39 protein-coding genes are annotated in these 54,075 nt (G+C 44.6%); 21 read left to right on the plus strand and 18 right to left on the minus strand.

Going from position 1 to position 54,075, the window contains the following annotated elements:
• From RJ41_RS04260 to RJ41_RS04280, 5 genes are all read right to left on the minus strand, one after another.
• Nucleotides 1-3,590, minus strand: a 3,590-nt coding sequence (locus RJ41_RS04260; RefSeq protein WP_039217429.1) for an Ig-like domain-containing protein, incomplete at its 3' end; no start/stop codon positions are given.
• 140 nt (nt 3,591-3,730) lie between these two features.
• Nucleotides 3,731-4,267, minus strand: coding sequence for a DUF3592 domain-containing protein (locus RJ41_RS04265; RefSeq protein ID WP_039217432.1), 537 nt, complete (start codon nt 4,265-4,267; stop codon nt 3,731-3,733).
• Nucleotides 4,264-5,424: a hypothetical protein gene (locus RJ41_RS04270; RefSeq protein ID WP_039217434.1), complete on the minus strand. Its 1,161-nt coding sequence runs from the start codon at nt 5,422-5,424 to the stop codon at nt 4,264-4,266. Before RJ41_RS04270 ends, RJ41_RS04265 begins: the two co-directional genes overlap by 4 nt.
• Nucleotides 5,425-5,432: 8 nt before the next feature.
• The gene (locus RJ41_RS04275) at nt 5,433-8,954 is read right to left on the minus strand and encodes a carboxypeptidase-like regulatory domain-containing protein (protein WP_156964754.1); all 3,522 of its coding nucleotides are present in this window, start codon (nt 8,952-8,954) and stop codon (nt 5,433-5,435) included.
• Between the two features lie 88 nt (nt 8,955-9,042).
• The gene (locus RJ41_RS04280) at nt 9,043-9,651 is read right to left on the minus strand and encodes a PEP-CTERM sorting domain-containing protein (protein ID WP_156964755.1); all 609 of its coding nucleotides are present in this window, start codon (nt 9,649-9,651) and stop codon (nt 9,043-9,045) included.
• 319 nt (nt 9,652-9,970) lie between these two features.
• Between RJ41_RS04280 and RJ41_RS04285 the strand changes: the two genes are divergently transcribed.
• On the plus strand, nt 9,971-13,312 hold the full coding sequence (locus RJ41_RS04285) for a CRTAC1 family protein (protein WP_156964756.1): 3,342 nt from the start codon (nt 9,971-9,973) through the stop codon (nt 13,310-13,312).
• Here the strand turns inward: RJ41_RS04285 and RJ41_RS04290 are convergent.
• Entirely contained in the window at nt 13,290-15,308 is a 2,019-nt protein-coding gene (locus RJ41_RS04290; protein ID WP_039217444.1) for a multiheme c-type cytochrome, read from the minus strand. The genes RJ41_RS04285 and RJ41_RS04290 overlap by 23 nt on opposite strands.
• Nucleotides 15,309-15,513: 205 nt before the next feature.
• Nucleotides 15,514-16,911 (minus strand): PhoH family protein, encoded by a 1,398-nt coding sequence (locus RJ41_RS04295; RefSeq protein WP_014978266.1) that lies wholly within the window; start codon nt 16,909-16,911, stop codon nt 15,514-15,516.
• Between the two features lie 365 nt (nt 16,912-17,276).
• Between RJ41_RS04295 and RJ41_RS04300 the strand changes: the two genes are divergently transcribed.
• The 7 genes from RJ41_RS04300 (at nt 17,277) to RJ41_RS04330 (ending at nt 26,491) form a co-directional block, all read left to right on the plus strand.
• Nucleotides 17,277-17,516 (plus strand): hypothetical protein, encoded by a 240-nt coding sequence (locus tag RJ41_RS04300; RefSeq protein ID WP_039217450.1) that lies wholly within the window; start codon nt 17,277-17,279, stop codon nt 17,514-17,516.
• Nucleotides 17,517-17,624: 108 nt separating this feature from the next.
• On the plus strand, nt 17,625-20,504 hold the full coding sequence (gene rapA, locus RJ41_RS04305; protein WP_039217452.1) for an RNA polymerase-associated protein RapA: 2,880 nt from the start codon (nt 17,625-17,627) through the stop codon (nt 20,502-20,504).
• 49 nt (nt 20,505-20,553) lie between these two features.
• Nucleotides 20,554-21,270: a bifunctional tRNA pseudouridine(32) synthase/23S rRNA pseudouridine(746) synthase RluA gene (gene rluA / locus RJ41_RS04310; protein WP_039217455.1), complete on the plus strand. Its 717-nt coding sequence runs from the start codon at nt 20,554-20,556 to the stop codon at nt 21,268-21,270.
• A gap of 153 nt (nt 21,271-21,423) precedes the next feature.
• Complete coding sequence (locus RJ41_RS04315) at nt 21,424-22,311, plus strand: DUF3530 family protein (RefSeq protein ID WP_039217457.1); 888 nt, start codon at nt 21,424-21,426, stop codon at nt 22,309-22,311.
• 142 nt (nt 22,312-22,453) lie between these two features.
• Nucleotides 22,454-22,777 (plus strand): hypothetical protein, encoded by a 324-nt coding sequence (locus RJ41_RS04320; RefSeq protein WP_039217459.1) that lies wholly within the window; start codon nt 22,454-22,456, stop codon nt 22,775-22,777.
• A gap of 70 nt (nt 22,778-22,847) precedes the next feature.
• Nucleotides 22,848-24,194, plus strand: coding sequence for an AmpG family muropeptide MFS transporter (locus RJ41_RS04325; protein ID WP_039217462.1), 1,347 nt, complete (start codon nt 22,848-22,850; stop codon nt 24,192-24,194).
• Nucleotides 24,195-24,310: 116 nt separating this feature from the next.
• Nucleotides 24,311-26,491 carry a response regulator gene (locus RJ41_RS04330; RefSeq protein WP_039217464.1) on the plus strand — a complete coding sequence of 727 codons (2,181 nt, stop codon included), beginning with the start codon at nt 24,311-24,313 and terminating at the stop codon, nt 26,489-26,491.
• A gap of 13 nt (nt 26,492-26,504) precedes the next feature.
• On the opposite strand, the gene RJ41_RS04335 is transcribed toward RJ41_RS04330, so the two are convergent.
• The 7 genes from RJ41_RS04335 to rppH form a co-directional block, all read right to left on the minus strand.
• Nucleotides 26,505-27,479 carry a sensor domain-containing diguanylate cyclase gene (locus RJ41_RS04335; protein ID WP_084081756.1) on the minus strand — a complete coding sequence of 325 codons (975 nt, stop codon included), beginning with the start codon at nt 27,477-27,479 and terminating at the stop codon, nt 26,505-26,507.
• Nucleotides 27,476-28,540: a response regulator gene (locus tag RJ41_RS04340; RefSeq protein ID WP_039217466.1), complete on the minus strand. Its 1,065-nt coding sequence runs from the start codon at nt 28,538-28,540 to the stop codon at nt 27,476-27,478. Before RJ41_RS04340 ends, RJ41_RS04335 begins: the two co-directional genes overlap by 4 nt.
• Before the next feature lie 9 nt (nt 28,541-28,549).
• The gene (locus tag RJ41_RS04345) at nt 28,550-29,383 is read right to left on the minus strand and encodes a thymidylate synthase (RefSeq protein ID WP_039217470.1); all 834 of its coding nucleotides are present in this window, start codon (nt 29,381-29,383) and stop codon (nt 28,550-28,552) included.
• A gap of 8 nt (nt 29,384-29,391) precedes the next feature.
• Complete coding sequence (lgt, locus tag RJ41_RS04350; protein ID WP_039217472.1) at nt 29,392-30,204, minus strand: prolipoprotein diacylglyceryl transferase; 813 nt, start codon at nt 30,202-30,204, stop codon at nt 29,392-29,394.
• Nucleotides 30,205-30,208: 4 nt separating this feature from the next.
• Nucleotides 30,209-31,015, minus strand: a complete 807-nt coding sequence (locus RJ41_RS04355; protein WP_039217475.1) for a sulfite exporter TauE/SafE family protein — start codon at nt 31,013-31,015, stop codon at nt 30,209-30,211.
• A 3-nt stretch (nt 31,016-31,018) separates the two neighbouring features.
• Nucleotides 31,019-33,310 carry a phosphoenolpyruvate--protein phosphotransferase gene (gene ptsP, locus RJ41_RS04360; protein ID WP_039217514.1) on the minus strand — a complete coding sequence of 764 codons (2,292 nt, stop codon included), beginning with the start codon at nt 33,308-33,310 and terminating at the stop codon, nt 31,019-31,021.
• A 135-nt stretch (nt 33,311-33,445) separates the two neighbouring features.
• Nucleotides 33,446-33,988 carry an RNA pyrophosphohydrolase gene (rppH, locus tag RJ41_RS04365; protein ID WP_039217478.1) on the minus strand — a complete coding sequence of 181 codons (543 nt, stop codon included), beginning with the start codon at nt 33,986-33,988 and terminating at the stop codon, nt 33,446-33,448.
• Between the two features lie 112 nt (nt 33,989-34,100).
• On the opposite strand from rppH, the gene mutH reads away from it, so the two are divergent.
• The gene (gene mutH, locus RJ41_RS04370; protein ID WP_039217480.1) at nt 34,101-34,778 is read left to right on the plus strand and encodes a DNA mismatch repair endonuclease MutH; all 678 of its coding nucleotides are present in this window, start codon (nt 34,101-34,103) and stop codon (nt 34,776-34,778) included.
• A 63-nt stretch (nt 34,779-34,841) separates the two neighbouring features.
• Here the strand turns inward: mutH and RJ41_RS04375 are convergent, their stop codons facing one another.
• Both RJ41_RS04375 and RJ41_RS04380 read right to left on the minus strand, forming a co-directional pair.
• Nucleotides 34,842-35,915 (minus strand): helix-turn-helix domain-containing protein, encoded by a 1,074-nt coding sequence (locus RJ41_RS04375; protein ID WP_039217483.1) that lies wholly within the window; start codon nt 35,913-35,915, stop codon nt 34,842-34,844.
• A gap of 58 nt (nt 35,916-35,973) precedes the next feature.
• A complete protein-coding gene (locus RJ41_RS04380; RefSeq protein ID WP_039217486.1) occupies nt 35,974-37,479 on the minus strand; it encodes a CYTH domain-containing protein in 1,506 nt (501 codons plus the stop codon).
• Here RJ41_RS04380 and RJ41_RS04385 point away from each other — a divergent pair.
• Nucleotides 37,442-38,254 (plus strand): TIGR04211 family SH3 domain-containing protein, encoded by an 813-nt coding sequence (locus tag RJ41_RS04385; RefSeq protein WP_052235395.1) that lies wholly within the window; start codon nt 37,442-37,444, stop codon nt 38,252-38,254. The two genes, RJ41_RS04380 and RJ41_RS04385, sit on opposite strands and share 38 nt — an antisense overlap.
• A 133-nt stretch (nt 38,255-38,387) precedes the next feature.
• Here the strand turns inward: RJ41_RS04385 and putA are convergent, their stop codons facing one another.
• On the minus strand, nt 38,388-42,185 hold the full coding sequence (putA, locus tag RJ41_RS04390; RefSeq protein WP_039217490.1) for a bifunctional proline dehydrogenase/L-glutamate gamma-semialdehyde dehydrogenase PutA: 3,798 nt from the start codon (nt 42,183-42,185) through the stop codon (nt 38,388-38,390).
• Nucleotides 42,186-42,482: 297 nt separating this feature from the next.
• Nucleotides 42,483-43,529 (minus strand): zinc-dependent alcohol dehydrogenase family protein, encoded by a 1,047-nt coding sequence (locus RJ41_RS04395; protein WP_039217495.1) that lies wholly within the window; start codon nt 43,527-43,529, stop codon nt 42,483-42,485.
• A 185-nt stretch (nt 43,530-43,714) separates the two neighbouring features.
• Between RJ41_RS04395 and RJ41_RS04400 the strand changes: the two genes are divergently transcribed.
• From RJ41_RS04400 to rpoS, 11 genes are all read left to right on the plus strand, one after another.
• A complete protein-coding gene (locus RJ41_RS04400) occupies nt 43,715-44,164 on the plus strand; it encodes an Lrp/AsnC family transcriptional regulator (RefSeq protein ID WP_240485726.1) in 450 nt (149 codons plus the stop codon).
• A gap of 217 nt (nt 44,165-44,381) precedes the next feature.
• Entirely contained in the window at nt 44,382-46,004 is a 1,623-nt protein-coding gene (locus tag RJ41_RS04405; RefSeq protein WP_039217500.1) for a methyl-accepting chemotaxis protein, read from the plus strand.
• A gap of 369 nt (nt 46,005-46,373) precedes the next feature.
• Nucleotides 46,374-48,089, plus strand: coding sequence for a TIGR03545 family protein (locus tag RJ41_RS04410; protein WP_039217503.1), 1,716 nt, complete (start codon nt 46,374-46,376; stop codon nt 48,087-48,089).
• Nucleotides 48,090-48,188: 99 nt separating this feature from the next.
• A complete protein-coding gene (gene ftsB, locus RJ41_RS04415) occupies nt 48,189-48,479 on the plus strand; it encodes a cell division protein FtsB (protein WP_014997231.1) in 291 nt (96 codons plus the stop codon).
• A 5-nt stretch (nt 48,480-48,484) separates the two neighbouring features.
• Nucleotides 48,485-49,201, plus strand: coding sequence for a 2-C-methyl-D-erythritol 4-phosphate cytidylyltransferase (ispD, locus tag RJ41_RS04420; RefSeq protein WP_039217504.1), 717 nt, complete (start codon nt 48,485-48,487; stop codon nt 49,199-49,201).
• Nucleotides 49,202-49,245: 44 nt separating this feature from the next.
• Nucleotides 49,246-49,719 carry a 2-C-methyl-D-erythritol 2,4-cyclodiphosphate synthase gene (ispF, locus tag RJ41_RS04425; protein ID WP_039217505.1) on the plus strand — a complete coding sequence of 158 codons (474 nt, stop codon included), beginning with the start codon at nt 49,246-49,248 and terminating at the stop codon, nt 49,717-49,719.
• Nucleotides 49,716-50,801 (plus strand): tRNA pseudouridine(13) synthase TruD, encoded by a 1,086-nt coding sequence (gene truD, locus RJ41_RS04430; RefSeq protein WP_014975597.1) that lies wholly within the window; start codon nt 49,716-49,718, stop codon nt 50,799-50,801. The genes ispF and truD overlap by 4 nt, the downstream gene beginning before the upstream one ends.
• 80 nt (nt 50,802-50,881) lie before the next feature.
• Complete coding sequence (locus tag RJ41_RS04435; RefSeq protein WP_014997227.1) at nt 50,882-51,517, plus strand: protein-L-isoaspartate(D-aspartate) O-methyltransferase; 636 nt, start codon at nt 50,882-50,884, stop codon at nt 51,515-51,517.
• Complete coding sequence (locus tag RJ41_RS04440; protein WP_014997226.1) at nt 51,514-52,092, plus strand: YqaA family protein; 579 nt, start codon at nt 51,514-51,516, stop codon at nt 52,090-52,092. The genes RJ41_RS04435 and RJ41_RS04440 overlap by 4 nt, the downstream gene beginning before the upstream one ends.
• 1 nt (nt 52,093) lies before the next feature.
• Nucleotides 52,094-52,963 (plus strand): peptidoglycan DD-metalloendopeptidase family protein, encoded by an 870-nt coding sequence (locus RJ41_RS04445; protein ID WP_039217511.1) that lies wholly within the window; start codon nt 52,094-52,096, stop codon nt 52,961-52,963.
• A gap of 72 nt (nt 52,964-53,035) precedes the next feature.
• Complete coding sequence (gene rpoS, locus RJ41_RS04450; RefSeq protein ID WP_039217512.1) at nt 53,036-54,028, plus strand: RNA polymerase sigma factor RpoS; 993 nt, start codon at nt 53,036-53,038, stop codon at nt 54,026-54,028.
• The last annotated feature ends 47 nt before the right edge of the window (nt 54,029-54,075 follow it).

The following is a 54,075-nucleotide window of genomic DNA, read 5'->3' on the forward strand; positions in this document are numbered from 1 at the left end:
AATGAACCGGTTTGTGTGTCAGTTTGAGTACCTGTGGAGAAAGAAGTTGATTGTGCAGATTCAAGCAGATTACCACTAAGATCAGAAATACCATCTACAACTAGGGTATAGACTGTCTCAGGCTCCAAGTTTAACTTAGGCTTTAAGGTTGCTGTGCGCAGATCACTGCTATTGGTAAGGTCTACTGCAACAACTTCATCACCCTTAAAGAGTTGTATGTTCTTAGTTGAATAGCTGTTTACCGCTTCATCAAACCTTATATTGAACCTGGCATTAACAGGTACAGATGTTTCTCCTTCATTAATACTGATACTATTGATCAGTGGAGCAACACCATCAGCATCAAATGCTGTAGTAAAATAGTAATTACGGTTAGACATGGAATTACCAAAGAGGTCTTTAATTCCACTTCTTAAATATATTCTGTGTTGCCTTCCTACAAGGAACGCCGCATTAGGGGTAAAAGTGATAGTTGTGCTATCGTCCTTAACATCTATTAACCCTTCGATTCGTTCTCTTGTCGAGTTATCTTCGATATAGAAGCTATCATTGGTTACACTTTCCGGATCGATCCGTTCACTCATCACTACAGTTAATGCAATATTAACAGGAACATCTTTTGCGTTTTGAATTGGGTTAATATTGCTAACAGTCGGTCTAACTGTATCAACTGTATTTCCGGTTTCGAAATTAAACTTCTGTTCTTCTGCCAATGGGTTGCCCGCAGTGTCTTTTACAATACCGACAACAACCTCATGCAATGTGTAGTCTGCCATTAGTGCATCTGGCGTAAACAATACCTGCGTATCACCGCCAATTAACTTAACGTTACCCTGAACTGGTACTCCACCATCTCCGTATACACGAATAGAATTAGCGTCGATAGATTTACGCGATAGAGCCTCTGAAAAAGTTACGATGATAGCACTATTTTCTGCGACCTCAGTTTGATCAGCGGTCGGCTCAGTTGCAATTATGGTAGGCGCAACAATATCGGGGTTTGCCGGGTCAGTGCCTGCTGCAACCTCATCACCGTCTTTTCTGCCATCGCCATCGGAATCCTGATTATTAGGGTTAATCCCACGCGCGACTTCTTCCCCGTCTGTCAGGTTATCCCCATCGGTATCAGGGTTATTGGCATCCGTCATCCACGTAGTAGCTTCTTCTTCATCACCGAGACCGTCACCGTCTTCATCATTTTGCACTTCAAGCGTAACGGTAACTGTTGTTGCACTATTAGAGCCCAGATCTGTAGCCACTGCTTTAACCGCAATATTTCCAACATCCTGAGGTACGGTGAATGGAACGGAGTATGGATAGGTTGTGTCTTGTGCGACGAGCAGATTATTGACATAAAAATCGACTTTGCCAACGGCAATGTCATCTTTTGCATCTGCAGTTAACGTTAACCTTGCACCTTCGACTGTAACGCCGTCTGATGCAGGCTCAACAAGCGAGACTGTTGGAGATATTCCATTCGCATCATTTAGCTCTCTATATTGTGCGATAAACAGTTTTGTATCACCCGTCGCTTTGTAGTCTGAGCCCACAACAAATCTTTCTTCTGTAATAAAAGCATGGGTTGCGTTAAGCGCAATACCAGTACCTGCGTAATCACCTAAAGGAGAAAGGTTAATCGTATCCTGGAAGAAAGGTTCGTCAGGGTTTTTAGTGTTCACATAGGCAACAACATTTGGGAATAGTTGCTCAGCAAAGAAGGTAAAGCCATTTGTCACTGCAACATCGCGTGGAACAAAGGTCCTGTCTCCGCCCTTGAGTTCCAACATTCCAGCATCCGTAATCTTATAAATACGATAGCCAGTGCTGTATGCTGCAACATAAACATATTCATTACTGATTTCGACGTCTTTAACTGTGCCGATATTGACAGAAGAAAGGTGTAATGGCGCTGAAGGGTCTTCAATATCAAACAAAGATAAGGTTGTACCGCCCACTGCGACCATAAAGTTGTTTTCTACAGCAATCCCCTTTACATCAGTAAGGTATTCAGTAGAACCAACTGCAAAAGGTTTATTAGGATTCGCGATATTAAATATTTCGATTCCTGCAGAGCCATCAGCAACAAAAACGAAGTCTCCTTTTACTGATAGGTCTTGTGCGATACCTGCAGTATCTACTGTGGCAAGCAACTTAGGTTCGGTTACATCACTCACATCAACAACAAGTAGCCCAGCTCCACCATCAGCAACAAATGCTAAGTCGCCTGCAACCTTAACATCTATAGAGGTACCTTCGGTGTCCAATGCCCCGATTATCTCAGGGTTAAAAGTATCTGCTGCATCCACAATTTGCAGTCCAGCGGCCCCAGCAGCAACAAATGCAAAGCTTTCTTTAAGATCGACGTTATTGGCGTAGCCAGGAATAGTTACTGTAGACTGAGCAACCGGGTCAAACTGGGTCACGGTCACATTGACAACGAAACTCTGATCACGGTTGGTCACCGTTATTCTAGTTTCACCCGATTGCCCTGCGAAAATTTCACCATCAGACGAGCCAAAATTGGCAATAGTAATATCATCTGTAATATAGCGTGTGCCGCTAGATTGCTGTGTTAAATCTACAGAGGTGCCGTCAAGCATGTAGCCCGTAACGGAAAGCTTGCCACTGGCTTCACCATCAATGGCATTATAAGTTAGGAATAAGTTCTCTGGGGATACCGTTATGAAATCAAGGTAATCTGCTAAATCACCGCTTGATGAATCATTAGGATCTGAACCACCGGCTATTTCCAGCCCATCAGAAATACCATCACCATCGGAATCAGCTAATAGCGGATTGGTAATAAAACCATTTGCTCCGCCAGTAAGTTCTTCCAAATCAGTAAGGCCATCACCATCTGTGTCGGCTTCAAAAATATTGGTACCCGCCTGATATTCTTCAAGCGCCGATAACCCATCGTTATCATGATCTTCTAGCGCATCAATAGGGTCATTTGGATTAAGTCCAAGCGCACGTTCTGCATCATCCGGAATCCCGTCACCATCGAGATCACCGCCGATTTTGACCTCTACTCGACGGCTGGCTAGTACGCCGTCTTTCCGAGCACTGATTAGTGCAACACCGTTGGCTTTAGCTGTAACCAAACCATCTGGGCTAACAGTCGCAATATTCTCATTTGTACTAGAATAGTTTGTACCTTTATCCCCTGCGGTTAAATCATCTACACTACTATCGGCAAAAAAGCCCGTGACAGTTAAAGGAAAGGTTTGTTCTGGATTGTTTAGAAGGAGCGTATCCGTTGTCGAGAAACTCAATGATACGGGGATAGGGTCCAATGTTTCAAATTTGATATCACCAACTTTTGTAATACCGTTACGTAACACATTAAAGTAATCACTTTGTCCAGAGACGGTGCGACCATCTTCCAATGTACAGGTCGCTCTCGCACGAATCTGTCCCATATTGGAAGGCACATTAGGTAACGCCCACCCACCATCTTCACTAACTTGGATTGTTCGGTTGAGTATATTAATTACGCACTTGTCGTCTAGCGTGACGGCTTGAGCTCCAGTTACTGCCAAAGGCAGAAAAAAGATTGTACTTAGTAGACGATAAGACCTAATTTTCATTTTATTTCCCTATTTAACCCTAGCACTGACTGCTCCTTTAGTGCTGGAGAACAAAAATCTTTTAACCGCAACTTTTAGAGCAACTTGTGGAAAGCCCTAATTTAAAAACACACAAAACTGCTCACTTATACTCAAAACAATTATTTGTCATATTTCATCTTGAAAACTAAAACATGAACTAGATAAAGAAAAACTACCCAAGAAATAAGGAAGCCAACAAGCAACATCGACATATGTTCCCAAATAATACTTTTGATAAAAATAGATTCTGACGTGTTATTCGGGTTTATGTATATTTCTATTGGTTCAGAACTTACAAACTTTCTCTTTAGCTCATGCCCTAATTCAAGCATAAAGCCGTCATCGTATGTTTCAGACCAAGTTACTTTGCTTCCGATATATTCTTTATCTCTGAATGTATACTTGTACTGAATGCGAGGCCTATATAGCGTATATTGACTTCGATTATCTCTCGTAGTTGTTGTAATCATTTCATCAATATATACATTTGTTAGCATCGCTTCATTGGGTAGCCAATTTATGGAAGAAATTGGGCCAGCTACTCCTTGAAATACTTTTATTGAGAATACGATTACAAATATTAGAGCTATTAAAGCGACAAAAAAGACACCCAATCTGGCTTTTCTGAGCTGTATACGGCTAACTTCTATAGTCATAGAAGCGCACTATTTAATTTATTTGCTACAATATTGTTATAGAAGAACAGATATCCGTCTTCCCAATTCGAACCGTAAATCAACCTATTGGATTTTTTTGTTTCACCAATAGCAAAAGAAACAGCTTGAATTGGCTGAACACTGTTATCACTGATAAAAGGGCGAAAAATTACGAATCTGGTTGAATCACTATCTACATAACCTAGTAATTTTACTGATTGCCACTTATTCACTCGCGCTAAAAATGCATTTGAAGAAAAGATTATGCTTTGCACCATACCACCGCGATTCTCATTCATCATAACGCCATTTCCTTGTGGCTTAGCAGTGATTGACTTGACAAACTCTTCAATCGCAGCCCTATTTTCAGAGTCTACTTGATTGGACTCGTTTAAGAATTGACAAAAAGCAATCGTCTCTAAAGATTCGTAAATTGAGCAATCTTTTTTCCTGGAAACCGTCTGAGTTCCTTTGAATCGTTGCATTGCAAACTTAAAGTTAAATTCCTTCTTCTTACCTTGGTATAGTCCGCCCTCTGGATGTGAAACAGAGAATTCAATAGGCTTACTCTTGAATTTCAACTTGTCAGTCAGATCACCATTTAGACGTTTGGATTCTAAGTACGTCATCTTACTTAAGTTCAGTAAGTCCGAAGCCTGAGAGTTGTCAGCGATAGCAAAAACCATGTAACACCTGATCTCACAAACAACTCGCTCCTGCCAGCTCATTGACTTGTTTTTTGCGTTGAAGAGTTTTACACCGTATACAGTAAAACTGTCCCACTGCTGTATGGAAGTAATTTGCACTCTGTTTAGTGTGGAATATTTTGTGAGGTTCAACTTATTTGTGGTAATCGCATTTTCAAACTTAGCTCTGCTGCCATCTTTATTTGTATAAAGTCTCGCTACTTGCTTTATTTTCTGTTCTTTCAACAGCCAATAATAGTGAGATAGTAGATTCTGAGCGCTATCAAATCTTGCTTTACTTGACAGCTCCAGTTCAAAGCCCTTTCGCGTGGCTTCAATGTGTTGTGAGGCTGCAAACATCGACTCACCTTTGTGTGAGATAATGCTCCATTCTTTTCGTTCTACGGCAATAGTTTGCTGTCCAAACGTAAAACCAAAAATTAAAAAAAGTACTATCTGCTTTATCTTCATTTTTATTCCTACAAGCAACTTCCGCCGTTTCCATCAGACACTTTAATTGGTTCTGGTTTATAATTGTACTCGAAATCGAAAAACAGGAACTTCACTTTTGCGCTTCCCTCAGCAAACAGCTCAACCGGTTTTATTTGCCACGCACATGACTTTGGCCCGGTGCAACTGTTCGAAGATGAGCTCACATTAGCCTCTACTTTAGCTCCACCCTTTATAGTTCCTGAAACCCCTTCTTCAGTAGACCAGCAGTGATTATTGCTAGGCTTTTTCCTCGCTTCTCGACTATAGAAACTACAATGATATAACTCGTGATCAAAATCCCACTTTTGCATTGCAGCTTGTAATAAACCATTCGCAGCGATTTCTCCACCTACAGCAACTTGAGCAGCAAATTCGTGACAGTTTTCATCATCTGGACATCCCAGTTTTTCTGTATACTCATACTTAGGTGAAGTGGCTCCCGTTACAGTCCCTCTCAACTCTGCATTAGCACCCACAATAAAACGCTCATCTCTATTGAAATAATGTTCGTATGACGGAAAAGGAAGTCTAGGCGTTGCAGCAGACGCAGTGGCTTTTATTTCTACGTCAACTGAATATTTGTTTTGTATGACAGGCTCAGTCGTGACGCACGCGGTACAACAGGCTTCACCTTGCTCCATTGAACCTCCGCCAGTCACGTCAAGTGATAATGTGAATGGAGACACTTTTCGAAGCTTTTCTGAGCCACGATTTAGTACCGTTAAGAAATTTGTTATTTCGCCTGGAATTCCAACCTTGATAACTTCTTTATCTTTGCTCGCTTCACAGTGATTGCCACAAGAACCATCTTTACATGTATAACAGGCTGTACTCGTACCCGGTGTCCCACACGCTTTATCTTCTTTGCTTTCATCAGGTACTTTCTCACCATCAGAACACATAGCACATTTTTTATCTTCTTCTTTGATATCTCCATCATCTGGAACATCAAAAATTGGATTTTCCCCATCGCATCCTGGCTTTTTACAATCGTATTTCACATCTGCATTAACAGGAACATCGCTCGGATCTGGCTTGAAGCCTTTACACAACTGTGTTTTACAATCTTCTGGCGTTTGATTGGAAAGAGGTTTGTTATCCTGTGCTGGGTCTCTAACACATGAACTTCCTTGACACTTCTGACACTCTGGACAATTATGCGCTGTACCTGAACCGCCTGGTTGTGATCCACAGTGCCAGCCTGCTTTCACAACTCCCACACCAGGGTTAGATGAAACAACTGAACCATCTTCCGAAACTGTACCCAAGCCAATCGCTACGAATTCTTCCAAGTCGTGATCAAAAGAATACATTTCAACCTGTGCTCCTGGTGCATGCCCATCTACATTAGGTAGCGTTAATTTCGCAGCAGGAGAGAATGTCGCACCAACTGGCTGGATTGTTACGATAAATTGAGGTTGCATACCATTGGGCGGCGCCATTGGTACTTTTGAGGCATTTACAGATGTAACTGAAACAATCCCTTCGCGCGAACCGTCTGGGAATGTCACCGAATCTTTTGCGATTTCCAGTTTAAATCCTGGGAAGTTATCAAGGGTAAGTACTACGTCTTCTTTACCCGCATACACACCGTTATCTGTGTCTAGTTTGACCATGTAGACAGGGCCAGAAAGAGGGTTGTCCACACCTGACACGGTTACAATATGATAGCTCAATGTCGGGTACTCACCAAAAGCAGTCGTGGTCGAGCCATCAACGATTAAATGAACCGGTCCAACTGGCGCTTGAGTGATCGTGAACTGGCCTTGTTGATCAGTAAATGCGGTTCTGTCTGTACCTTCTATACGAACCGTTACCCCCGGCAAAGGTGTGTCCTGATTGTCCAGCACAACACCACTCACACTAGTGATTCCAGCGTCTGCTGGTACAAATGCTGTCGCAGAGAAACCCGCAAGTAAATCCATACTCTCAGGGGAATCAATTAATACAGCTTCAACACGTTGGGCATCTATACCCGTGAGTGGGCCTAAAGTAAGTTGCGCCGACGCACGACCATCGCTGTCGGTCAAGGTTTCATAGCTGCTTTCTTCATTTTGGAAAACACCGTCGCCTTTAATCACATCAAATCGTACACGTGCTCCTTGCACTACATTGGCACCACTGTCTGTTACTGCAACAACAAACGGAGCTGGTAAGGTTTGTCCTACAACACCACGCTGATTATTACCTGAGTTTACGCTGATTTTGTCGCCTGTAACGCTGGTTGCTGACGCAGGGAAAATAACTTCGTTTTCAACGCCAACGACTTTAGCGCGAACCTTATGGTTAGCGACACCTGTGCGGTAGCCAACCTGAAATTCAGTGCGCGCAATACCTTCAGCGTCAGTCGTCGCAATGATAGCTCGACCGGATGTTTCTGGCGTGCTGCCAACAATTCCCGCACCTTGCGTTACCCTGAAAACAACAGTTTCACCTGCGATTGGCGCATCAGAGCCATCAACCAATTTTACAATTAGTTGTTCAGGTAGTTTATTGCCGATTTGTGCAGTCTGGTTTTGGCCACTTACCAATACCAAGCGTTTTTCTGTTACGATTTTATAGACAACATTTTGGGATATAGATGCGCTGTTGCCGGATTCATCAATAGCGGTAACCGTAATAACATTTTCGCCCTCGTTTAACGGCACATCAGTTGCGGCATAGCTACGGTTAGACACGGTCGCTTTAATACCATTAACTTCAACCGATGCCTGCTCTTCGGAAACGGTGCCGCGAACAATATCATTAACTAGGCCAGTAACGGTAATTTTGTCACTATAAACTTCTTGTGCTTCCGTATGAGATTCGATTGTTAGATAAGGAGGGGTTAAGTCCAGTGATACTGAAATAGAATCGGTTATTTGCTCACCACTTGAATTGGTGGCTCGTGCTACGACGGTATTAAATCCTTCGCTTAGTTCAACATCGGCACTAAATTGTTTACCATCATGAGCAATTACGACACCATTTAATGTTAATTCCGCATTTTCCTGATTAATAGTACCCGTAACAGTTACTGGCGAGCTTCCAAAAGTGGATAACGTAGTAGGTGTGAGAATATCCACTTCCAGTGCAACAGGTTCCAGTGGTACCTGAACATAGGCAGAGCCACTGATATTGAAACTAGTGCGTCCACCAACAATAGTGATGGGGCCAACCGTTAAGCTCTGACCCGGCTCCAAAACTTGATTTTCCGGAAGTGCTACAACATAGTCCAATTCGCCGAGCTTACCGTCAGCATTGCCTACCGATACAGTAGCTGGAGCAAGGGTTTCGATCACAAAGCGAATAGGACCATTTGTTGGTTCATCGCCGCTGTTTGTGATTTGAGCAGAAACGGTGGCATCAGGAGAACGCCTACTACGTATTGGGCTATTCCAATTTACTTCTATTTCTGTATCTTTTACCCAACCATCTGAAGTCGTTTGCGCAGACACCTTTCCTACGTTCACAAGCAAAGCAGAAACCGAACAAACGAATATGAGAAGTAGTAACTTAACCGTATTCAAACCTTTATCTCCCTGATAACTCAATCTTTTAAAAGAACGAGCGTCTTCCTTGAAAGGGCATTTTAGCCCCTATAATAAATTTTTTTACCTACGCAAATTTGCGGCAACGAGTTAACAGAGCAAGGCCAAAGAGTAACATAATGAAGGACTTAGGTTCAGGCACTGGCACCGAAGTGTTATTGTAAGTAAAAAAGACATTGTCGACTGAAAAGGAGTTGTTAAACCCGTCATCTTCATCAGCAAGTTCAAATGAGATGGCAATTTCTCTGCCTAACCAATCACTCATATCAAATAAGAATGTCTCAGCTACATTTCCCAGTACAGGAATTTCAAACGCGGCGTCAAAATTCACATCGGCCGCATCATAAATTGCTAAAAAAAGTGTATCTGTGAAAGTGGAGAGACCTTGTTCAGTCGGGTCAATAAGCGTACTTACAACCGACACATCGACGCTCAACATTGATACGTTAAGGCCAACCATGATTGGGGAATTAAAAAGGAAGCTTCCATCATCGCCTTGTACTAAGACGGCTGCAAACGGGTCAAAACTATCACCCGATGATAAGATGACTTGACCGCCACTTTCTGTCACTGAACCAGTGGAGCTCAGATCATTCCATTCATCCAGTCCTGATGAGAAATCACCATTACTGATTATGGTCGCATGTGCAGCAGTGCTAAACCATAAAGATTGCACAAGGCATAAAAGCACTATACAAGCTTTCGTTATTTTATTGCTTTTCATATAACTGCATCCTTACTGTTATTATTTTTTCCATACGAACTAAGCTCAACCCGCACACATGGGGTCAAAAGGTATCGACCTTACAATAAATACCGAATTGTGAACTCAGTAATAATTGTGTTTATTTTTTATACTTTACATAATGCTACAGCTTTAACTTTTTTAAGTAAAGATTATTTTATATTTATTGCTATGAGGCGAGAAGAATAAACTTTCGTTAGAGGCATCTTCGCGGTAAAGTATTGACGTTTATCCAAAAACAAGGATTGTTGTGAGAACAAGGCTGCCAAATAATAAAGTATTAACTCTCATTGGACTAACAAGTGCTATCTGTTTGTCACTATGGCTTGTTTTTGCTTTTTCAACCGACTACGAGTCGGTAAACCCCATCAGCTTCAAAGCTGACCACACTCCTGTGAAATTTTTAGAATCAGCTTTTGTAAAAGGTATCGTATTCAAACATATTCAGCGCACTGAAAAGCTATCAGGTATCAAAGATGCAATGGGTTCAGGCGTATGTGTCATAGATTTTAATCAAGATGGATATGAGGATTTATTTATTGTAGGTGGCGAAGGCGTTACTCGTCGGTATGGCAAAAAACATTGGTGGAACAACCCGACAGGTTCCAAGCTTTATCAGAATATCGCTGGACAGTATTTTGAAGATGTTACCGTTTTAGCTGGAGAAACGCAGTTAGCTGGTGGGTATGGCTGTGCTGTTGGCGATTTAAATGACGACGGGTTTCCAGAATTAGTTTATGGTAAAACAAATGAAGTAATCTTGCTCACAAATAAAAATGGCAAATCTTTTAATCGGTCATCTATAGGTGACCTTCCCCAACCTTTTTGGCCGCTATCTATCACCATTTGGGATCACAACCAAGATGGCAAACAGGACATTCTTGTTGCCAACTTTCTAGATTATGAAAACGATATAAAAATAGGTAACCAAGAATACGGCTATGAAACCGACTCCCAGTTTTATGCAGAAAATTACAATGGGTTAAGAAATGCAATTTTGCTAAATAGCGGTCCCCAATTAAATACACTTCTCCCTCTATTCGAAACTCTGCTGCTATCAAATTATGATCGAACTTTAAGTATCACACCCAAACAAATGGTTGCAGAAAATAAGCACGCTTCCGGAAGTTATTACATTGCAAACGGCTCAGGTTCAAACTCTGATTTTATTGATTTTGACGAACAGCAGTCAAATGACCGCTTTACCGAACTGTTAAGTTTTAAAAAATCCCCCAACGTTCAACTTAGTTCCATAAAGGTTGCAGACAAATCTGCATTGATGTTCACCCCCTTTGGTGGAGGAAGCACTCAGTTGCATATGATAGGTGAACAAGTAAATAAGGACAGAGCTTGGCAATTATTCGCGACAACCGACAAGGACGCTTCAGTGCAATCCTGGGGGACAATTGTTGGAGATTTGAACAATGATGGCAATGATGACTTTATAACAGCAAAGGGTAATGCCGCTGCCCATATTGACACCCCTTATTTGCCTGTAGGAAATGTAAACTTCGGAGCACTCCAAATAGCCAATGGGCGATTTGAGCCAACTTTGTTTTCCCAGTTTCCCACACTAAAACGTTCCTCAAGAGGAATCGCATCTGCTGATTTTGACAACGATGGTAAACTTGATTATGTCGTAAACAACAACAATGGCGTGTTGTCGTTGTATATGAATCACACTGACACCAATAATAATTGGATATCGTTCAACTGCCAGCCAATAAACCTCTGTAATCTAGTAGAATTTACTTTAAATACTGAGTCAAATAAGCAATTAGCGACCAAGACTTTAGTGAAGCCTCAGCCCTTTCTGTCTTCAAACCAACGCAGGGTTCATTTCGGCCTAGGACAATTTGATTCTGACGTATCACTCAAAGTGACAGGACCCGATAACAAATATATCTTTGAAAAATTAGCACTAAACCATGTTTATCAGTTAAATTTGGTACAAGGCGAGATCGACAATATCTCGAAAAAAACAAAGGGGAATGCTAACTCCATTGAGTCCGGATACTACAATTTATTTGCGTATATAGATTTACCAATGAAAGAACTTATTCCGGCTTTATCCCGAACAATTGAGCCATCGCTTAGCTCATTGCTGACATTTGCCAGACAATTAAACCATGATAAGTTTGTAACCGTGAAAACTTCGCAGGCGCGAAGCCAGGAAGTCATCACATTAATCAGTTGGTTGTTCAATCAAATGCAGCGATTTCCGCCATCACAGCAACGTGTTGAACTTTATGCCATGCTTATTGAGTTAATCAGCAAAACCGAAAGCGACCTTTTTGTCGAACACTTGGATTACTTGATTCGCTCACTGCCTGCTCCTCAATTTTGCCAATTAACAGATCACCTTAACTACTGGTTCTGGGAAGAAGAGGTGGTCCCTTTAAATAAGCCAGTACTGAAGTCTCAATTGTTACATCGCGCCCTGAGGCAGTCCCCTGAATCTGAGACAATTTGTGCACTTCACGCTTTGAGCGCGAGCGAAGACCCAACGATAGGTGCGTCGCTCATTTCATTTCTTCACCAAAAACAACAGAATAAACACGCATCGAACGCTCTAATTGCATCAATCATTAGAACGATTGGCTTTTTGAAGTACCGAAAAGCACTAGTACCATTAACTGAGATCTGTTCCAGTGTTTACGAACCTGTACTTAAAGCCGAATGCGCAGTGACCTTAACCAAACTTGAAGTAGAACACGATAGGATCAAAACTATTGTTGAGCGAACTGCAGATGATGAAATGGTATTCAGGCTTCACCCTGATAGGCTTGTTTTACAAAACATTTTTGGCCTCCCAATGAGGACGGAATTACCCCCAACTAAAACCTCTTGGGTCAACACCTATGTGAATTCGACCCTTTTTAGCCATTTTTCCATAGCGCATATTATCGATATTGTCTCAGCAACAACAGAGAAAGATAAATTAAGAGCGATAAATCAACTTAATCTGTTACGCTCAGACACGGATATTGAGCGCATTCTTTCAAAAATGTACCAACTCGGTCTTCCCTTGTCTGAAGATTATTCAGAGTTGCTACTGGAGCATTACCCTGAGCAACTTTGGTTCGTTCCTTATTTAACTTTACAAAGCTTGAAGTACTTTATCGAAGGCCAAGATTTAAACCAGTATTCCATAGCATTTCAGTCAGCTATATCAAAGGAGTGTCACATTCGCGCTTCTTTAACAGAATATTGTGAACAACGCTTTGACCCAGACATGAAGCAACTCAGAAGTGAATTTAGCTCTATCTTGGAAGGTAACCCTATGGCACTTAGCTACGTGATGCAATCTGATACAAAAGTGAAAAAACGGGTAGTGATAAATCAATTAGCTCGCGCTGCACGCAATACATATAAAAAAGGTTCAACAGAAGAAAGCCCCCAGTTGACCAGAATTTTTGAGTTTTTGTATCTTCAGCACGGCTATACCGATGTCTTTGATAATCAGATAAATAATGTTTGGGCTGATAGCTTTATCCGTTTCGCGCAAGACAAAGGTTATATACTGGATTCGCAGTGGCGCCAGAATTATGTACTTCGCTCAGAACAGGCTACTGACTCGCTGGCGCTTTGAGTACTTTTACGCTCACACTATCTCGCGCAATATCTATTATTGGGTTAGTATCGACTGATTGCTCTAGATTAACCCAATCTAAATACTTCTGATTTAGTTTACGAAACTTGAGAGTGGCTGAAATAGTAAGCGGTGAGATAGCCCAATCTGGCACTGTTAGATCAAATTCTACAACGTCAGTAGAACCCGCTGGGATCACATTTACATAACTACGCCCAACCATGTTGAACAAGTCGTGACGCCATACTTCTTTACCATATCTATCGATTGCGATCTCTTTGTAAACAACCGTGTCTGCACCAAGCGCCCCGTCTGTTTGAAGCTGGCCACTGGAGGTAACAAGACGTTGCTGACCGTCATATACCTTAAAGTCAATCCAAGCTTCATTTAAATCAATGGTGCCACCGGGAAAACTATGCCCAACGCCCTGATTCGTCAATAACACTTTTATTTTTTTGTGCTCTCCCCGGTACATCGCAACCGGATATTTATGCTGGTTTCTGAGCTCAGCTTTAAGATACAGTGCGCTCTGTTTGGCCTGCTCATCTTCGGGAGGCTCAATCGACAGTTGAATTTTGTCTTGTTGCAAAAACTCTTTGGTCATTTCAAATAATGTTTCATTGTCGAAATGTTTCGCCAACATCACGTTTGCACCGACAAAGTAGTGAGAACGAACTTTTCCTGCACCATCGGCAGCGATGTCGTCAGCCTTTATCATCGGCATGTGGCAGTCCTGGCATTGTTTGTTTTGTGGGTGGGAAAACCTCGGCTCCTTAGGAGAATTAAACTTACTGTTAGACCAAGCTAGAAACTCGTCCTGCATTTTCACCCATCCCCAATTATTCATGGACTTATCCATGAACTGAGTGTGGCACGAACTACAAAATTGCGACTCTTTAAGCAACGGAGATAGAAGATCTTTCGTATGACGTTGTGGAACTAATTTTAGTGTCTGCTGATGTAAAAACTTTAGAGGCCATAAATCCACATTTGCAAAAAGATACGAATCTCTAGGGGAGAAGCGATAACTTGCCACACCTTCTGAGCTAGTTAAGTGATTCACACCGTGACATGACATACAGCTGATACCTTCTTTATTTGCAACAGTATCGGGTTTACCTCCATGGCTGCCACCAGGAGTTAACTGGCCGGTTAACAAAGCCACTGGGGCGTGACACCCCTCACAATATCGGGTCGCTGCAATACCTTTAGATTCCGTCAACAAATTCACGTTTCGCACATATGTGGGATCATCAGCCGCATGCCTATGAGTAGAAGACATCCATTGCTCACCTATCCCTTTATGACACTCAATGCATTGCGCAGATTCAGCAATATGCTTTCGTTGAACAAAAGTACCACTTGCAGTCATAGTTAGACTGGGCAAGAAGGGCCCGTCGCCATAAGCATAAAGGTAATCTTCCACCGTACTAGTAGAGTAGCTATTTTGAATTAGGTAGTTTCCGGTCAATAAGGTAATAGTGGTAATACATAATATCCCTACTCCAACTAAAATAGGTCTGATTATTTTATTAGAAAGCGTGACAAACCGAGACGGAACGCTTGAACGTCGGTTCTTAGGGAACGTCACGTAATGCCATATTAAATGAATGGCTAATAGGAAAAGCGTTAGTATTGCACACACTATGTGACTATCGAGCAACCAGGCTTGTTTTTTCAATACTCCGGTAAAACTAATCAGTACGCCGGTTAACGCGAGATAGCAAGTTGCTAAAAATAAAATCACGCCGAGAATGATCGAGCCAGTCCGTCGGAAACCCACCGTTCGTTTAAAATGTTTATAGGAATAAAAAAAGAATATGGCAGTTATTGCATAACCCACAAACAGATGTACAAGGGCTAATGTCTGACGAAGCGATCCCCAAATCAGGTTCAGCGCATAAGAAGAAAAGCCACTAACAACGAGGATTAAGAAAAGAGCGATAAAGCCGTGTAATAGAGAAATTTCCTGTTTGTGTTTAGCTTGTATCCCCATTACGGCACGTCCATGTTACTTATTGCCCTCATAATTACTTCGGAAATATATCAAGTGAAGATTGGAACAGCCAGCTTTTATTATTTTTATCGGTATGACAACTTACAGTCTTTAGTTATGCAACAACGACACTGATTTCTAATCATCAATTACAGCGCCTTTACAATAAGGCGCTTTAATTAAAATACTTAGAAAAGGCTGCTTGCTAGAGATTTTCTTCAGCAAAACTCGCAAGACGACTTCTTACCACGCCGTCTAGGTTAATGGTGGCACTGCCCGAAAAGTCTTTAAACTTCTCAACCAAGTACGTTAGGCCCGAGGTCACTGCGCTCAGATAGTTACTGTCAATCTGCGCGAGGTTACCGCCCACTATCAGCTTTGTTCCTTCACCACAGCGTGTGATGATGGTTTTAAGCTGTGACGCGGTTAAGTTCTGCGACTCATCCAAAATCACAATCGCATTTTGAATACTTCGGCCTCGCATAAAGTTTACCGACTTGTACTGAATGTTGGCTTTTTCCATGATGTAATTCATAGAACCTTTGGTATTTTCGTCGTGCTTGTGGAGTACTTCCAAAGAATCGGTAATTGCTGCCAACCAAGGCAACATTTTTTCTTCTTCCGTTCCCGGCAAGAAGCCAATGGACTCAGCAATTTCCGGCGTACTTCGCGTGACAATGATTTTGTCATACATGTTACGCTCTACCACCATTTCAAGGGCTGCCGCTAACGCAAGGAGCGTTTTACCACTACCGGCAGGGCCTGTGAGAATAACCATATCAATGTGTGGATCTAGCAACGCATGGAGCGCCATGGCCTGCCCTATATTTTTGGGTGTGATGCCCCAGGCATGACGACCCATCAAGCGTTCATAGCCTAAATCCAACACCTCTAAATGATCGTCGGTGATCTCTTCTACTAAACCTGCAAACTGTTTAGTTTCGTCGAGCAAAAACTCGTTTACATACGCTTCTGGCAACATAGACTTGGGGATAGTGTGAATGGTGTCCCGCCCTTCGCTGCGGCTATCCACGCTTTTTACGCTGTCCCAAAAATTACCTTCAAAGGTATGAAACCCGCGAGATAGATATTTGATGTCAGTAATTAGCTGGTCGGTGCGGTAGTCTTCAACATGCGCAAGGCCCGCTCCTTTCGCTTTAAGGCGCATGTTTAAATCTTTAGTAACCAACACGACCTTCTGCGGCGCGAAAGTCTTCTGCAAATGTAGTGCTACGTTAATAATACGGTTGTCGTTTTCATTGCTGGTGAACACTTGCTGAGCCTCAACCATGTTGAGGTCGGCAAAAATAGATAAACTCCCTGTAGGTGCCGTTTGCCCTGCGCCCAACCCTTCCATTGAAACACCGGCAAGCATATCTTCGGGTGTTGCATCGTGGAGCAAATCCTCCATCGCCCGAATGGATACCCGCGCATCTCGCGCCACGTCTTTCTTGCTGTCTTTGATGTAGTCGAGCTCTTCCAATACGGTCATTGGAATAACCACGTCGTGTTCTTTAAATGAGAGAAAAGCGTGAGGTTCGTGCAGCAGAATATTGGTATCGAGGACGTAAATCTTAGTATCGGTAGAATTTTTTCTTGGCATCCTTCACTCCGGTAAATAAAGCCAGGTTAGACGTATTGTTCATTTATGAACGCACGCGCTAACAAGCTACAGTTACGGTTGTAGGAGAATGCCGCTCGAAACAGGACTTCTTCCCCTACTCGCGTCGACTGAGAAGCAGTACTACTCTTTCTGCCTCAAAGGTTCGTTTGTTAAATTAGCGAACCCTTAATTCCACCATAATCCAGTTTTTGAGATTTAGCACTGTTTTTTCTTTTTTATTTTTCGTTAGAGCAAGTGATAAGCGAAGAGCAGTCCCTTCACGTAATATGAGATAGCACAGCGCTCCAAAGGCTCGTGCTTATAAAAACGGGCACTTCAATCTTTATTATTCATGCGGGATGATAATGCACCGCGCCATTGATAGCGTAGTGCAACAAAAAACGTTAGGTGAGGAGTCGCTGTTCACCGTATGGAAGCGACTTCAAAAAGCAGTGAATAGTGGCATGCCGCCTGGCACAGCGACATTCTTAACTTTGTTAGAACCCTACGATGCACCTAATCTTATCAAAGCTGTCAACAATGCAACGAGCGATGATGCTTCAAAAGCCATTCAAAGCATTGAAACCCTTTATCAGATGCATTAGCCCCCTCTTCGCCTATGTAGTAAAAATGACAACCAGTAGTCTAGTATTAATGACTTATCACAACGCAATGCGTACAATACCGCCCCCCGAAAAATAGGTTGGTGATTTATGAGTTCAGATAGTCGATTTTCAGTTGGTCAGCGTTGGTTAAGCAACACAGAAATAGAGCTGGGGTTAGGTGTCGTTATTGGTAGCGACTTCCGTTCAGTCGAAGTGTTGTATCCAGCAACAGGCGAAGCGCGAAAGTATACTAAGCAAGATGCGCCGCTTACGCGACTAGTTTTTGAAATTGGCGAAACGGTCAAAAGCCAAGACGGCTGGGAAATGACCATTACTGAAAAAGAAGAAAGCCAAGATCTTTTCATCTATCACGGGCTTCGCGAAGACACCAAAGCGCAAGCGCGATTACCTGAAACCATGCTAGACAGCCACATTCGCTTGAACCAACCTGAAAAGCGCCTGTTCAGTCAGCAATTAGACAACCCTAAATGGTTCGATTTGCGCGAGCGTGCTTTAGATCATCAATATGATTACTTACGTTCAAACACCATTGGTCTTGCAGGTGCGCGCATATCGCTTATTCCGCACCAACTCCACATTGCGTCAGAGGTAGGCGGCAGACACGCACCTCGCGTATTACTTGCCGATGAAGTAGGTCTTGGTAAAACCATTGAAGCCGCGTTGATTATTCACCAGCAGCTTAAAACAGGCCGCGCAGAGCGCGTGCTTATTTTGGTTCCAGACTCGCTCATGCACCAATGGTTAGTTGAAATGCTTCGCCGCGTTAACCTTCCTTTTGCCATTTACGATGAAAGTCGCTGCGAAGCCATAGAAAAGAGCGAAGCGATAGAGAAGAGTGAAGACTTAGAAGATGACGAAACGTCTGACGCGAGCGCAGTGAATCCATTTGAAAACGACCAGCTGGTACTTTGTAGTATCGACTTCCTAAGCAAAAGCGAAAAACGCCAGCAGCAAATTCAAGCTGCAGGATGGGATTTAATGGTTGTCGATGAAGCCCATCACCTTGCGTGGTCAAGTGAGGCTCCCTCAGCCGAATACCTGTGTGTGGAAGCGCTGGCAAACCAAACACCTGGCGTATTACTGCTTACCGCAACACCTGATCAACTTGGTCACGAAAGCCACTTTGCACGCTTGCGCTTGCTCGACCCGGCCCGCTTCCATAGCTACGACGCTTTCTTAGATGAAGAATCGAAATACAGCCAACTGGCCGATGCGGTAGCGCCATTACTTTCAGACGCCGAGCCTAACGACAAACAGCGCAGCAAGCTCGCTGAATTCGCGCCTGACGTAATGGAACATGCGGGTGATTTAAGCTCGCCAGAAAATCGCCATGCGTTGCTGCACCAACTTATCGATTGTCACGGCACAGGTCGTATGCTGTTTAGAAACCGCCGCGCCAATATTGAAGGCTTTCCGGAGCGTAAATTAAGCGCGTACGAGTTAGCTTTGCCTGAGGTTTATTCAGATGCCGTGAGCGGCGGCGACTTAACCTATTCACTGTATCCTGAACGTATGGCAAGCGTGGTTAACAGCTGGACCAAGCAAGACCCGCGCGTTGAATGGCTGCTTGATTTCATGCAAAGCGTTAAGCCAGAAAAGATTCTGCTTATTTGCGCAAGCGCCCGTACAGCGCAAGAGTTAGGTGAGGTTATTCGCACACAAACCGGTATTCGCCACAGTGTATTCCACGAAGGCATGAGCATTGTGGAGCGCGACAAGGCGGCCCATTATTTTGCTGATGAGGAAGACGGCGCACAAATTCTACTGTGTAGTGAAATTGGCAGCGAAGGCCGTAACTTCCAGTTCGCTCACCATTTGGTGCTGTTCGATTTGCCTATTACGCCAGATCTGCTTGAACAACGTATTGGTCGCCTTGACCGAATTGGCCAAACTCAAACCGTACAAATTCACGTGCCGTATTTAGCGAAAACCGCGCAGCACGTATTGCTAGATTGGTATCACGAAGGGCTAAATGCTTTCGAAAAGACCTGCCCTACGGGCTCTGGCGTATTCGACGACGTTAAGCCGTTGCTTATTGGTGCCTGCTTACACCCTGACGATATGAGCGCCCGTGATGAGCTAGTGAACATGAGTGTTACGCTTAATAGCCAGCTCGTGGCGCAGCTTGAAGCCGGTCGCGATCGTCTTCTTGAGCTTAATGCCTCGGGTGAAGGCCGCGTAGAACAACTGCTTGAAGACATTATTACCCTTGATAGCGAACAAGATTTGTCGCGCTTTATGGGTCGCGTTTTCGATGCTATCGGTGTTCAGCAGGATGAAAAAGGCAATGACTGCTTTATTCTTATGCCAACCGAGTCGATGGTGAGCCAGCTTCCGGGTCTTGACCCAGAAGGCATGACAGTCACTTACAAGCGCCGTGTTGCCACCACGCTAGAAAACGTGCAGTTTTTAAGCTGGGATCATCCACTTGTGCATACCGCCATGGACGTAGTACTCACCGACGTACACGGAAAGAGCAGCATGGGCTTTATTGCCGAGCCTTCTTTGCCAAAAGGCGCGTACTGGATTGAAGCGTTATTTGTGCTACAGGCACAAGCACCTAAATCACTTCAACTAGGCCGCTTCTTACCTCAAACACCGGTTAGAGTGTGTTTAGATGCACAAGGCAATCCGTCTGAATTAAGCTTCGACGTTAAGCGTAAGATTGGACGTAAAATATCGGCTCAGCTTTTAAAAGCCCTACAACAGCCCCTTGAGCTTGCCATTGAAAAGGCGCGTAAGCTTGCCCATCAGCAAGCTAACCAAAAGCAACACGACGCACTTAACAGGATGCACAGCACGCTTAATGAAGAAATACAGCGCTTGCGCGATCTTCAAAAGCGTAACCCAGCAGTACGTGACAGCGAAATTGAGTTTATTGAAACGCAAATGAACGCCCTTGATAAAGTTATTCAGGATGCAGATGTTCAGCTGGACGCCATTCGTATTGTGGTAAATAACCCGTAACCTCGAAAGGTTAAACATTCAAAAGCGACTGTGAAGTAACGAGTACATAATGGCGAACCCAAGTTTTGTTTATAACCCACCGATGACACCTTATCTTGATATTTTGTATCAAGATGAGGACATGGTGGTTGCGCATAAACCTAGCGGGCTATTGAGCGTTCCGGGCAAAGCTTTAGAGCACCGCGACTCGCTAATTAGCCGGGTGAACCGTGTGTACCCCACCGCCACAGTAGTGCATCGCTTAGACATGGCGACTTCGGGTATTTTGGTGCTGGCGCTTAATAAAGATAGCCATCGCCATATCTCGAAACAGTTTGAGTTACGTCAAACTAAAAAGCGCTACTTCGCCCGGGTTCATGGACATGTAGAACAAGACAGCGGAGAGGTTAACCTTCCCCTTATTTGCGATTGGCCAAACAGGCCGAAGCAAATGGTAGACTTTGAGCGCGGAAAAAAAGCCGTAACGCACTTTGACGTCATTGAGCGCACACTGGATGAAAAAGAGCGACCCTATTCTCTTGTTGCCCTTTACCCCATTACCGGTCGCTCTCACCAACTGCGAGTACATATGCTTGCTTTGGGTCACCCTATTTTGGGAGATAGACTCTATGCCCATGAAGAAGCATTATCTATGGCACCTCGGTTACAGCTTCATGCTGAAAGCTTGAGTCTTTCGCACCCAACACTTGGCCATTGGCTGCACTTTAATATCGCCATCCCTTTTAGTCCGTTTTGCCCACCTCCGCTTTCAGAGCGCATTGAGTAGCCCCTTAATGCGTCTCGGCCTTTATTAAACAACATTATTTTAGTTTTAAAGGGCGTTGCCGATAGTCTTAATAGAACGAATTCGTTTATAAACTGATTTGATGCTGGCAAAACTGTCCGTATCAAGGTGATAGTTAAAGGCATACCATTTTTTATGAAGAGGCACGCTCTCCTTTTAACCTTTGCATTGATTGTTTCGCTGCTGCCTATGACGGCTCATTGCGACTTTTTTACGGACGTAAAAAATGCTTATCTGCCAGGTGAAGTAAAAGCCCTTATGGTAGGCGAATTGGAAGCCCCAATCATTGAAGTTGAGGCAAAAACACCGCTCCCCTTGGGTGTTGCCATTGTGCTCACAGAGCCTTTTCCATCGAGCCTTACCCTCGCACAGGGAAATAGCTTAGCAAATATGCTTGCAGAGAAAGGCTGGAATGTCGTTATAAGCCCTTTCAACATGCCCGTAAGTTCGACCACCGCCAAACCCAATGGTGAACAGGACAGCGAAATATTGACAGAGGGAGCCTCGCCATCAACTGATACAGCGAAAGTCATTCACCCTAGAAGTAACCAACTGACGCAGTACCTCAACTTTGAAACATCGACCACAGCCTTAGCGTTACAGCTTAATGCCCTAGACAATTATCTACAGAATAGAACAGGCTATCGCATGGTCATCGCGCAGGGCATGCTTGCTACCGCTTACCTGTCTTCTATAGAAACACAGCCTGATTTACAACCTGACACGTTTGTGGCTATTTCGCCGTTTTGGCCAGAGGAAACTACAAACAACTTAGTAATTGACACTATAGCGAAAGCGAGCTTCCCAGTGCTCGACCTATCTCTCAGCAACTTTAATGACTGGGAGACTAGCACGACTATGAAAAGGAAAATTAGAGCAAAAAATAAACTGAAGTTACACTACAGGCAAGTTATTATTCCAAATAACTCTTTAACCTTTAGTATAAAAGAAATTGAAAAAACACCTAATATTCAAATGGTTGCAAATAGCACCATAGGCTGGACACGGCATCTAGGCTGGTAATTCTTGCTTCTTGAGATTACGCTAAATTAACATCCAAAACAGTGACCTACCCACAATAAGGCAAATATCGGGTTATTGCAGTCATTGGTAACGATGTAATGGACTATACTAATTTAAGCAGACAAAGACGGTTGAGTTACTCGTGAATGTTCAGGATTTTGTAGATAACAAAGCGAAACAGCTGTGTTTCTATTTGAGGGCATTTTGGCAGGGAGAGCTTCCTATCGAGGAAATCGAACTATTCTTTTGGGATAGCATGGAAGAATGGGGACAAATTGAATGCACGCTAACACAGCCTTACACGCAGAAGGAACGTGTATTTTGGCATTTGCTTCACCAAGTGCATTACTGGAATGAAGAAAAATTGACGAAAGACCAGTTTCTTGTTGATGAGCTTACTAATTGCGTCAATTTTCTTGAAGGCCTAGGGCACTGTCCTCTAGACTGCGTGGGTATCCGCCCTTAAATCTCTCTTACCTAACCGCGGTAATTATACCAATCCCCCTTCACAGTTTTATTGCTAAACACCGTGGTTCATGGCTCAATACACTTTTGAGTTAACGCCAAAGGTCGAAGTATTGCTAACTGCATTAAAAACGTTCAATGACAAACGTTACCTAACCATTTTTCTTTTAGGCATTTCCAGTGGCTTTCCTTGGATCATGATTGGTTCGGTATTATCAGCATGGTTAAAGGATGAAGGGTTATCGCGTTCGGCTATTGGTTTGTTTGGCATCATCTTCGCTACTTACTCATTTAACTTTTTATGGTCTCCTCTTGTCGACAAACTCAAGCCCCCACTATTAGGGCTGCGACGAGGCTGGATTTTTTTGATGCAAAGCTGTGTCGTACTACTGTGCTTAACCATGTCACAACTCAACGCTGACCATGATTTATTTTACGTTGCATTAATCGGCTTATTGATTGCCATTGCCTCTGCTACCCAGGATATTGCTATTGATGGCTTTCGGATTGACTGTATTGAACAAGGTGATAAAGACGGTATGTCAGCCGCCTCATCGATGGCGACCGCCGGTTGGTGGACAGGTTACGGTGGCCTTGGTGCTATTCCCTTTTTTTTAGCAGATCTAACGTCGTGGTCATGGCCAAACATATACCTATTACTGGGTGCTATCATGGCTTTATTGGCCTGTGCGACTTGCTTTGCCAATGAACCAAGCGTAGATAGAGAAGCCCTGCTTGGCCGAATAACAAATGCCCACGCAAATAACTCAGCGGTGATCAATTGGTTGAGAACAACGCTTATTACGCCATTTTCTGAGTTCTTTAGCCGAAATGGCATCAAGCTGGCAGCTTCATTTTTATTATTCATTTTCCTTTTTAAAATAGGTGAAGCTTTTTTAGGCCGCATGAGCATTGTGTTCTACAAAGAGGTCGGATTTTCAAATAGCGATATTGCCGCTTATTCAAAGCTTCTTAACTGGTGGGTGACGATCGCCTTTTCACTACTAGGTGGGCTAGTCAATATCCGTTATGGTATTTATCGAGGGCTGATGATTGCGGGAGTTGCTATGGCGGCTTCAAACCTTCTGTTTGCGCTCATTGCGCAAACGGGGCCTTCTACGTCACTGTTAGCCATTACTGTCATTGTAGACGGTTTTACAGGAGCATGGAGCACTGTAGCTATGGTCGCCTTTATATCGCTTCTATGTAATCGTGCTTTTAGCGCCACTCAGTATGCCCTTATGGCCTCGCTCAGCGTTGCGGGGAGGACGTTAGTCGCCTCTAGCAGTGGCTTGGTTGTGGATAGCCTGAGCGGAAACTGGAGCTTCTTTTTTATTTTAACGGCGGTTATGGTAATACCAAGCCTTTGCTTTTTATACGCTATTAGGCATCACATTAAACGCGTTGAAACGTCATAGTTAAACGGTTCTATTATTTTTTTACTTCCAATTAATTTGACGACATTTCCTTGCAAGTTAGCGTTAGTTGCCTACCTTTATAGAAGACAACTATCACTAACTTGCAAGGAAGAGAGTTGAGTCCAAACGATGCTACTAAGCTACAGCGGAAGACATTGTGCAACGCCGTCGCATTTACTTTTTCTAAAGTGAATGCGACGGCCTTGTTGTTTGGCATCGTTATTATTTCAATCTTGCTGGCATTAATGAGCAAGCAACAGTCTTTTATTACCGTGCTCAATCAGCAAAGTGAGCTTCGGGACATGCTGCTTACCTCTGAGCATAGAATTCATCAACTCAACACTCGTGATGAAGACGCAAACCCCATCCGCACTGCTTTAGAGTATGAGTTACAAATTGCTTTTCAAGGGTTACAGCAACATATACAAAAAGAAGGTGGCGTTTACGAGTCAATTTCTCTCCTTTCTGACACTGCTTTTAGCGAAGCAACGACCAGCCTAGAAAACACCTCTGCGAAAGAAACCTTAAAAACAACGCTGGTACTGCTTCACACGCTTCTTCAACTCCCACATTCAGAGAAAGTTCGCTACATTAAAAAAGATGGCTTTAGCCTGCTTCCGCTTTTAAAGGACTTACAAGCAGAAGAAAACGCCCTGTTAAGCCGGATTCAGTCACTGCAACACAAAAAATTTCTTACCACACTGTTGGGTGTGATTATTTTGGTGCTTTGGTACTTTTTTGTATGGCTCTTTTACAAAAGCTCAGTCAAAAGGCCATTGCGAAAACTACATAAATCAAAGCTGAGACTGGCAATCGAAGATGATCAGACGGATTTGCAAAATAAAGAGTTTTTGAAACTTATCAGCCATGAATTTAGAGCCCCCATTAGCGCCATTATTAGTGCCTTGGAGCTTATTCCTAATTTGAAAGAACAGCGTACTCGATTGATTCAGCAAGCTGAGCAGTCCAGTTACCGGTTACTAAATTTAACAAACAACCTTACTGATATACTCAATAACCACGTAGAGGATGACCTTCAGCTTTCGAATGTAGATTTAATCAGTCTGTTAGACGAGTGTATTTCACCGTTTTCGGTTAGAGTCAAAGACAAAAAGCTTGAATTCAATATGCATTGCAGTCATAGCGTACCTAGCCATGCAGAGACCGATCCTATCGCTCTCTCCAAAGTCATAGTGAATATACTCGATAACGCGGTAAAGTTTACTTCTACAGGGCTTATTGATGTAACCGTCACAACCTTAGTAAAAAATAAACGAATATTCTTAGTAATCACCGTTAATGACACCGGCATCGGCATTGATGATAATACGCAGAAGCATATGTTCGAGCGCTTTTACCGGGGGGAGCATTCACAAAGTCAGCGCTACCCTGGTGCAGGAATTGGCTTATCAGTAGCCAAGCGCAGTATTGATGGACTTGGCGGTACTCTTCAGGTTAATAGTACCGTCGGCGTCGGTTCGGAATTTAAAATATCACTGCCTATTAAGCCCCTAGAAGATTCACCATCGGTGTCATCTACCCCTTCAAATGCCAAATTCGCGGTTGTCGACGATTTAGAAATATCAAGGCTTCACCTTCAGTCCATTATTACTAAGGAAGGGTATAGCGTTAGAACATTTTCGTCTGGCGCCAACCTTTTGAACCTTCACGAAGAACTACTTCAATTCTCGGGCATCATTGCCGACTTATATATGCCAGGGATGAATGGACTTGAACTGGTGAAAACACTGCGCGCTATCTACGGAGAGCGAGTGCCACCGGTCATCGTATTATCGGCAACGCCGGATATTGCAAATATTATCGCCAACAGCGAGCTACCCATATATCAGAGTTTTGTTAAACCTATCGACAGAAACCGGTTTGTAGATGCCATTAATCAACTAACGTTAAACAATACAAAAGCCATACAAGATGTAACCAAGGCAAACATATTAGTTGTTGAAGATGAGCCGATTAACGCAGAAATGGTAGAGTACATGCTGAAAAGTATGGGGCACCATGTAACTGTGAGCTACACTGGCGACGATGCCATTAGCCGAACTAACGAAATCGTCTTTGACTGTGTATTGCTCGACATTAACCTTCCAGATATTAACGGCTTGGAAGTAGCAAAAATAATGAAAGAAGGGCACCCTAACCTCCCTGTAATTGCCCTTACCGCTAACGCCCACCGAAACGATAAAGAGGCTTCACTGCAAGCGAGCATTCGCTATCACCTTGTAAAGCCGGTTACCTTTCAAGAACTTAGAAACACCTTGCGCCTTGCGCTATCCTAAAGGACGTTCTGGTCTAAACGTAAATGCGGTACTGGTTTCTGCCATTTTCTTTGGCTTGGTAAAGGGCTTGGTCGGCACATTCAAGCCAGGCCATTGCCCCCTTAAAATCGGACGAGAATTGCGCTAAGCCAAGACTAACGGTGAAGGTTATCGACTCACCATCGTGTTCCACTATCAAACGCTGTGCGAGTTGACGAATACGCTCTGCCACCGCCTTTGCATCTTCAACGGACGAGTCGTTAAGAATAATGGCAAACTCTTCACCGCCATAACGCCCGGCTAGGTCAGTCTCACGTACACAACGCTTGATCAAAGCGGCAAGCATTTTTATCACCTTGTCGCCTGCCTGGTGACCGTAGGTATCATTAATGCGCTTAAAGTGGTCGATGTCTAACATAAGTGCAGTGCTAGGTTTTTCTCGCCGAACACACAATTTGTGCATTTCATCAAAGCGTTCTTGCCAATAGCGGCGGTTAAATAAGCCTGTTAAACCATCCACTCGGCTTGCGGTTTTCAATTCTTCGTTCAGATGTTCCATACCAAGCTTACCAAGCGCCTGTTCAGTTACATCGTAAACTAACATACAGAACCGCTCTACATGGCCATTCTGGTCAACAATTGGGAACATAGTCACGTTTTGATACATAAAATCAGCAGCGCAAGTTACCGGACGGTTACAATCGAATTTAAATAAGTAGGGTCGCTGCTCCCAAATAATAAACACTGGGCTTTTTAAGTTAAACACAGGATCAACTTTGGTTCTAAGCCACCTTTCTTCAATTTCAGGAAAGTGAGAGAACAAGCTGTTTCCAATAATAGATTCAGCTTTCTTGGCACCATGGTTCTCTAGAAATTTGTTCCATACTTGCACGTTGAAATTGCGATCTAATACCGCAATCCCAACTTCGATTGAATCAAGTAACCCAGCAGGTACATACGATGAGTCAATAAGCGCACCAGCATTGCTCATATCAGTTGAAGCATTCATAGACTTTCCTGGTCCTGTGTTACTAAGCCGTCATCGAACAACCTGGCGTAAATGTGATTCATTGCATCGCCAGGAAACAGTAGTAATAGGTCAAAAGCGATATCCTTTGATTTGATCGCATAGCCAATTTCAATGGCCATCAACTTTCCCCAGCGCTGTACATTATCGCTCAATAGGGTTGATAACCCTTGATGCTGCCCTAGCAAAACAGGATGCGTATGGCTAAAGGCAACATTAAGTTGTTCTGACAAACCGTTCAAACAAGCGCCTATAAGAATGTTTGAAACATCCATGAGTGCCTCAAGAGCGAGCTTATCTGAAGACGCAGACGGGGGATACTTTAATAGCTCTACAATATTCTGTGAGTTAGTATCATTAAAGATAACCAGAGCCTCACCGCTTATCCCTTCGCTAATAAACCCTTTCGAAACCGCTGAAACACTGTCGCTACGATTAATCTCAGCAATCGCCATGGACAGTTCGTTGCTTTCAATTAGGTTTACGTTTGGTATGGGTAAGTCGATAAACTCACCGAGCAACGCAGCAAGATTTTCTCCAGCACGTCCCATGGCAATATTCACCATTTCGCGGCATGCATCTAATTGATCTTCTATGCTTGTTTGAGCATTGGGTTGAGCGTTACCCGACTCATGCTGGACTTTTTGCAACCGCGTACCAGAAGCGTGTTTCTCCCCGCTGTAAATACCGTAAGAGGCTAAGATGTGACTAAGCTTTTCGTTATCGATAGGTTTGCGAATAAAATCCAAAGCCCCAAGAGCAAGCATTTTTTCTCGCGCTTGTGATTGAACATCTCCAGAGACCACTACCACTAAACACGGTAGGTCCTGTTGACGGATAGCCTCCATGGTTTGGTAACCGTCCATTACTGGCATGTTTAAGTCGAGAAACACCACGTCGCCTTTGCCTTCTCGAATAAGAGCAAGGGCTTGTTCGCCATTCTCGGCGAACGAAATATCGACATCCCAACCATCAGGTAAACTGCGCGCCATTTGCCGCCTTGCGAAGCCTGAGTCATCGCAAATCAATATCGGAGTACTCATGGTAACTCCTTAAATAGCTACAGGGGCTTTAATGTGTGGGTGTGACTGATAGTTTTTAAGCGTAAAATCGTCGAAAGAGAACCCAAAAATGTCTTTAACCTCAGGGTTAATTTCCATAGTTGGACGCGCAAACGGTTCGCGACTAAGCTGTAGCTCTACCTGCTCAAGATGGTTTGAATACAAATGCGCATCACCTAGCGTGTGAATAAAATCGCCGGGCTCTAGGTCACACACTTGTGCCATCATCATTGTCAATAAAGCATAGCTTGCGATATTGAAAGGAACGCCCAAGAAAATGTCGCCGCTTCGTTGGTAAAGTTGGCAGCTAAGCTTACCGTCTAACACATAAAACTGGAAAAGCGTATGGCAGGGGGGCAGTGCTTGCTTGCCCATCGCTGCATTTTCTTTAGGAGAGTAATTAGTATCAGGGAGTACCGCAGGGTTCCAGCCGCTAACAATAAGTCGGCGAGAGTCTGGATTGCTTTTGATTTGCTCAACCACTTCGGCAATTTGGTCTACCGATGTACCGTCACCACGATCCCAACTACGCCACTGATGACCATAAACCGGGCCAAGCTCGCCTTCTTCGGTAGCCCACTCGTCCCAAATACTCACACCGTGCTCTTTCAAATAAGCGATATTTGTTTCGCCCTTTAGAAACCATAGTAGCTCGTGAATGATTGATTTAAGGTGACATTTCTTCGTTGTCACCAAAGGGAAACCTTCCTGTAGATTAAAACGCATCTGATAGCCGAATACACTTAACGTACCTGTACCAGTTCGATCTTCCTTTTTCACACCCGTATCACGTACATGGCGCATTAGAGCGAGATATTCTTTCATCGTTATTCTTATATTTTTTGCTGTTCAACATGGTCTTTTCCGCGCATGTAAGCACGGACTATTAATCCTATTCCTAAAGCTATCATAGGTAAACAAAGAAGTTGCCCTTGGCTTAGTCCCATTTGATATAAGCCAATATGTGCGTCGGGCTCTCTGAAATACTCAACAATAAATCGGAAGCTTCCATAGCCAAGTAAGAACAAGCCACTTACTGCCCCTACTGGACGCTTTTTGGCAGAATAAAGCCATAGGATAATAAAGAGTAGTACGCCCTCAAGAGCAAATTCGTACAACTGGGACGGGTGCCGAGGAACATGACCCGCATTAGGAAAAATGACGGCCCAAGGTACGTCCGTTGTGCGTCCCCAAAGCTCGGCATTAAGAAAGTTGCCAATTCTGCCGGCACCTAAGCCAATGGGTACTAATGGCGCAACAAAATCACCTAATCGCAAGAAGGTGGTATTCATACATTTGGCGCGCCAGAAAAGCGCCGTCAACACCCCTAACAAGCCGCCATGGAAAGACATTCCACCTGCCCAAATTTTAAATAAATACAAAGGGTCATCTAAGAACATGCCAAACTGGTAGAAAAGCACATAGCCTATGCGGCCGCCCAAAATCACGCCAACAAAGCTCCAAAAAAGCAGATCGCTTAGCTGCTCACGGCTCCAGCTAGTCTGTGAAAGACGCTTTTGTGCCAGCAAGTATGCGGCAATAAAACCGACCAAATACATAAGGCCGTACCAGCGGACACTTAACGGACCGACACTGAAGATAACGGGATCGATACTGGGAAATACCAGATAACTGCTCTGTTCCATTACTTTATTCAATTCCTAAGATCATTCTGATACTTACTAAAACAAGTAAGCATGCCAACATCGCTTTCAACACGCGTACATTTACTCGCTGCCCAAGCTTCGCCCCTATATTTGCGGTAAACATAGAGGTTGCAACAATACCAGCTGTAGCAGGCAGATAAACATAACCCATACTGTATTCTGGTACATCTATCTCACCCCACCCAGCTACAACGAAACTTGTGGTACCAAAAACGGCAATAACCAGCCCGCAAAAAGCGGCACAGCCAATTGCCGCGCGTACATTAACACGAAACCATACTAACGCAGGCACCAATAATGCACCGCCACCAATCCCCATAAGTGCACTTAGTAAGCCAGCTCCACCACCAACAGTCGCAAGCGTACCTTTTGATGCGTCATTTTCTGAGGCTTTTTGCTTACCAAATATCATCTGTAGCGCAATCAAAATAACCAGTACAGCGAACACATCTTTAAGTAATTCGCCAGAAATATGACTTGCCACCTGTGCACCAACGATTGCGCCAAACGCGATGCCTAAGCCTGTGTATAGTACAATATGCTTTTGAATATTACCCAGTTTATAATGCGCTAAAGCCGACGACATGCCAGTGAAAATGATGGTCGATAAAGAAGTGGCGATAGCGACAGGCATAACTGTTTCGGTAGTCATGCCCAGAAAATGAATCAGTAAGTATGATAGCGCAGGTACGATAATTAAACCGCCCCCAATACCTAGCATTCCCGCCAGAATTCCAACCACAGAGCCCAACATCAAACAGCTGACAATAATTACTAAAAATGGGTCCATTTTTTAAGCACCTGCTCGGATAAGGCCCCCTAGGCCCTTAGTTTCAAGATATTGATTCAAGTGCACAAAAACTTCTTCTTGGCTTACAGAGGTGAGTGCCAATGATAGTAGCTTCTTACATTCATCCAGCGTGACTTTTCTAATAAGCCAGTTTATTTTTCTTAAGTTAAAGCCGTTCATGCTTAATCGGCGATAGCCCATGCCCATCAACAGTAAAGCGCCAGCAGGCTCACCCGCAATTTCACCGCAAATAGTCACTGGCACTTGGCTTTGATTAGCTTTTTGAACTACATCGTATAGCGCCCCTAAAACGGCAGGATGATAGCTATTATAAAGCCCCGCCACTCGCGTGTTATTTCTATCCACCGCCAATAGATATTGGGTTAAGTCATTACTGCCCACTGAGAAGAAATCGACATGCTTGGCCAGCTGAGGTAGCTGATAAAGTACTGACGGCACTTCAAGCATAATACCCAGTTTTGGCTTAATCAGGCTTTGTCCAGACTCTGCAATTTCGTCAGATATCTCATAAAACGCCTGATTAATAAGGCGCTTAGATTCCTGCACTTCAGATACCGTAGATATCATGGGCAGCATAATTTGAAGGTTGCTTAGCCCTACGCTTGCCCGAAGCATTGCGCGAACCTGAACCAAGAATATTTCTGGATGGTCAAGTGTAAGACGTATGCCACGCCACCCCAAAAATGGGTTTTCTTCATTAATTGGGAAATAAGGCAGTGGTTTATCGCCCCCCACATCGAGTGTACGCATGGTGATGGGTAACGAAGGTGCCGCCTCAAGTATTTGACGGTACAACAGTACTTGCTCTTGCTCTGATGGAAAACGCTCGCGCAGCATGAACGGAATTTCTGTGCGATACAACCCAACGCCAGCTCCAATTTGTTCAGCATTCAGTTCCACTTCAGCAGAGAGGCCCGCGTTGATGTATAGTGACATTTTACAGCCATCTACGCTCTCGCAAGGTTTATCAGCCTCAGCGTCGATTTTTTCCGCAATGGCTGACTCTTCTTCAATAAGCTGAATAAATTCAGTCTTAATGTTGCGCTCTGGCGAAATAATGACTTCGCCCGAATAACCATCAAGCAGTATTTCTTTATCTTCAAGTAGCGCTGGGGTGACATTTTGACAGCCCATTACGGCGGGTACGCCCATGGCCCTTGCTAAGATTGCTGCATGAGAGTTGTTCGAGCCGCGGATTGAAATAATGCCTTTCAGCTTGTCTCGTGGAAACTCAGCAAGCATTGGGGCTGACACTTCATCGGCAACGAGAATACTGGCTTCGGTCACCGCCTTTTCAGCGATTTTTTGCCCGTTTGCTTCATACAAAATATTAGCTAAGATACGGTCTGATAAATCGACGATATCGATAGCTCGCTCTTGCATGTAAGGGTCTTCCATTGCCTGAAAGCGCGCGGCATAGCTTTCTACAACCATTTTCAACGACGATGCAGCATCCCAACCTTGGCGAATTTTTTCTTCTACTTCGCGCCCTAGACTGTTGGCATCTAATAGGTGATGGTACAGCTGGAAAATGGATTTAACGTCATCGGGGATTCCGTCATCCAATCGCTGAGACAGGGCGTCAACATGCCCCCTTGTTACCTCAACACCTTTGCGGTAAAGCTGAATTTGATCTTGCGGCGACTGTGTGCGTTTTACTACCCAGTTTTTGAGGTTAATCGATTTATCTGGAGATACGCCGATACCGATAGCTAAACCAGGCGAGCCTGCAATACCACGCACATTTTTTTGCCGAGCAATGTTGTCGGTGGAGTTAGAGAGTGTCAATGCGCCGCGTATATCAGCATTAGTAATCTCTAACGCAAGCTGTGCAGCAAGAGTGACTAAAAATGCTTCTTCGTCTTCACTGAAGCGCCGCATTTGTGATTGCTGAAGGGTAATAACACCAAGAACACGCCTTTGATTGATAATGGGCGTACCTAAAAAAGCATTATAACTTTCTTCTTTTACTTCAGGGTAGTGTTTAAATCGTGGGTGGTTGTGAGCATTAACAATATTCAGTGGTTCTTCACGTTGGCCAACCAGACCAATAAGCCCCTCTGAAAAACCAATGCGTACCTGCTCTACTGCATCGGGATGCAAACCGTCAGTCGCTTTAAGAATGAATTCTTGCGTGTCATAATCGGCAAGGTAAATAGAACAGGAGTCAACGCTGAGGGTTTGCTTTACACGTGTAGCCAGCCTAAACAAAGCGGTATCAAGTGCAGGAATTTGATTCATTTCCTGCACGATACGTTTTAATGTAGTTAACATAGCGCCTTGCTGGCTCTGAGGGCTCACCGTTTTATCCTTGTGTAATCACAGTTTGCTCGTCGCTTGGTGTTGCACATCGCCACCTTTGACACCTTTAACATCTCTGCCACCTTACACACATTTCCCATTAGCGGCTTAACCGCGCCTGCGCTTTTTACCACGCTTGTGCGGGGCTACATTTTGGCGCTGTTGAGGTCGATGTTGCACAGACATAACTACCGGCGAGAACTCTTTCATAACTCGTCTGTATACATCTCGTTTGAACGATACAACATTTCTAATAGGATACCAGTAGCTTACCCACCTCCAGTCATCAAATTCAGGATGGCCTGTTTTAAGCACATTAACGTCGCGCTCGTTGCAATCTAGCTGCAACAAGAACCACTTTTGTTTTTGCCCTATACAAACAGGGTTGCTGCCTTGTCGAATTAATCGCTTTGGTAGCTTATATCTAAGCCAGTTACGGGTAACACTTAAAATGGTGACATCTTTCGGTGTCAGCCCTACTTCTTCGTGAAGCTCGCGGTACATAGCTTGTTCAGCAGATTCCCCTTCATCAATTCCGCCTTGAGGGAACTGCCATGAATGTTGACCATAACGTCTTGCCCAAAATACTTGACCCATTTTGTTGCAAATCACTATGCCCACATTCGCACGGAATCCATCGGCATCTATCACATAGACTCCCGGGCACACTATACTTGTATATGTTTTCATTCTTCCACAAACTATGCTCCAATCATAGTCTTAATGTTCGCCTTCGCTTTCAAACAGGAAATTAACCACCTTTATGCAACCTCCTTCATCGCCTCCATCTTCGCCAGATAGCCTTTTGGCGCGATGTCACGCCATTGCAGGTTTAACCCTAGGAGAACTGGCGGACATGGCCAATGTTGCCATCCCTGCCAATTTACAGCGCCACAAAGGGTGGCCGGGCATGCTTATTGAGAAATGGCTTGGCGCAAGCGCAGGTTCAAAGCCGCAGCAGGACTTCCCCGAGTTAGGCATAGAACTTAAAACCATTCCCATCGATGCTCATTTTTCACCATTAGAAACCACATATGTTTGTTTTGCGCCGCTTTTAATGGCGCCGGGGATCACGTGGGAAACCTCAAATGTTCGGAACAAGCTACAGCAAGTACTATGGCTACCCATAGAAGGCGACAGAGCCATTCCATTAGCACACAGGCGCGTGGCGACGGGGTTTTATTGGCGTCCAAATGAGGATGAAGACGCAATTCTCAGAAACGATTGGGAAGAATTGGTAGAACAAATTGCTACGGGACAGGTGGAATCGATTACCTCTCGACAAGGTGAGGCACTTCATATTCGCCCCAAAGCGGCTAACGGCAAAGTGCTTACCGATGCATTAGGACCAGAGGGCCAACGTATTAAAACTCGTCCTAGAGGCTTTTATTTGCGCAAAACCTTCACTCATCAAATACTGCGCAATGCATTTGGTGGGTGAAGGTTGATGGCTCATGTTTGTAGTTTAAAGGCGTAAGCACCCGGTAAAACATCTCTGTTATTTTTAAGAGCCAGACTTTAAGTGCTTGACCAAATACTCACTCAAAAACTTTTCTGAATTTATGCCCATGCGTTTTGCCACGGCTTCAAGCTTAGCGTCGCTGCGAAGCAGTACATTTTTTGCGTATTCCAATCGGTAGTGAAAAATAAACCGTCTAAAGTTTTTCTTTTCAGTAAGCTGCAAAGCTATGGCCAGTGATGTGGGGTCGATATCAGCGCCTTGGCAAAATTCACCAAGCGTTAGGAAACGGGTTTTGTAAGCTTTCGATTCGATGGTATAGCGCTCAGCTTTAGAAATGATGCTGCTTATTTCGTATGGCGTCGCCTTACCTTCGTCTAATCGTTCGTAGTCAAGGGGCGATGGTGCAGTGCGACGAATAAAGGTTAATGAAAACAGAACGACCAACAGCGCACAACCAATCATTAAATGATGCAAGCTTTCCCAAAAGGAGACGGGAAAAAAGCCAAAGGTCGCGGCGGTAACAAGTAGAATACTCATAAAGGCTACGCCAACCATACTTCCCATTACACCGGCAAGCCTAGGCATTTTTAAGCTTTTAATGTCTACGGCCTGCTCAGGCAAATGCCTGTGATACATTTGAATATGCTCGGTGATAAGAATGCCAATCAGCAATACACTGAAACCGGTTAACAGCGAGGCAAAATAAGCAGGCCATAGCAACAAAGGCTCGCCAGTAGGTGACGCTGAAAGCCACTGTTGTTTGTCATCCACTGGAATAAGCAAAACGGTGCACTGAAAACACGCCGTCACCACTGTCGGGCACCACAACCGTTTTCTTGCGGTGGGGTGTGCTAGTAACATAGGTTTTATGGCTCGATAACAACAGGTTATAGCAACAACAGCAAACACATCTGACAAACCATACAAAGCTGCCAATGACGTCGCATGTGCTATTCGCAACCATTCATCTAGCATGAATAGAGGCCAGCAGACGAATGCCCCCACTAACCAGCGCATGCTGCTTAAACTAACCTTCTGAAAAAGCAGGCGCGCAAAACAGAACAAGTAAACGCCCAATAACGAATAAAGAAAGTAGTCATAGTAGTTTGAAGTCATTACCGCCCTTCTTCCTTGGAAAAAATTTGCTAACGCAATACGTATCTACTGACATGGTTTACCAATAGATTTCACGTTGCATAGCCACTGTGCGTGTTCGTTCCATAATACGAATTAATGTACTGAGCTTTTCTGACGTCCATTTTCGCACCTCGTCATGGGAGTCTACTTCGGCGTCGTCTATCGACTGCTTTAACATAAGCAGCGCATTCAGTTCATCAATACCAGTGAGCAAATCTAACCACGGCGCGCGAAAATTACCCCGCTCTTCTACAAACAAGTCACCAAGCAGAAATCCACTCCATAATGTCTGCCTAAGCATCACTTCTACAGCACTGTAATTGGCAGGCCCCATGGTTTTACTTAGCGGCATGCTTTGCTGCACAGTTTGCCAACCTTGCGACAGCCAGCCTTTTGCGTGATCAAGCACCGGATGGTCAAAACCCGTTGCGACTTTTTGCCACGGCTTATTCTGAATAAGACTTATGGCGTGCAGCTTAATGTCTGTGGCATCGTTGTCGAAAAACAGCTTTTCAGGCTCATGAGCCTGCATTAAACCTGTTTGTCGTCCTTGCAGATAGCTTACTATTGCAGGATATTTGCTGAGTGTTTTGTTAAACATGCTCTTTTTAGAGAGCAAATAACGCAAACTTTGTAAGTCGTCTTGCCAGCCCCACTTTTGCGCATGAGTGACCAGCTTTTTATGCAGGGCGAGTAGCTCAGGGCACTGCAGAACCGGCAAGTAAAGCGACACACTTTGAAGTAACAAGCGTACACTCTTGGCGACTTCTGCGAGCATTTTTATTGAGCCACTTTCGCAAAACACATGCTCGTGGTGCTGCCAATGCGCCAATGCAGTTTGAACCGCGTGGCTAAACGCTTCTTCCGTGGTGGTTGTATCTTCAAGCGCAAGGAAATCTGGCAGGTGTCGAACTTTAGCGTTAAAACCGTGAAGTAATTGATATCCCTGCGCCGCTTTTGATACATCACTAAGGCGTACCGGCATGTTGTCGTTTATTAGCACCGCCAACGTAAACAAACTGTTGATATCACCTGACATCAACTCAAGCTCTATTTCGTTGATTGGGGAACTGGCTTTTTCTGTACTTGCTTCGCCACAGTCCAGCACAATCTCAACCACACTTTCACCCACACTAACCACATAGGCATTGCGAGTAAAGTGAGTGCTAAACTGTTTAGATAGACACGTATTTTTTGCCGCCACATCCCAATCCTGAGGCCAAGCGCTGGCTTCAAATAGCGTAAGATCGGGCCTTGAATTATCAAGACTCACATTGTATTCCATGCGTCTGTGCAGACCACCGCTGACCACGCCGTTAGTCTTTAGCGTCTGTTCGTATTCACCATTGTTACCTCGAACACGAAAGCCCATTTTATTGTTTTGAAAATCGAGCTTATCTGTATCGTAATAGTCGTTCTCAAGACGCATTTCACGATGAGAGTTAACCTGAATAGTGTTTTTTTCGAAAAGAGGAAGTACACGTTGAGTAAACGCATGGTGGGCATTGTCACCCGTTACAAATTTTAATTCTATTTCTGACATGGTTGCGCTAGGCACAGCTTATGATGCTGACACCTTACCTTTGTCGCTTACTTTTCGCAATGCTGGCGCCATGAAACAAGATACTTTAATTAGACAAAAGTGGAACAAACTTGCCTTTATCGCGGTCAACCAATACCATCTTCACGTTTTAAATTCTAAAATTGGACTTCATATGATTCGAAAGTGGTTAGCAGCAGCCCTTATTGCATGCTCTTTTCAAGCATTTTCGCTACAAGATACCGCTGATTTAGAAGCGTCTTCTTCGCATTACATAAGAGATGACTTGTTTATCTTTATGCATACTGGACCTGGTCGTAACTACCGTATTCTAGGTTCAATTGAAGCAGGCACACCTATTACTGTGCTTGCACGCGATAACGATGCTGAATTCACGCAAATTACCGACAACGAAGGTCGCGACGGCTGGGTTGAAAGCCGCTTTGTGTCAAATACCATGTCGCAAGCCGAGCAATTGCCAATCATAAGCGAGAAGCTAGCTGAGAGCCAAAGCGCACTGCAAACAGCGCAGTCTGAAAACGCCAGACTTCGCCAGCAACTCAACGATGCACGTCAGCAGGTATCGAAGCTTACAACAACTAGCGAAGAACAAGCCTCTGAGATAACTCGTCTTACCGCCAAAGTAGATAGCGCGAATAAAGATGAGCTGGTTACCTGGTTTACACGCGGTGGTATGGTAGCCGGTGTGGGTATATTACTGGGCGTAATGCTGACTTACCTTCCCAAGCGCAAACGCAGAAGCAGCGAGTGGATGTAGTGCTAGGCACCGAGTTTTAGTAACACGATTAAAAAAATGGCCAGCTATAAAGCTGGCCATTTTTGTATTTAACGCTTTGATTTTAAGCATTAGGGTCTGCTCAACATTCGTGAACATACCCTAGGTTTCCTGCTTACTCATCATCTTCAACTAGGGTCATCAACGATGTGTTACCACCTGATGCCGTAGTATCAATACTGATGGTTTTTTCGGTCATCAAACGCTGAATGAGGTTATCGTTATATTCTGCTGTGATAACCGGCAAAATAGCGCCTTCGCGAGATGACAGCATTGCAGTAATACGCGCAGTACGCTCAGTACCAGAGTCGACCACCACGCCAGATAAATCTTCATCCATTAGCAAGGTATCTAGATGCGCAAGACGCGCTACCTGGAATAAGCCTTTGGGTGCGCCAGTTGATTCAAACTTGTTTTGAATTTCAACGGCTTCTTCATAGAAGATTTCAGACACAACTGATACTACCGGGTTACCCGTTGATAGCGCGGTCACAATAGACAGTAACCAGTATTCAAAGGTTACTTCTTTATCGGCAAAACACACCAAGATCCCGCGAGGCTCTAGGTAAAGCTTGTTCGATTCACCTGTTGGTCCCGGCAAGGTTTGAGGCTTGGCAAGCTTGCGTTCAACACTGGTTAACTGCTGACGCGCTGTCGCAAGCGTGCGGTTCAAGTCATCAGCAAGCTCGTCAACAATGTCTACTTTCGCAATTTTTGCCAGAAGCTGACGTACCATAGAAATACGGTCATTCAACGGCGTATGACGCCACTGCACTTCTACCGCTTTCGCTTTATCCATCATTACGTGCGCACGCTCGGCAATCTTCTCATCACCGACAAGCGCTGCATCAGTGCCGTCTACATCATCAATGTGCGATGGCTTAGGTGTGGCACGTTCCATCATTAAGCGAGGCAGATAGTTAGGACCACCCGCTTTTGGACCTGTGCCAGACAATCCACGTCCGCCGAAAGGCTGAACCCCAACAATAGCGCCAATCATGTTGCGGTTAATGTACACGTTACCCGCGCGGCTCTTAGCTGCTAGCTCGTTAGCACGCTCTTCAATACGCGAGTGAATGCCCATAGTTAGGCCGTAACCTGTGCCATTGATTTGCTCTAGCACACTATCAAGGTCTTTCGACTTAAAGCGAACAATATGCACCACAGGGCCGAACACTTCTTTTTCAAGCACATCAATGTTCTTGATTTCATACAAGGTCGGCGCAAAGAAAGTACCGTTTTCAAAGCCTGCTGGCATTTCATTGCGATAAAGCAGCTTAGCTTTATCTTCCATATACTCTTGGTGATCGGTTAGGCTCTTAAGCGCCTTCTCATCAATCACAGGGCCTACATCGGTAGCAAGCTGCGTTGGGTCACCAACGGTAAGCTCTTTCATGGCGCCTGTTAGCATTTCGATAAGGTCATCAGCAATTTCATCTTGTACGAACAATACGCGAAGCGCTGAACAGCGCTGACCGGCACTTTGGAAACCAGAGTGGATCACGTCATCAACTACCTGCTCTGGCAGTGCAGTTGAATCAACAATCATACAGTTTTGACCGCCCGTCTCTGCAATCAATGGCACCTGTTCGCCACCACGTTCTGCAAGCACTTGGGAAATTAACGTACCGGTTTGCGTTGAACCTGTGAACATTACCGCTTTAATGCGCTCGTCTGGCAGAAGGGTTTCGCCCACTTCTTTACCAGGCGACACAATAAGTTTCAATGCGTCTTCTGGCAGGCCTACCGAGTGCATAATATCTACCGCACGCTGCGCAATAATGCTGGTTTGTTCAGCAGGCTTAGCAATAACAGTGTTACCTGTTACAAGTGCCGCTGCCACTTGGCCTAAGAAGATGGCTAGTGGGAAGTTCCACGGGCTAATACAAAGCACAACACCACGAGGAAGTAAGCGTTGATCTTCAGCAAGCTCTTCTGCACGCGCCGCGTAGTAGCGACAGAAATCAACGGCTTCACGCACTTCATCAATGCTGTCTTGCGCTACTTTACCGGCTTCACGCATACAGATAGCGATAAGCTCAGCCATGTGGCGCTCAAGCGCATCTGCTGTTCGATTAAGTATTTCAGCGCGCTCGCTTACATCGCGTTTAGACCATGCTTCAAACCCAGCTTCGGCTTCATCTAATGCTTTGCGCATATCATCAGGCGTAGCGTAATGGTGATAACCTACTACGTCGTTGTGGTTAGTTGGGCTAAGTACCGCTGTCGCACCTTCTGGCACTTCACCGGTCACTTTGTAGTAATCCTGCCAGCGTTCAAGTTCGTGTTTAAGCGCCGTTACCGCATTGGTGTCGGTAAGGTCTAGACCACGCGAGTTATCGCGCTCTGGCGCATATAGCCCACGTGGGGTTTTGATTAACTTGTTATAGCGTACTTTCAGGCGTTGTGTTTTCTCTACCGGATCTTCAAGCAAAGACTCAACCGGTTTTTCATCGTCAACGATGGCGTTTACAAACGACGAGTTCGCGCCGTTTTCAAGAAGACGACGTACAAGGTAGGCCAATAAGTCTTCGTGTTCACCTACAGGTGCATAAACACGGCACTGAATTTTATCCTGTGTTACCACCTGATCGTAAAGGGTATCGCCCATACCGTGCAGACACTGGAACTCAAAACCTTCTTTGTCGTCACCAGCAAGCTCAACAATAACAGACGCTGTGTAGGCATTGTGAGTCGCAAACTGCGGGTAAATGGTGTCGCGATACTCAAGTAAACGGTTCGCACAGGCATGGTATGACACATCTGTTGACGACTTACGGGTAAATACAGGGAACTCTTCAAGGCCCGCTTGTTGAGTAAGCTTAATCTCAGTATCCCAATAAGCGCCTTTAACCAAACGCACCATTAGCGGACGACCTACCTCTAGGGTAAGTTCACGTAAGTGCTCTATAACGTGGATTGCGCGTTTTTGGTAGGCCTGTACGGCCAAGCCAAAGCCTGTCCAACCGTTCAGGTCTTCATCGCGAAATACAGCTTCAATAATATCTAGAGAAAGCTCTAGACGGTCAGCTTCTTCCGCATCTACGGTTAAACCGATATCGTATTCTTTCGCCATCATACACAGCGCTTTCAAGCGCGGCGGAATGTCTGCCATGGCGCGTTCGCGGTGAGAAAATTCAAAGCGTGGGTGAATAGCAGAAAGCTTTACCGAGATCCCCGGTGAACGCTTAGGACCGCGTCCGTTAGCCGCTTTACCGATTACTTTTATTGCTTTTACGTATGCATCGTAGTAACGCTCAGCGTCGCGCATAGTGCGTGCGCCTTCGCCTAGCATGTCGTAAGAATATACGTACCCTTTGGTTTCTTTCTCTTTGGCGCGATCTACCGCATCTTCAATGGTTTCGCCCATAACGAACTGACGACCCATAACGCGCATCGCAATATTCATAGCGCGGCGAATAACCGGCTCACCTAAGCGGCCAAGGGTTTGTTTTAACAAGCCAAACTGTTCTTTCTTGCGCTTGTCGGCATAGTTCACCATGTTGCCCGTAAATAACAAGCCCCACGCCGATGCGTTAACAAATAACGACTCTGAATTCCCCAAGTGAGGTGTCCACTGTCCCTGAGACAGTTTGTCACGAATAAGCTCATCTTGAGTGGCTTTGTCTGGAACACGCAGCAAGGCTTCAGCCAAGCACATCAATACCACACCTTCTGCTGTAGATAGCGAGTATTCATTTAATAATGCGTCAACACCACCGTGCCCTTCTTGCTCTCGGCGAATTTGAAGCACCATCTTTCGTGCGCGTTCCCATGCACGGCTTCGTGCACGTGGGTTTACCTCGGCAATGGGAAGGATTTGATCCACAGCCACCGACTCACTAATGCGATAGTAGTCTCTTATACGCTGGCGTAGGGGTGAAGTTGTATGAAGTGTGTCGTTAATGAGCATTGCAACCCTTTCATAGAAATAGCTGTAACAAAAAGCGTTCCCGCCGTGTAAGACTGCTCACGGTTACATGGAAGCGGCTAAAAAACAAGCAAAGTCGAAACCCTGCGTTGACCTGTCGTACTTCTTTTAACTTTATACTTTTGGATGAAGATCACGACAGTGCCAAATTTGCGCGGATGTTAGCACACAAAATTGCCCTGCCAAGCCCTCCCCCTCAAAGTTTTTCAGTTTCTCTGTCAAGCTACGTATTCAGTGCGTTAGATGACATTTTACATGTCGCTGAATCGTCACTGCTTTTCACTTTTCATCAAAAGAAACAACAGTCACGCCAGGTTGTGAATATTTATCCATCTCAGAGAGCGCTTTGGGCGCATCTTCCAGTGAAATTATCTTTCCAATGAGTGCTTGGGGATTCAGTTTTTTCGCTGCGATCATGCCAAACATGGCCTCGTAGCGATACGCCTGCATACCGTGACTACCTATTACTTCAAGCTCGTGTGCAACGACCGCATCCATAGGAATAGGCGGCGTTGATTGCTCAGCTAACAGCAGACCAACTTGGACATGCTTGCCGCGCTTTCTCAGGCTGTTTACTGAATTTACACAGGTAATGGGGTTTCCTAGTGCATCAATTGACACGTGCGCACCGCCTGATGAAAGGCCCTTGATTGTCGCAGACACATCCTTTTCATTCTTAGCATTAATCACTACATCAGCGCCTAACTTTTCCGCCAATGCTAATGCGTCATCTGATATATCAACAGCAATAACGTTTGCGCCAATACTCGATGCAATCATCACAGCAGATAGACCAACGCCACCGCAGCCATGAACAGCAACCCATTGCCCAGCGCTCACTTTTCCTTGGTCAACCACTGCGCGAAACGATGTAGCAAAACGACAACCTAAGCTAGCCGCAGTCACGTAATCTATTTCTTCAGGAAGGTGGACCAAGTTAACATCACCAAAATCAATTTCAACGTATTCTGCAAACGAGCCCCAGTGGGTAAAGCCGGGCTGCGTTTGATTACCACATACTTGATGATTACCCGAAGAGCATTCTGAACATCTTCCACACGCACTAATAAAAGGAACCGTAACTTTATCGCCTGCTTTGAATCGCTTTACATCGCTTCCAACGGACTCTACAACGCCAGCAAATTCATGACCTGGAACATGAGGTAAACTTATTCCATCGTCATGCCCCATCCAGCCATGCCAATCGCTGCGGCACACACCTGTGGCTTTTACCCGTATAACCACCCCGTGAGATTTAGGCGTGGGCTTCTTCACGTCCTGAATATTTAATTTTCCGCCAAACGTTTCAAATACTACTGCTTTCATAATTACGGCCCCTTAAAAATATGTTCAATAAACACCCAAAGACAGTTATAAAGATTACATTAATAGTTAAGAAATAGTCTTGCTCTTTGCTTGGTTTGGGCCGTTAAAATTGCAAGAATCCTTTAATCAATGTTTAATTAAAGAAAGAATCTGCCAGATAAGGTAAAAATAAAGGCATGGATAGTATGGATAAGAAAATTTTAGCGTTGCTTCAACAAGACGGGAAACTGTCAAACGCCAAGCTAGCTGAAATGCTAAATATGAGTGAAACACCTTGTTGGAGACGCGTAAAACGTTTAGAAAACGAGGGGTACATTGAGAGTTACCAAGCAAACTTGAACAAACGTAAGTTAGGCTATGGCGTGTTGGCGTTTGTGCAACTTACCTATACAGCCCATGACCCAAAAACGACGAATGATTTTATTGATATTATTCAACGGTGCGACAATGTTTTAAGCTGTCACAATACCACTGGTGGAGCTGACTTTCTGCTACAAGTGGTAGCGAAAGACTTGGATGATTACGGCCTCTTTGTAGATAGTGTATTACGAAAACTACCTGGCATATCAGACATTTCATCAAGCATTTCGCTTAAAGAGCTAAAGTCATCAAACCGACTTCCTCTCGATAACTGAATGAGTGTTAAACACGTTTAGATTATCTCAGCGCTACGCGTCAAACGCTTCCGTGCGTATCTCCACAAAAGGTAATGGTGAAGATTCACGAATCTAACTAGCACTCCGCTTATTCGTTCTCACAAGGCCTGCTTGTTTTGAGTTAGGCTTTAAAGTAGAAATTAAAAAAACGTCTACACTATAAAAAACAAAATTAAAAATAGATAGGTGTTTGCCAATGTGGTTACGAAAATTTAGTTTAATTCAACGTTTGGGCATTATTGTTGGGCTAATTACGCTGCTGTTTATATTGCTAACAGCAGTTGTATTAAACAGGCACTACGAAGCACTGAAGCAAAAATCTTACGATGAAAACCAGCACCTTGTTGAAGTGGTTCATACCATGCTTGGTAGCTTTGCTGCGCGCACTGATATAGATGAAGCAACTGCCAAGCAACAAGCGCTAGACGCAGTAAAAGCGCTGCGTTATGACGGCAGCAATTATTTTTGGATCCAAGACCAAACGCCAACCATGGTCATGCACCCTATTAAGCCAGCGCTAGATGGACAGGACCTGAGAACGTTTAAAGACGGAAATGGAAAAGCGTTCTTTATCGAGATGGCGCAAAAGGTAAAATCTAAAGGTGAAGGCTTTGTGGACTATGTATGGCCGCTGCCCGGCAAGGAGTCACCCACGGATAAAATCTCTTATGTAAAAGAGTTCAAGCCATGGGGTTGGACAGTAGGTTCTGGTATTTACCTGACAAACCTAGAACAGGAGTTTTCTCACCTGCGCAACCTGATTGTGGTGTTCTGCGTGGTAAGCGTAATTTTAGTCGTGCTACTTATTTACGTAATCGGTGGAAGCATTGTCAAACCGGTGCAAGAAGTTAGTGAGCGCATGAAGGACATTTCACAAGGTGAAGGTGACCTAACCCGCTCACTGCCAGAAACTGGTCAGGATGAAGTGACCCGTCTGGCTCGCTACTTCAATGAGTACACCGAAAAAATGCGCCAATCGCTATTGGGTATTCGTGAGAATATAAACTCACTAACCCAACAAGCCGAACTGGTAGAAACGTCGAGCAAGAACAGTAACGCCCAAGCTCAGACCCAAAATGAAAACATGCTTCAGGTTGCCGCTGCGATGGAAGAAATGACCACGCAGATAAATGAAGTTAGCAATAATGCTGACTCGGCAGAGAAAAGTACAAGCAGTGCCCGTGGTAACGTGCAGCACGGCGCCTCGGTCGTAGACAGCACAGTAAAAGATATCCGCTCTTTAACCTCGGATATTGAAAGTGTAAGTAGTGCAGTGACCGAACTTGCTGCACAGACCGAAAGCATTGGTGCGGTACTTGATGTTATTCGCGGCATTGCCGAACAAACGAACCTACTTGCGCTTAACGCTGCTATAGAAGCCGCGCGAGCGGGTGAGCAAGGACGAGGTTTCGCCGTTGTAGCTGATGAAGTTCGCACGCTAGCAAGCCGTACCGGGCAAAGTACCGATGAAATTCAGGCGATGATTGAAAAACTGCAGAATAACGCCAAAAACGCGGTTGATGCAGTAAAAGTGAGCCAAGCGGCGTCGACTAAAACCGTCGATAACGCCATACAAGCGAACCAAAACTTGCAGGAAGCAGATCGCCTGATGACCGAAATTGCCGATATGAGTAGCGAAATAGCTCGGGCGACGGAACAGCAAGCAGAGGCTGCTACAGAAGCCAATATGCGTATAAATGCGCTATCTGGTGCTGCTGATAGCAGCTTGCGTACGGCTGATGAATTAGCCGCTGCAAGTCAGGCGCTACGCACAAGCTGTCTGGCTATTATGGATATTGCGAACCGCTTTAAGCTATAAACTCTCATCAAATAGTTGGCCTGCTGCACCTTGCTTGAAAGCCGTAAAGGTATCGAAAGCATCGGAAAGCAGGCTAATATTAGTGTTGTCCACTGCACTGCGCATACGGCTGTGTTGTGCCTTTTATAAAGAAAAAACTAAACTTTACTGTAATTTGCTTCTCTTACCCTCATTACGTGCTTTCGCATTCTCTGTTTAAACAATACACCTACCTTATGCGTATGGAAGAAACGACCTGAGTGCATTACACTCAGAAGCACCATAAGTGGCTGTTCATCAATTGCCGTTTTGTAATTGGTATTGCACCACATAAAAGTAGTGGCTTTTGCGCAATAAACGTTAAACGCGCAACAAATCAAGGAGTTGAATATGAGTAGTGGTTCAAAGGGCAAGCCTATTTTATTATGGGTGGTTGGTATTTTTGTGGTGCTATTTCTGGTGTATTTTTTGTTCGCCAACACCATAATCAAATCTATTCTTGAGTCCAAATTAGGCGAGTCGTACGGCGCTGAAGTGAATATCGACGAGTTCGACCACTCTCTTTTTCCGACCACGGTTACACTAAAAGGCATTTCCCTAACTAACCCTACAAAACCTACGCATAACCAGGTTTTTGTGGGTGAAGCCTATGCTGACGTTGAGCTAAAGCCGCTTTTGAACGATCAGGTTATTGTTAACAACCTTAATTTACTGAAAGTACAGTTCGACACGTTGCGCGAGACTGAAGGCGAAGTGTATCGCGTTCCAGAACGCTCTCTATCCTTTGACGAAATCAAAGCAAAAGCCAAAGAAGCCGTACCTACGGTTGATGAACTTCTTGCCCGCAATCCGCTAAAAACCACTGCTGCCATTGAAAATGCAAAGTCTGCCTACGAAACCTATGGGAAAGGTTTGAAAAACGACTATGAATCTTTACCTGATAAGTCGCGCATTGAGTACTACAAAACGCAGGTAGCCCAGCTAAAAGAAACGAACTACAAAGACCCTCAAGCCTTGGTACAGGCAAAGTCTTCATTTGATAAGTTGAAAGAAGAAATGCAGGCAGACCGCGCGCTTATTAGCAATTTTACGGAAAAAGCGAGTGATGCCAAACAAGCCCTTAGTGAAAGTGTTGAAGCACTTAAGAAAGCGCCACAAGAAGATTACGCGTTGCTGAAAGGGGTAATTGCAGGCGACCAAGCGGCACTTTCTCAAGTCACTTACTTTGTGTTTGGCGACAAAGCGGCGGAATACACTGAGTACCTCATGGCAGCAATGCAAATTGTTATGCCGCTCATTCAAGGTGAAGAAAAAAGTGAAGCGCCGACTGAAGTGCCGTCGATTTTGGTGAAAGAAGCCAATGTATCAGTGCTTTGGCAAAATGAATCTATCACCAGCAAGTGGAATAACATTACAAACGTTCACGAAGTATTCGGTAACCCCACCACCTTTACTATTGAAGCAGCGGGCGAGTTACTAAAGTCGTTTACTTCCAGCGGTGAATTCTGGATTGACGGCGACGGTGTTGATGCCAGCCAAGTCTGGCAGCTAGCCGGTGTGAATATGTCTGACATTACATTTAGCGGCAATGAAACGCTAAATGCTGTACTTAAATCGGCGTTGATGAAAACCAATGGCTCGATGAAAGTCACTGATAACATATTAAGTGGTACTGGCGAAGTTGATCTTCAGCAGCTTGTTATGGAAGCCACTGGCACCAGTGATATTACCAGTGCGATCGCGCAGGCACTGCAAACGTTAACCAGCTTGAACATGACCATGCTGCTTGACGGTACGCTTTCAGATCCTGGCTTTAACATTAAGTCTGATCTGGATAATAAGTTGGCTAAAGCGGCGCTTTCACAGCTTACTGCCAGCCAAAAAGACAAGCTGGATGAATTAAACAACAAACTCAACAGCATGATAAGTAACGAGCAATCATTGCTATCAGGCGAGCTTGTTGACGTAAACAGTATGCTTAGCGCAGCCCAAGGCGACAGTGCCGCCCTTCAGGAGCTGCTTCAAGCTCAACTTAACAACGTTGTTGAGCAGCAAAAAAGTAAGCTGTTTGATAAATTGAAGGGAAAATTGGGCCAAGGTGAATAATGCGACTTTGACTCGACGCTGCTTCGCGGCATAATAAGACACAGCAGAGGCGCAGAGCCTCTGCTTTTTTTCCGCTTAACCACATTGTCAGGTGAATCTGTGTTGCAAGGTAAATGGCTTCCCATTGTATTGATAGTACTGCTTGGTCTATTGCAATACAGGCTATGGTTTGGAAAAAATAGTATTCCCGATTACTTCAACCGAAAACAAGAAGTTCACTCTCAAGCCCTTCAAAATGCAAATCTTGCTCAGCGCAATGCCCTACTTAAAGCTGATATTAACGATTTAAAAATTGGTTTAGAAGCCATTGAAGAAAGAGCGCGAAACGAACTCGGTTTGATCAAAAAGGGAGAAACCTTCTACCGTATTTTGCCCGCAGATTCTAAGTGAAGAACATGACATCGCCCCGCGTTGTTGCGGTTATCCCCGCAGCCGGAGTTGGCAGCCGAATGCAGGCTGACCGCCCTAAGCAATACCTCACCATAAATGGTAAAACTATTCTTGAACACACGATTGACGCATTGCTACATCATCCGTTAATCGACGAGGTGATCGTAGCAATAAGCCCGGGCGACGGGTATTTTGATCGATATGGGTTGCGTGACAAGCCCATTCACGTTGTTGACGGCGGCAAAGAAAGAGCAGATAGCGTTTTAAACGGTATTGTGAATCTCGGTGAGAACGACTGGGCACTGGTACACGATGCCGCGAGGCCTTGTATAGAAGAGAGCGATATTTCGGCGCTGCTCGAATTAATGAGCACTGATGACGTTTCTGGCGGTATTCTAGCTACCCCTGTTCGTGACACCATGAAGCGGGTCAGACCTTCAACAAATGTTATTTCTCACACTGAAGACCGAGACGGTCTTTGGCACGCTTTAACGCCTCAACTTTTTCCAGCAACATTGCTAAAACGCGCGCTTCAAAATGGTTTATCACAGGGCGCGAATATCACAGACGAAGCCTCTGCCATGGAGCTTGAAGGCTACAAAGTTGCTATGGTAAGCGGAAGTCCGGCAAATATAAAAATAACGCATCCGGCCGATCTTCCTTTGGCAGAGTTTTATCTTAAGCAAAAATTAAGCGCGCAAGGCCAGAACGCTCAAAACTAAGGAGCTCAAAGCCACAGCGCAAAAAATCAAAAGGCACAATCATAATGCGAATTGGACACGGATTTGATGTACACAAGTTTGGCGGTGAAGGCCCCATCACAATAGGTGGCGTCAGTATCGACTATGAGCAAGGACTTTTAGCCCACTCAGATGGCGATGTGTTATTACACGCACTGTGTGATGCAATGCTAGGTGCAGCGGCACTCGGTGATATTGGCAAGCACTTTCCTGACACAGACGACGCATACGCGGGTGCAGACAGCCGCGTGCTGCTGCGTCACGTTGTCAATGTAGTAAGGGAGAAAGGTTACCGCTTAAGTAATGCAGATATGACCATTGTGGCGCAAGCACCTAAAATGGCGCCGCATATTGCTGCTATGCGCGAGATTATTGCCCAAGATTGCAACGTATCGCTTGACGACATCAACGTAAAAGCAACGACCACTGAAAAGCTAGGCTATACAGGCCGTAAAGAAGGCATTGCCTCTCACGCCGTTGTTCTACTGGAAAAATTATGAAGCCTTTACACACTGACCACTGGCAGTACTATTTCGCAAAGCCTGTATCCACCGGTATTTTTAAATTCCAAGCCGACGATTTCCAAGTTGTCGAGGATTTGGGCTATACCCCTTGTGGCGAAGGCGAGCACCAGTTTGTATTTATTGAAAAAACCAACACAAACACTGCGTTTGTTGCTGAGCAGTTAGCCCGTTTCGTTAACCTACCACTACGTCAAATTACCTATGCTGGTCGCAAAGACAAGTATGCGGTTACTCAGCAGTGGTTTGGTATTCACGCGCCCGGTAAACCCGATTTCGATTTTAGTAATTTCGAACTTGAAGGCGTTAAGGTGCTTAAGCAAATGCGCCACAATAAAAAACTGCGTACAGGGCAACTTAAAGGCAACCACTTTACTATTACCTTACGTCAGGTTCTGCACCCAGAAGCCATTGAAGAGCGTCTTCAAGAAATTGAAAAGCACGGCGTGCCAAACTATTACGGCGAACAACGCTTTGGTGTAATGCGCTTAAATGACATGGGTGAAGTGCAGCGTGGTGGAAACCTGGTAATGGCAGAGCGCATGGTCAATGGCGAGACCATTAGACATCGCAACAAACGCTCAATGGCGCTTTCAGCGCTACGCAGCTGGCTATTTAATGAAATGCTTTCTGCGCGATTAGAAAAAGATATGTTCGACAAGGTCACTCACGGCGACGCGCTGGTGCTTTCAGGTTCTAACAGCTTTTTCATCAACGAAGGTTCCGACGGCTCTGAGCAGCAGCAAGACGCACAACGTCGTTTTAATGCCAAAGACGTATGCCCTTCAGCACCGCTGTGGGGTAAAGGTGAACTTGTTACGCAAGCTGACACACTAGCACTTGAGCAATCTGTTGCAGAGCAAAATAGTGAAGTTATCGACTTTTTAAGCCAGTGCGGGTTCGAACAAGAGCGTCGCGCGATAAAAATTTGGCCTTCACAGCTTGAATGGCAGAGTAAGGGTGATACATTTACTATCTCGTTTGCGCTTCCAAGTGGCTGCTTTGCAACCTCAGTCCTTAGAGAGTGCGTGGAAACCTTGTCCCCAATTAACAGGGTGTAAAGAGTATTGAGAAAGCGTGGCGCGCAATAGACTAAACCTCGCGTGGCTGTGGATAATAATAAAGGAAAGTACGCAACATCATGAGAGCTTCTAGAAAAGGAGACGCGTTAGCAGAACTGCTTTACAACGAGGGAATACGTTCGCAAGCAGTATTAAACGCCATTGCTGGTACGCCGCGGGAAAGCTTTTTACCCGATGCGCTGAAACACAAAGCCTATCAAAATACGGCGTTACCGATAGGTCAAGGCCAAACCATTTCGCAGCCTTATATTGTTGCGAAAATGACTGAGTTGCTGCTGGATAGCCCCAATAAACCCGAGAAAGTTTTAGAAATAGGCACGGGCTCTGGTTATCAAACTGCTATTCTGGCGCAACTATTTGCCAAAGTATTCAGTGTTGAACGTATTAAGTCATTGCAGTTCCAAGCGAAGCGTCGAATGAATCAACTCGACCTTCACAACATTGCAATGAAACACGGTGATGGTTGGAAGGGCTGGGCGTCCAAAGGTCCTTATGATGCTATTATCGTTACTGCCGCTGCTGCGAGCCTGCCTCAGGACTTGTGCGATCAGCTAAAAGAAGGCGGGCGACTCATTATACCCGTAGGCAACGAACAACAGTCGTTGCTATGTATTGATAGGATTGAAGGTGAACTAACGACATCGACCATTGAATCGGTCCGATTTGTTCCCCTTGTAGCAGGAGAGCTAATGTGAAGCTTTTTGAGCCATGTTATGACATGGCGTTACGCTGGGCGAGGCATCGCCACGCAACCAAATATTTAGGTGGGTTAAGCTTCTCAGAGTCAGTATTCTTCCCTATTCCACCTGATGTAATGCTTGCTCCAATGGCATTGTCACAGCCTAATAAAGCCTGGCATTTTGCCTTTATTACCACGATTGCATCTATTTTTGGCGGCATTGCAGGCTACTGGCTAGGCTATTTTGCATTTGATGCATGGCTTGCCCCGCTCATTGAAAGTTGGGGTTATACCCACAAAATCGAGACCGCAATGCAGTGGTTCAAAGACTACGGTGTGTGGGTAGTTTTTCTCGCAGGCTTCTCCCCTATCCCCTATAAAATATTTACTGTAAGTGCTGGCTTCTTGCAAATGGCTTTCTTGCCCTTTGTACTGGCATCTGCCGTGGGGCGTGGCGCACGATTCTTTTTAGTCGCCGCACTTATGCGCTGGGGCGGCGCTGCGATGGAACAAAAGCTAAGGCAATATGTAGAGGTGCTTGGCTGGGGTGTAGTTATCCTCGCAGTTTTCGCTTATTTACTATTGCGATGATATGCATAAGCACTGGTTTTACCTAGGCTTTTCCTTATATTTCTTTGCACTCCTTGGGGGCTGTGCAGGCCGAACAGCACCCGCTCCCGTCGTTCTGTTAAATAGCCAAGTATCAGATGGAAGCGAAGAATACACAAAAAAAACCTATAAAGTGCAACGGGGAGATACCCTTTACGCAGTAGCTTGGTATACCGGGAATGACTATCGCGATTTAGCAAAATACAACAGTTTATCAGCCCCTTACACTATTTTTCCCGGTCAAATATTGAATGTATCTCCTCCGTCGAATGTGGCTGTAGTTCCCGTAAAAACTGACGTCAAGACCAAACAGTCAACAACTCCGACCACCTATAATGTAGACAAAAGTTTGGTTGACCGCCCATCACCACAGGCGTATCGTGAAAGTGAAAAATTTGTTAAGCCACAAAATGTTACAACTGTCAAGAAGCCGTCACAAAGCGTCAAAAAACAAACACCGGCGAGTTTTCCAGACAAAGTACAAGAGTGGGTGTGGCCTGCAGAAGGTAAGGTAGTTGGAACCTTCAGTAAGTCAGAGTCAGGCAACAAAGGTATTGATATCGCTGGTGCTAAAGGCAGTAAAGTCGTCGCGGCAGCAGATGGAAAAGTTGTTTACTCAGGGAGTGCATTAAGAGGTTACGGTAATTTAGTAATAATTAAACATACCGACACCTTTCTAAGTGCTTATGCCTACAACGATACTATTTTAGTCAAAGAACGAGAATGGGTATCGGCAGGGCAGCAAATTGCGACTATGGGTGACAGCGGAACAAATTCGGTAAAACTTCACTTTGAAGTTAGGTATAGAGGGAAATCGTTAGACCCTATGAAATACCTGCCAGTATTAAAATAATAAAAATAAATAATAATAAAAAAAGACAAAGGAGAAACGTCATAAGGTAAACCTTGTAGCAGGAGATTCATGATGGGTAAGTCAAATCAAGCCTTGGAATCAAAACCGCAAGATGACTTAGATGTCATCGATATGCCAGCTGATATGAAAGCTGACGAAACCTTAACTAACGATGCTGACTTAGAAAATGATGATGCCATTTTCAGTCAGGATGACCAACCTAAAAATCTAGATGCCACACAGCTTTATCTAGGCGAGATTGGTTTTTCGCCACTGCTGACCGCAGAAGAAGAAGTTTATTTTGCGCGCCGCTCACTGAAAGGCTGCGAAGCCTCTCGTAAACGAATGATTGTAAGCAACCTTCGCCTTGTTGTTAAGATTGCTCGCCGTTATAACAACCGTGGATTAGCACTTCTAGATTTAATTGAAGAAGGTAATTTAGGGCTAATTCGTGCCGTTGAAAAGTTTGACCCTGAACGCGGGTTCCGCTTCTCAACATACGCCACATGGTGGATTCGACAAACCATTGAACGCGCTATTATGAACCAAACACGTACCATTCGTTTGCCCATTCATGTAGTGAAAGAACTAAACGTTTATTTGCGTGCTTCTCGTGAACTTTCACAAAAGCTTGACCATGAGCCAACTGCTGAAGAAATTGCGGCAGCGCTTGATAAGCCTGTTGAAGACGTCACTAAGATGCTACGCCTAAACGAACGCATTACCTCTGTTGATACACCTATCGGTGGAGAGAATGATAAGGCACTTCTCGACATTATTGCTGATGAGAAAGAGTTTAGCCCTGAAGAGAGCTTACAAGACTCAGATATCAAAAGTAATATTGTTACCTGGCTTGAAGAACTAAACCCTAAGCAGCGCGAAGTACTTGCTCGCCGATTCGGCCTTATGGGATATGAACCTTCAACTCTTGAGGATGTAGGTGCAGAAATTGGCTTAACACGTGAGCGTGTACGTCAAATTCAAGTGGAAGCACTTCGCCGCCTTCGCGATATGCTGGGTCATCAAGGTCTTTCACTAGAGAACTTGTTCGACCAAATGAAGTAGCTTCTGCGCACATTGCAAAGCAAAGGCAAAATGCCAGTGTTGCAACG

The organism is Alteromonas marina, assembly GCF_000808575.1.
Lineage (GTDB): Bacteria > Pseudomonadota > Gammaproteobacteria > Enterobacterales > Alteromonadaceae > Alteromonas > Alteromonas marina_A.

Bases quoted from the DNA above. Each gene is read 5' to 3' on its own strand.
- RJ41_RS04265 (WP_039217432.1), bottom strand. From the start codon at position 4,267: ATGACTATAGAAGTTAGCCGTATACAGCTCAGAAAAGCCAGATTGGGT.
- RJ41_RS04270 (WP_039217434.1), bottom strand. From the start codon at position 5,424: ATGAAGATAAAGCAGATAGTACTTTTTTTAATTTTTGGTTTTACGTTT.
- RJ41_RS04290 (WP_039217444.1), bottom strand. From the start codon at position 15,308: ATGGGGATACAAGCTAAACACAAACAGGAAATTTCTCTATTACACGGC.
- RJ41_RS04295 (WP_014978266.1), bottom strand. From the start codon at position 16,911: ATGCCAAGAAAAAATTCTACCGATACTAAGATTTACGTCCTCGATACC.
- RJ41_RS04300 (WP_039217450.1), top strand. From the start codon at position 17,277: ATGCACCGCGCCATTGATAGCGTAGTGCAACAAAAAACGTTAGGTGAG.
- rapA (WP_039217452.1), top strand. From the start codon at position 17,625: ATGAGTTCAGATAGTCGATTTTCAGTTGGTCAGCGTTGGTTAAGCAAC.
- rluA (WP_039217455.1), top strand. From the start codon at position 20,554: ATGGCGAACCCAAGTTTTGTTTATAACCCACCGATGACACCTTATCTT.
- RJ41_RS04315 (WP_039217457.1), top strand. From the start codon at position 21,424: ATGAAGAGGCACGCTCTCCTTTTAACCTTTGCATTGATTGTTTCGCTG.
- RJ41_RS04325 (WP_039217462.1), top strand. From the start codon at position 22,848: ATGGCTCAATACACTTTTGAGTTAACGCCAAAGGTCGAAGTATTGCTA.
- RJ41_RS04335 (WP_084081756.1), bottom strand. From the start codon at position 27,479: ATGAATGCTTCAACTGATATGAGCAATGCTGGTGCGCTTATTGACTCA.
- RJ41_RS04340 (WP_039217466.1), bottom strand. From the start codon at position 28,540: ATGAGTACTCCGATATTGATTTGCGATGACTCAGGCTTCGCAAGGCGG.
- RJ41_RS04345 (WP_039217470.1), bottom strand. From the start codon at position 29,383: ATGAAAGAATATCTCGCTCTAATGCGCCATGTACGTGATACGGGTGTG.
- lgt (WP_039217472.1), bottom strand. From the start codon at position 30,204: ATGGAACAGAGCAGTTATCTGGTATTTCCCAGTATCGATCCCGTTATC.
- RJ41_RS04355 (WP_039217475.1), bottom strand. From the start codon at position 31,015: ATGGACCCATTTTTAGTAATTATTGTCAGCTGTTTGATGTTGGGCTCT.
- ptsP (WP_039217514.1), bottom strand. From the start codon at position 33,310: ATGTTAACTACATTAAAACGTATCGTGCAGGAAATGAATCAAATTCCT.
- mutH (WP_039217480.1), top strand. From the start codon at position 34,101: ATGCAACCTCCTTCATCGCCTCCATCTTCGCCAGATAGCCTTTTGGCG.
- RJ41_RS04375 (WP_039217483.1), bottom strand. From the start codon at position 35,915: ATGACTTCAAACTACTATGACTACTTTCTTTATTCGTTATTGGGCGTT.
- RJ41_RS04380 (WP_039217486.1), bottom strand. From the start codon at position 37,479: ATGTCAGAAATAGAATTAAAATTTGTAACGGGTGACAATGCCCACCAT.
- putA (WP_039217490.1), bottom strand. From the start codon at position 42,185: ATGCTCATTAACGACACACTTCATACAACTTCACCCCTACGCCAGCGT.
- RJ41_RS04395 (WP_039217495.1), bottom strand. From the start codon at position 43,529: ATGAAAGCAGTAGTATTTGAAACGTTTGGCGGAAAATTAAATATTCAG.
- RJ41_RS04400 (WP_240485726.1), top strand. From the start codon at position 43,715: ATGGATAAGAAAATTTTAGCGTTGCTTCAACAAGACGGGAAACTGTCA.
- RJ41_RS04405 (WP_039217500.1), top strand. From the start codon at position 44,382: ATGTGGTTACGAAAATTTAGTTTAATTCAACGTTTGGGCATTATTGTT.
- RJ41_RS04410 (WP_039217503.1), top strand. From the start codon at position 46,374: ATGAGTAGTGGTTCAAAGGGCAAGCCTATTTTATTATGGGTGGTTGGT.
- ispD (WP_039217504.1), top strand. From the start codon at position 48,485: ATGACATCGCCCCGCGTTGTTGCGGTTATCCCCGCAGCCGGAGTTGGC.
- ispF (WP_039217505.1), top strand. From the start codon at position 49,246: ATGCGAATTGGACACGGATTTGATGTACACAAGTTTGGCGGTGAAGGC.
- truD (WP_014975597.1), top strand. From the start codon at position 49,716: ATGAAGCCTTTACACACTGACCACTGGCAGTACTATTTCGCAAAGCCT.
- RJ41_RS04435 (WP_014997227.1), top strand. From the start codon at position 50,882: ATGAGAGCTTCTAGAAAAGGAGACGCGTTAGCAGAACTGCTTTACAAC.
- RJ41_RS04445 (WP_039217511.1), top strand. From the start codon at position 52,094: ATGCATAAGCACTGGTTTTACCTAGGCTTTTCCTTATATTTCTTTGCA.
- rpoS (WP_039217512.1), top strand. From the start codon at position 53,036: ATGGGTAAGTCAAATCAAGCCTTGGAATCAAAACCGCAAGATGACTTA.